Raw genomic sequence first — 57671 nt, forward strand, 5'->3', positions numbered from 1 at the left:
CTTCAGGCGAAGAAAACAATTATTCGGTATTAGCTACCGTTTCCGGTAGTTGTCCCAAACTTGAGGGCAGGTTGCCTACGTGTTACTCACCCGTCCGCCGCTAACCATCAGAGAAGCAAGCTTCTCTTCAAGTCCGCTCGACTTGCATGTATTAGGCATGCCGCCAGCGTTCGTCCTGAGCCAGGATCAAACTCTCCAATAAAGATGAATTTCAGTAGTGTGGTTAAACGCTATGAAAATCATCTCAAGTATTTGAAAAGAGCGATAAGCTCATTTTGAATCTGACGATTCATTGTGAATCAAAGATTCATTGTGAATCAAAAGTTACTATCCATTTGTTCAGTTTTCAAGGAACTTGTATGTCCGTTTATGTTGATATCTGTCAACCGGACAGGAATCTTATCATATCATGTTAACTAACTTGCTGTCAATACTTTGTTTTCGTCACCTTTCAAATGATTATGACAATCATTCGTTTGAAGCGACAAGAAATAATATATCATGTAGCAATCTATTTAGCAAGCATTTTTAATCTACCATCTGATATTATATAAGTCTTCATCAACAGTCCTTGCCTTAAGCCTATATGTACACATTACACTGTATCTGAAACAAAGATGGAACCCTATTAAAGGCTACTCCATATCAAAGAAACATGTCCTTTCTATAATATTGATTTCTAAAACCATACGTAATAAAGATCTATGATGAAGGTCAGCTAGAGTGCCTAATTGGGATAATTCCTGTTGGTTTGAAGAAAGTGATCCAAAAACTCTATAATAAGGTATATAGATATAGAGATAAGGCTAAGCAATCAAGTGTACTTCTTCATACGTAGTTATGAACAATCGTTAACCGTCTCGTATGAACCTTTGCACCGATAACGCACTCCATTCGCAGCTGGCTATTACATATTAAAGTTGAATAAACTCATTACTAACCTATATGGGGTGATCACACTTGAAACAATGGTTGAAGAACATGCGCAAAGGCTACGGCAAAAAGTTGGTTTCCATCCATGCTTGGAATGCCTGGATTGTTGTGATTCTTGCTATATCAGGTCTTATGCTGGTAGGTGGCTTTTGGCGAGAGATACTCGGAATTGGTCGTGTCTGGTTAAAATGGCTACATATCGTCGTGGGGCTAGCTATGCTGGCACCCGTGGTATATTACTTGATTTTGGCCGGAAAGCACTGGAAGCAGCTTCGTAATAGACCTTGGCAAAGGGTGAATACCATCTTTGTTCTTGCGTTGCTGGTCGGATGGTTACTCTCGGGTATTGTATTATGGCAGTTCAAGCTAGCCGGACCTCGATGGTCGAATGCTGCGCTTTTGATCCATGACCTGCTGACTTGGGTGGGCTTACCTTATATCATCTATCACTCCATAACTCGGACCAAATGGTTAAAGGACCCTGCACGTCGTGCGGTTAAAACCACCACAACTTCAACACGAACTCAAAATGCAGCTCAGCCATCTGATTCAATATCGGATGAAAATGAAACTCCGGCTGCTATATCTTCTTCCCATATTGATCACAGATCCGACAGAGATTCCCTCAAGCAGCCTGAGCGACCTGAACCTGTGTATACACGCCGAGCTTTCATCCGTTCTGCTGTAGGTGTTGGGCTCGCCGTCACGCTGGGACCTACATTTATATCCTGGGTAGGACGAAATCTCAAGATTGATAACAGTATCGATAGTATGCTGGAAAACGACCCTAACCGTATGGTTCCTTTGCCACAACCGCTGACAGCTTCCTCTCCTCCCATTGGTGGCGGAGCTGAAGGTCATTTCCGCGTATATACGGTTACGCCCATACCGTCCTTTTCCAATGCTAACTGGTCTTTCAGAATTGACGGACTGGTTGAACGGGCACAGGTTTGGAATTGGGAACAGTTCGTGAAGCTCGCGCGCACCGTACAGGTTAGTGATTTCCACTGTGTAACGGGATGGTCTGTATATAAGAATACCTGGGAAGGCATTTCACTTGCACAGCTTTTGAAGCAAGCCGGGGTCAAACCAGAAGCTCATAGTGTGAAGTTTTATTCCGGTGATGGTGTGTATACAGATGCCATTACGATGGATCAAGCACAAATGGAGGATATTATGGTCGCTGTCATGCATGATGGCAAACCCATCCCGGCTGATCTTGGCGGTCCTGTAAGGCTCGTCATTCCTCAGATGTATGCCTATAAATCGGTAAAATGGTTGAATCGCATTGAACTCATCGACAGCGAGCATATCGGTTACTGGGAAGAACGAGGATATGATAAGGATGCATGGCTTACAGGCGCATCTCAGCGCATCCCTAACAATATAAGTGGATCATGATCAGTTAAGACTGGTGAGTGCTCCTTTGTCGTATTAATCATTCAATAAACAGCAAAAGCCCCCGATCACGTATCCGTGTCTTCGGGGGCTTTCTAATATGAACTCTTTTGTACACTTATCCTCTAACCCTATGGGTTCAAAAGACGTACAAGTTCGTCCTCATCCTCAATCGTTGGAATACCGAGATCATGAGCTTTGGTCAACTTGCTACCTGCCTTCTCTCCGGCAATCACCAGATCTGTCTTTTTCGACACACTGCCTGTCACCTTCGCTCCGAGCGCTTCCAGTCTTTGCGTTGCCTCTTCCCGCGTCAGTTGGTGCAGCGTTCCGGTCAGGACGACGGTTTTGCCACTGAAGAAGGAATCTTCCACAACCACAACTTCTGATGCCTCAGGTGCCTGAGCTTTCACACCCAAGTTGAGCATTTTCTCAATTGCAGCCTGAGTAAACGGATCTGCAAAGAAAGTTACAATACTCTCCGCCACAATGCCACCGACGTCAGGTAGTTCAACCAATTCTTCTACGGTTGCATTCATAATGGCGTGCAGATCTCGGTAATGATCCGCAAGCATACGCGTGGTGGATTTACCTGTGTTCGGAATACCCAGTGAGTATAGGAACGAAGCCAGATCTCGATCCTTACTGTGCTCCAGCGCAGCGATAAGGTTGTTCGCTTTCTTTTCCCCAAACCGCTCCAGCTTTACCAGATCATCAAACTGTAACGTATACAGGTCGGCAGGCTCACGTACGTTCAATTCATCATACAGCTGAATCGCTGTTTTCTCACTGAATGTCTCAATGTCCATGGCATCACGGGAAGCAAAATGGGAAATACGTGCCACCGTCTGCGGTTTGCATGCCAGTCTGTTGTTACAGAACAGGTGCGCTCCACGTTGCTCCAGCGGGAATCCGCATGCCGGACACTGCTCAGGAAAGATGATCTCCTCGCCATCACTCTCCTCCGTCACTTTGCCCAGAATTTCAGGAATGACGTCGTTGGAGCGACGGATAAAGACCCGTGTGCCCAGAGCGAACTTCAGATTTTTGCGCTCAATGTCGCCGACATTATTCAGCGTACAGTTCTGTACCGTTACCCCGGCCAGTTCAACGGGTTCTACCCGTGCCAGAGGAGTTACTTTGCCAGTACGACCCACATTCCATACCACAGCGTTAAGAACTGTCGTGGTCTCTTCTGCCTCGAATTTATATGCTACCGCCCAGCGAGGGAACTTATCGGTATACCCTAGCACCTCGCGTGTGCGCATGTCCGTAATTTTGATAACAGCTCCATCGATCAGATAGTCCAGTTGACCCCGGTTCTCCTGTATCGCAGCCAATTGTTCCATCACATCATCAAACTCATGGAAATAAGTAATCGATGGATTAACTTTGAAGCGGTTCTCACGCAGGAAGTCCATCATCTGCTGATGATTGGTAAACTGAATGTCATCCGAATAACCTACGTTATAAAAATAAGCATTCAGCCGACGCTCAGCCGTCGCCTTTGGATTAAGGTTACGCAGTGCTCCCGCTGCTGCATTCCGCGCATTTTTGAGCGGTTCTGCCGCGGTCTCATTGTATCGATCCAGGACAGACAAGTTCATGATACCTTCACCCTGTACTTCAATCGTACCGGTTGTGTATGGAATTTTGAGTGGAACGGATCGGATCGTTTTCACCTGTGCCAAAATCCCTTCGCCTACGGTACCGTTCCCTCGTGTAGAGGCTTGCACCAACTCACCGTTGGTGTACGTCAAGTTCAGCGTCAATCCGTCAAACTTCAACTCAATGACATATCCTGGTTCCGGTAAAGGCGTATCGGGATTTTTACTGTTATAGTCATTAATCAGTTTCAGTACACGGGTATTCCAGCTACGCAGCTGCTCAATATTCTGTGCTTTGTCCAGACTCCATAATGAGGATAAGTGGCGATGTGGCGTAAACCCCTTGAGCAATTCGCCGCCCACACGCTGTGTTGGAGAATCCGGCAGAACGATGCCGCTTTCCTGTTCCAGCGTAACCAGTTCATCGTACAGAAGATCATACTCCTTATCGCTGATCTGTGGCTGATCCATCGTGTAGTACTGATAATTATGCTGGTTCAGCTCGGTAACGAGTTGCTCCATCCGGTGCATCGGGTCCATACAGGGCCATCCCTCCGTTAATTTGATCTATATATGTAGAACGAACACTCCTCTTGCGCGTGAACTCCGATAACAGAACAACTTTCCGATCGCTGTTATCCCCAGATTTCTTTTAATTCATGTGAAAAGGTAGAAATCCGGGGATAAAGGCGAACGCTTCGCTTCTTCAAGTTATTTCTGTTCTCTCCGTTATCGCGCAAAAGGAAGTTTCGTTCTTATTCTACTTTGGTAATCGGGGCAAAACCGGCAAGCAAACGTTTCACGCCAACCGGAGCCGGGAAGGCAATCTGAAGTTCGGTATCATTACCAGTCCCTTTTACAGCAACAATTGTGCCTGTCCCCCACTTGCCATGCTGCACTTTATCTCCTGCCTTGAATCCTGCTTCACCATTAGAAGCTACCGGCTTGGAAGCAGAAGATGGCGTAGAGTATGTTGGACGTGAGGTACTTGTGGTCACACGCGAAGTTGGCGTGGATGAGGTAGCAGATGACCCGCTCTTGCTTTGGTGATCAAAGAGCTTGGTACCACCGCCAAAGTTACTTCCTCCACTAGAACCTAGTCCACGTCCACCATATGAACCCCCTCCGCTGCTTCCACGGCGGTAACGATCACGAGCCATGGAGGTATCTTCCTTCAACTCATCCGGAATTTCATCCAGGAAGCGGGAAGGCGGGTTCGCCGTTGTACGTCCAAACAAGGTACGCATCTGTGCACACGACAGGAAGAGTTGCTCTTCTGCACGAGTAATCCCTACATATGCAAGTCGGCGTTCTTCTTCCAACTCTTCATTGTCCATAAAGGCACGACTATGCGGGAAGACCCCTTCCTCCATACCCACGATAAAGACAACCGGGAACTCCAGTCCTTTGGCGCTGTGCATGGTCATCAGGGTAACCGCATCGCTCTGATCCTCTTCATCATCGTTCATGCTGTCGATGTCCGCAATCAATGCAAGGTCGGTGAGGAACGAAACGAGCGTTTTGTCTTCATTATTTTTCTCAAATTCCATGGTTACGGACAGGAACTCTTCAATGTTCTCGAGCCGTGCACGGGATTCGAGTGTATTTTCATTTTGCATCTCAAGACGATATTGGCTCATCTCCAGAATCTTCTCGGTTAATTCAGTTACAGACAGATATTCTACCATCTGATGCAGAGCAGCGATCATGTCATAGAACTCCACCAGCGCATTACGCGTCCGGCCTGCAAAACCAAGATCATCCACGACCTGCAGTACTCGGAAAATGGAAATTCCACGCTCTCCTGCCGCAGCCGCCAGCTTCGCTACCGTTGTATCCCCGATGCTACGCTTCGGTACATTAATGATCCGGGTGAGACTGATATCATCGTCAGGGTTGGATAACAGGCGCAGATACGCCAGAATGTCCTTGATCTCTTTACGATCATAGAACTTGATGCCGCCGACAATCTGATACGGAATATCAGACTTGATCAGAATTTCCTCTATAACCCGGGACTGGGCATTGGTACGGTACAAAATAGCATGGTTCTGATAGGATTTGCCGTTCTTCACATTTTTACTAATCTCGGAAGTAACAAAATACCCTTCATCATGTTCAGAATCCGCACGGTATACCTTGATCTTCGAACCACCCTCTTTGTCTGTCCACAGTTTCTTCGGTTTACGCCCCGTATTCAGGCCGATCACTTCATTCGCTGCATTCAAGATGTTGGAAGTAGAACGGTAGTTCTGCTCCAGCAAAATGGTATTTGCTTCCGGGTAGTCTTTCTCAAAATTCAGGATATTGCTGATATCCGCCCCGCGCCAGCGATAGATTGATTGGTCACTATCCCCTACAACGCAGATGCGGTGATGGCTGTCAGCAAGCATGCGGCACAGCATGTACTGTGCCCGGTTCGTATCCTGATACTCGTCCACGTGAATGTACTGGAATTTCTTTTGGTAAAAGTCGAGGACCTCCGGTACTTCCTTGAACAGTTGAATGGTCTGCATAATAAGATCATCAAAATCAAGTGAGTTGTTGGCTCTTAACTTTTTCTGATACATCTTATATATCTTCGCTACAATACCCTCGAAATAGTCTCCTGCCTGCTTCTCATATTGCTCCGGACTGATCAGTTCATTCTTGGCCGTGCTCATCATCGCTTGAACTGCTTTGGGCTCGAATTTCTTGGTATCGATATTTTGGTCTTTCATACAGCTGCGAATTACAGATAATTGGTCCGATGAGTCCAAAATACTGAAGTTGGAGGTAAAGCCAATACGTTCAATATCACGGCGCAAAATACGCACGCACATGGAGTGGAATGTGGACACCCAGATATCGCGGCCTTGGGAGCCACCAACCAGTTGGGAAACCCGGTCCTGCATCTCACGGGCGGCTTTGTTCGTAAAGGTAATCGCTAAAATGCCCCACGGAGGTGCTTTCCGTGTTGCAATGAGGTAGGCAATCCGATGTGTCAGCACCCGGGTCTTGCCGGAGCCCGCTCCGGCCATAATCAGCAGCGGGCCATCCGTCGCCTCGACGGCTTGCCGTTGAGGGGTGTTAAGCCGTGCAACGGCATCATGTATATTTACAGGTTGCATGCATGCATGCTCCTTTCGTTGGTTGGTCTTGTATAATTGAACTATCCATTACACTTGGACTTCGATTGCAGCAGCATCTTCCGATCGCTGTTATTCCCGGATTTTTGATCTACCTTTTCAAAGGTGAAAATCCGGGAATAAAGGCGAACACTTCGTTTCTTCAGATTGCTCCTGCACTCTCCGTTTCTGTGTAAACATAGCCTATATACGAATTGTTGGTAAGAGGTAAAAATCCGGTAATAAAGGCAAACGCTCCGCTTCTCCAGCTTAATTCTGTCCTCTTCGTTCTCGTGTAAAAAATAGTTCAGCTTATATTTAAGATAGTAAAAATACAAGAGAGAACACTTCGTTTCTGTGTAAACGACATTATGCTCATATAATTTCTTAAAATTAGTAAGGGCAAAGTTCTATTTTAACAGATCATAAGGGGAAAATGGGGGATTGGTAAACTAAACCGATTAAATGGTTCCTTTTACGGCCAACACTGTCTCAAGTGCCTTATTCAGATCGCTGTATACAATGTTGCCTACTACAACGGTATCAGCCACCTGGGCAGCTTGCGTGGCTTTCTCCGGATCATCAATTCCGCCGCCGTAGATGAGGTGTGCCCGATCCAATTGTCTGTGTGTCTCACCAACAAGCTCCATATCACCGAACGTTCCGCTGTACTCCATGTATACAATGGGAAGATTGAGCAGACGCTCCGCAGCCTGGGCATATGCCATCGCAGCTCCTGTCGTCAGTTCGGTATCTGCACCCGTCAACCGCGCTACCGTGGAGTTTGCATTAAGCACAATATAACCCTCGGCAATCAGCAGATCCCAAGGGATGAGATAACCATAACGTTCTATGGCCCGCTGGTGGTGTCCAATCATCCATTTGCTGTCCGTTGCATTCAGGACCATCGGGATCAGATATCCGTCAAACCCGGGAACAACCGCCTCCAGATCGGATACTTCAAGCACACAGGGCAACTCATAGCGCCGCACACGGGACATCAGGTCTACCGTGTTATCATAAGTAATCCCGGAAGATCCGCCGACGATAATTGCATCGGTCCCCGAGACGCAGACCAGATCGAGTTCTTCGTCTGTAATCTCCCGGTCCGGGTCAAGCTTAAATACATGTCTCCACTGCTTAATCATGTCTATCAACGAACATTCCTCCAGAGGTTCTTCTGCATCCTAGAAAGCTTGTAAACTAAGTCTAAGTCAGCAGGCAGTGAGTGTCAATGTTCGTATAAAAAGGGGAACAGAAAAACGTAATTTTTTACGGTTTCCAAGCAAAACGTGTGTTCATCTCATCCAGTTCCTGCTCCGTTAACACATCCGAGTAAACCCCGTACACGCCCCATTTCTCATAGTTAGCCACCTGTTCAGTGTCATTAATGGTGTGTACGTAAGTGACCGCCCCCGCACTATTCAACTTGGCGACGAAATTCTGGTTTACTTTATATTCCGGCATGGTTACGGCATCAATTTCATTCTTTTGCACAAAATCAACAACCTGATCTTCAGTATCCTGTGTGGCATATAACGTATAGATGATGGAAGGGAAGGTATAGACTTCTTTCACTGTTTCAAGCATCGGTTCGTTATAGATCTGTACCACCACCCGATTCAGCACAGATGGATCATGTTCTTTGGCTGCATCCACGAGGGACCTTAACACCTGCTGAATATCTTCGTCCTTCTGTTCCTTGGTGTCGGTGACGATATACATATCCGGGTACTCAGCCAGTACATCTATAATGCCATCGGCATCCATGGGTTGATACATGCCCAGAATAGGCGTATTCATGAACTCATCATGTGTCAGCGCCCCGGCCTGTTTATCCTCCGAAAGTTCTTCGTCTTGTCCTAGCATTCTGCTCATATTCGCAGTCCATTCATGTCTGGCTACAGCTATGCGATCCGAGGTCAGCATAAAGTCGATCTCAAAGACACGTGTGCCTTTCTCGTAATTGGCGATCATCGCTTCATAGGCGTTGGTATATGGTTGATCACGAATGCTGCCCATCGCATGGGCTATTAATCTATAAGCGGCAAATCCGTCCCGTTGCTCTTCACTCTCGCTTTTATAGGCGAAAAAGAGTGTGCCCACGGTAACGATCAGTAGTATTAACACGGCGGCAATGCGTTTCATATGGCATTCACATCCTCGGTAGCTTTTTGTTAGCTAACTACCCGAATTGGGGAGGTGCAAAACAAATAGCCGCTTGAAGGCGGCTGTTAAATGGTGGATAGAATTAAGGGATAAAGCACGGGCCATCAACATACTCAGTCTTTTTGGGCTACACTCAACTCTTTCAAAAACGCAATCAGTGCCTCACGCCAAGGTCTCAGAGGTTCCAGACCATTCGTTCGAATCGCCAGTTGATCCATTAGCGAGTATGCAGGACGAGGGGCAGGACGCGGAAACTGATTGGTTGTGCATGGCGTAAGTTCGGCTGTCGGCTCGAACCCACTCTGCTTACTGGCTTCTTCTCTTATTGCCTCTGCAAACTCGTACCATGTGCACGTTCCAGAATTGGAAGCATGATAGATACCAAATTTTCTGCTCGTAGAAAGGGTATGAATGAATGAGGCAAGATCCACCGTATAGGTTGGCGAACCTTGTTGGTCATGAACAACTTGAAGTTGTGGATGCTTCACCATAAGTTCCAGCATGGTTTTGACAAAATTACTGCCATAAACACCAAACACCCATGATGTTCGAATGATAAACCATTGCGTACACAAACTTTGAACAAGACGTTCCCCAGCAAGCTTCGACTTGCCATAAACACTCTGTGGATTTGTTACATCGTACTCCCGGTAAGGTGTCCTCCCTCTCCCGTCGAATACATAATCCGTACTGATATATACCAGTTTTGCTTTCACACTCTCGGCAGCAACCGTAATATTTCTAGTACCTGATGCATTAATTGCATATGCTGTATCCTCATCTGCCTCAGCCTGATCGACCGCCGTGTAAGCAGCGCAGTGAATAATGATGTGCGGTCGGAACGATGTAATCATATCTGTGCACTGCTGTTGATCGGTAATATCCATCTGGTTCTTGTCACAGGCCAATACCTGATGCCCCTCTGCTTCGAAGGTCTTCACCACATCATAACCCAGCTGTCCCGCCGCGCCAGTTACCATAACTCTATAGTTCATTTGGACGAATCACCCATTCGCTTACCGTACTGAAGCTGAACATAGTCCTGATATGTGCCTGATTGAATTCTCGTCCACCAATCTTGATGTTTCAAATACCACTGAATCGTCTCCTTAATCCCTGTCTCAAAATTGTGTGCAGGTTGCCAGCCGAGCTCGGTACGTATCTTGGTAGGATCTATACCGTAACGTCGATCATGCCCCAACCGATCCTGTACATATTGAATCAAACTCGCTGGTTTTCCCAGTTGCTCCAATACGCTCTCCACAATGTATATATTAGTACGTTCATTATTACCACCAATGTTGTATACTTCGCCAGATTGTCCATTATGAATCACCAGATCAATCGCGCTGCAGTGGTCCTCGACATAAAGCCAGTCACGAATATTGAGCCCGTCACCATATACTGGGATGGCTTCATCATTCAATGCACGGGATATAATCAGCGGAATCAGTTTCTCCGGGAATTGAAAAGGTCCGTAGTTATTAGAGCAACGTGTAATATTTACAGGAAGTCCAAACGTTTCATGATAGGCTCTTACGAGCAGATCCCCGCCAGCTTTACTTGCAGAGTAAGGACTGTTAGGCATCAGAGGTGTATCTTCAGTAAATAAACCTGTTGCACCTAGTGATCCATATACCTCATCTGTAGATACCTGAACAAATTTGGTGACTTGATATTTCTTTGCCGCATCCAATAGAACCTGAGTACCCATCACATTGGTACGCACAAAGATATCCGGGGACAGAATACTTCGATCCACATGAGACTCGGCAGCAAAATTCACAACCACATCAATGCCTTTGGAAAAAACAGCCTCCATCTGCTGTACATCTGCAATATCTGCTTTGATGAAGGTATATTGGGGATTGGACTCTACTGTATGCAAGTTCTCCAAGTTCCCCGCATACGTTAATGCATCCACATTGATAATCTCATAACTCGGATGTTCACGAAGCATATATAATACAAAGTTGCTGCCGATAAATCCGGCCCCACCCGTAACAAGTAGTTTCATGCTGTCTCTCTCCCTCTGCCTCCAGATACAGAAGTATCTGAAAAGTCTGATTAATTAGTCGAAGTTCAGTTCAGCATCTTTCAGTAAAGGATGCTTTTGATCCTTCTCCGATAATATAGGTTGCGTCACAGGCCAATCAATGGCGAGCGCCGGATCGTTCCACAGAATTCCACGGTCATGTTCAGGCGAATAATAGGCGTCCACCTTATAAGTTACCTGGGAATGAGGCACCAAGGTGCAGAAACCATGAGCAAATCCTTGAGGAACAAGCAGTTGCCGCTGGTTGTACTCACTTAGAATGACACTTTTCCATTGGCCAAAGGTAGGGGATGACGTGCGGACATCCACAATTACATCATATATAACCCCTGATATAACCCTCACCAATTTAGTCTGTGCTTTGGGTTGGAGCTGGTAATGAAGCCCTCGCAGAACACCTGCTTCTGCCGACAAGGATTGATTGTCCTGAATAAAGACGTGCTGTATCCCCTGTTCATGCAGAACCTGCTCATTATAACTCTCCATAAAATATCCACGGTGATCACCATAAATCTTGGGTTCCAATATGGCTGCGCCATCCATAAACAGCGGAAGCACCTTCATGACATCCCTCCGTTTTGCTGTTGACATCATTTCTTCATATTGACTATGTATATGTAAATTGTCGGGCAAGTGTTTGTTCATTGGCCTGTATAACCCTCATATTTACTCTTCCATAAAATAAATGAAAGCCCAGCCGCGACATCATTCTTCGGCTGGACTTCAAGGGCATGCGGAAAATCATTTATTGATCCTTTACGATTTGTTCCAAATACTTTAAGAGATCTTTCCGTAGATCCGGGCGCTGTAACGCATAATGAATCGACGTTTCAATAAAGCCCAACTTCTCTCCAACATCATGACGCAGTCCGTCAAAATGATAAGCAAGAATCTGCCGCTGTTCATTCAATCGGGACAAGGCATCCGTGAGCTGAATTTCGCCCCCAACACCAGCAGATTGCTGACCTAGTATCTCAAAGATATCCGGAGTAAGAATGTATCGTCCCATAATAGCAAGGTTAGAAGGGGAATCTTCAGTCTTTGGTTTTTCAATTAAGCGGCCCGCGCGAAAGACACGATCATCGGTAGGAGTCAGCAATTCTCCGTCTACAATCCCGTAGCGGGATACCTCGCTCCAATCCACAGGCTGTACACCAACAATCGGAGATTGCAGTTCATCGTAGACATCAATCATCTGCTTCAGGCAGGGATGATCGGCTTCCACAATGTCGTCCCCTAACAGGACGGCGAAAGGTTCATTGCCGATAAACTTGCGGGCGCACCAGATGGCGTGACCAAGTCCCTTCGGTTCCTTTTGACGGATATAATGGATATCTGCCATCTCGGAAGGTTTGCGTACTTCGTTAAGCAAGTCCCACTTCTGTTTGTCCGCCAGTTTCTGCTCCAGCTCAAAAGAATAGTCGAAGTGATCCTCAATGGCCCGCTTCCCTTTACCTGTCACAATAATGATATCTTCAATGCCAGAAGCTACGGCTTCTTCAATAATGTACTGGATCGTTGGCTTATCCACGATGGGTAGCATTTCCTTAGGCATCGCCTTGGTGGCAGGCAGAAACCGGGTACCCAGCCCTGCAGCTGGAATAATCGCTTTGCGAATACGCACACGAACCCACTCCTTTTGCTAGATACATATTTTAATATATTTAATGATTCTGAGTGCTCCGATGCTTGGACTTCATTATACCATCAACAATTCCCTGATATCCTGTTCGGATAAAGTCGTTGATCCTCGGTCTCCCGGTTCGATCACTTCGGCAATTAAGTCTTTCTTCCGCTGCTGGAGTTCCAAAATCTTCTCTTCGATTGTACCTTCGGTAACTAAACGAATGACTTGCACCACTTGTTTCTGTCCCATACGATGGGCACGGCCGATCGCCTGTTCTTCCACCGCGGGATTCCACCACAGATCATATAATATAACGGTATCTGCCCCAGTTAAGTTTAGCCCTGTTCCTCCAGCCTTCAGGGAGATTAAGAACAGTTCAGCTTCACCCTCGTTAAATCTGTGACACATCTCCACCCGGCTCTGCGCAGGGGTTTGACCATCAAGGTAAAACAGGTTTCTTCCCTGTGCCGCGAGCGTCTGGCGAATCAGATTCAACATGCTTGCAAATTGGGAGAAGATAAGAATGCGTTTGCCTGCCGCCAAACAATCCTCGACCGTTTCCAGCAACTGCTCCATTTTCCCGGAATCGCCTTGATAGCCTTCAACAAAGAGAGCCGGATGACAGCACAACTGACGCAAACGCGTGATACCAGCCAGAATTTTGATACGATTCTTCTGGAATCCGTTATCCTCCATATCCTTCGTTGCTTCATCCTGAAGCTGGGAGAGGTATGCGGCGTAAAGTTTCTTCTGTTCAACCGTAAGCTCTGACCGCTGTACCGTTTCAATGCGATCAGGCAATTCTTCCAACACATCCTTCTTCAGGCGGCGCAGAATAAACGGACGCACCATCCGCGAGATCCGTTCCGGAGGAAGGTCGCGGAATCTTCTGTAACTTGGAAATAACCCAGGGAATACGGCTTCAAAAATAGACCACAATTCATCCAGCGAGTTCTCTACAGGCGTTCCTGTGAGTGCAAAACGACGCGGCGCCTGAATTTGTTTCACTGCCTGCGCGGTCTGGGAAGAAGCATTTTTGATTGCCTGAGCTTCATCCAGAATGAGCGTATGGAAAGTTCGGCCCAGATAGGTGTCCAAATCCCGTCGCAACAGAGGATACGACGTCACAATCACATCTGCCTCATCCATACCTGAAAGCATATTGGCTCGTTCTTCTTTCTGACCTGCTGCGATCAAGACGTTCAGATGCGGGGCGAACCGTGCAAACTCATTAGCCCAGTTGTAGGTCAGCGAGGCAGGAGCCACGACAAGTACTGGAGGATGAGTAACCCTCGTTCGGATCGTCAATCCATCCTGCTGTATCGTGGACCATAAACCATCCGTATTCTCTGAAGCCATCTTATCCAATGGGAGTCCAGTTTCGGGATCGATGCCAGCAGTACCCTCCGTTGTACTGCCCCATAGCGATCCGCTCTCCCGGTATTTATCAACGCCCGTATGGTCCATATTGTACTCAGGCTTCTCTTGAAGAACCGCTGTGATATAGGCGATGCTTTGCAACGTTTTGCCAAGTCCCATATCGTCCGCCAGAATGCCGCCAAAACGATAATAAGCGAGGGTACGCAGCCACTGGTATCCGCTGTTCTGATAATCACGCAGGATAGGAGTGAGAGCTTCCGGTAACGCAAAATCCATCCGCTCGGGATCTCGCAGATCATCAAGGAAACGTTTCAGGGAGCCTCCCCACTTCACATGACCAGAGACTTCATCCCTGCCTGGCAATTGTAACGCCCGAACAGCTGGCAGCCGTATATGGCTGCTCTGGATGTCACCTGCTCCCAGTCCGAGTGAATCGGCCATGTGAGCGAAGCTGTCTGCACCTTCATTTTCAAGCGAGAGAAAGACACCGCTCTTGAGACGGAAATACGGTTTCTTTTCCACAATGCGGCGCATAAGTTCTTGAAGTTCCTGCTCGTCCACACCTTCCATCTCAAATGAAATCTCCAGCCAGTCCAATCCTCTCCCCAAATCTGCTCGTACTTTCGGCGGTGTTGGATAGGATTGCACCATCGCCTTCACGGCGTTTGGCATGTAGATATCTACCTGTTTCTCAAGTTCAGGCAACAGATGATACATAACATCATAGATGGCATCTTCCCGTTCGCTCGCCCAGACACTACCCTCCCTTTCGAGAAAGGATCGATCCAGCCGTTCAATCAGATTCCGCTCTTTGTATCGATCACGCACCAAAATAACCTTTTTCTCTTCTTCATCGATCAAGTACTCTGCCAGCGGATTAATAACCATGACCTCGTAGTCGAATTCCAGACGTGCTGTAATACGCTCACGATAGAAGTCAATGTATAACTTAGGTGAAAGTTCCGGTTCCGCGATCTGTTCACGCACTTGCGAATCAATGGACAGATGTCCAAGCGTGCGCAGTTCTGGCACGACATGTTGCACAAACTCATCCACCTGCTGAGTCGAAATATCGATGCTTTCCTTGATCCCATATGAGGTAAGTGCTCCACTCAAGTCCTCCAGACTTCGCATCTGCATCGGCTCCAACATATGCAGCTGTCCTTCCACCACCGCGGCATCATAAGCAGGAAGAAGAATCAGCTCACGCAGTCCGGAAATTTCAAGCTGATACCCTTCATTTGTTCCTTGAGCGATCCGGTAAAACAAAGGCAATACGCCCTCGCCCAGCGTGAGTGGTCCATTGGCAAATCCTGTACCCTCCATCCGACTGTCCGCCTGTAGCAGCAATTCCAGCAATGGCTTCCATACGAGTGGAGCAATCAATATATCCCTTCCATCGGAAGCTCCCAGATAACCGGAAATGGATTGGCGATATGCTTCTTCGCTCTGTCTCATTCGGATAAGCATCGAGAGAATGGCCTGATCCTGCGGAGTGAACACATGCATCAATGGATCATAGTGGAACAACTTGGTGAATGACATCGGTTCGCCTTTCTCGATGCAGTTCAGGAATTGCTTCACTTTTTGCACCACATACAGACGTTTGTTACCCACTTTTAGTTCAAGAGCGAGTTTCCCTCCGCCCTTATGAACCTGTATCAGCTTACATATAAACTGGACCTGCAACTCTTCCCGCAGGGAGGATCGGTTGACAGGAGCAGTGTATTTACGATCATTTCCATGCAGCGGTCTCCGATCCTTGGCAAACATGGACAGAATCTGATCCGCCGTACGGTAAGAAGGTTTATCTGCCGAGCGGCCCCACCCCGAAGCTGAGCTTGGCCGACCTGCTTGGGCAAAATGAACCGGAGAACGCTCTGGAGCATCATTCAGTTGCTCTCGTTGTGAAGCGGACTGAGGGCGCTCCCACACACTCTCTTCGACTAGCGTCCCAACCTTGGACTTGGAACCAAAGTTAGAACTGGTATTGGCTCCTTGGCCTGTAGCAGGTTGAGGAGGCTTCCCAGAAACATTCGTGGCATTACGCTCCTGCTGCTCACCCCATTCGTGAATAGCCAACAGGACAGCAGCGACATGTTTGCAATAGTCATAATGTCTGCCGTCACCCGGACAACTGCAGCCTGCCACAACCTCACCTGATCCATCTATATCCACCGTCACCTGATAGCGCTCCGATCCACGTACCTGTGCTTCATAATGAAGCTGATCCTCACTAACCACCAGATTGGTCACTCTGCCAGATTGGTTATAATCTTCTCCGCGCTTGAATGCCGTGACCCCGCACAGCAATTTGATATCCATAATTGTGAATGGCGCCACGCTTCTTCGCCTCCTGTGTCATGATGTAAAAAAACCCCAAGAGCTCCTTGAAGCAGAGTTTGGGGTTCCTTCATGCTTGTAACTGTTGTTATACCATACAATCGTTATTTCACCAATTGACCACGTGTAACGCCCAGTTGGTTCGTTGCTTTGAGTGTTTTCCAGACTTGTGTACCACTGATCTCGCCGCGCAGTGCACGGTTGTACAGATCGATAACTTCACGTACCTGCTCCGGTGTCTCTTCCAGGAATTCCACACGGTAACGGGATACACCCAGTTCCATAAAGTTGGTCAGATACTCGGCACCTGACTGCTCCACCGCATTGTATACCGTATTACGGCAGCCTTCGTCCACACGCACCGGGTGGGACATACCGATCCGGTCTTGCAGGGATGCACGCTGTTCCTCACAAGGACGACCACAGTTCGTGAAGTCTGTTCCTTCACTCATAAACGTACAATACACACAGTGCTCGGTGTGGAACATCGGCAGATGCTGATGGATAACCACTTCGGTCTGACTTGTACGGGAGTGGCCCAGCAAATCAACCATTTGTTGAATGTTCAGGTCATAGGATGGGGTAATCCAGTCACATCCGGCTTCTAGGAACAATTCAACGGCTTTGTGATTGGCGATGTTCAATGAGAAGTCACCGATCAGTTCCGGGTGCTTCGCATCCGGGTTTTCCATCCGGTGGCGAAGGTAGAAGTACAGTGCGCCTGTATTACGAACCAATACCGCATCTGGCTTCAGACGCAGGATGTTGTTATGATATCCGTTCTCCCCAGGCATATGAATACGCGGTGTTGCCAGCGCGATCTTGCGACCAGCGGCATGCACAGCTTCCACGGCTGCCGGGAACTGCTTGATAAACTCGAAGTCGGCATAGATCATGCCGATCCCCGCTTCAATCGCTGCCTCCACTTGTGGCAGGCTGCGACAGAGCGCGGTCAGCTCTGCTTGACCGCGAGCGACTGGCGATGCCGGTTTAACCGAATCGCCGTATACATCTACCGCCCGTTTCACGTAGACGGGTGGTTTAGGACGCTCGCCCGCGAGTTGCTCTACCGCCTGACGGCGAATGTTATTCAACTCGCGCATCGGGATGATGACGTCACCGTGCAGGTTGACGTCCATTCCTTCCAACTGGAACACGGTGCCTCCCAGACGTCCGAACTGCTCTTCGAGCAACTCATGTGTCATTGGACGCTTCTGGGCGATGTCCAGTTCCATCTCGGAATCAATCCGAACGGTCGTGCCTTTCTGCACGTCTGTCCACCATGTGCTAAGCGGCTGCCCCGGGCTGCCGATGACCTTCACCTTCACCGGGAATACACGGTACGGCTTCTCGGTCTCGAAGCTTTGACGCAGTCGTTTGTCCAGCGCCGGGTCATTTGTTTTCCACACTTTGTCGCCAACTTTTACACGGCGCAGATCTACGTCACTGCGGCCTGGCACAACATCAACGATCCAGCCCTCTTCGGCTTCGCCTTCGAGTTTTACGCCTTTGCGACGTACATCGTATACCCGTCCGCCCTCTTCCTTCTGAGTCGGGTCTCCCGCGTCAAATACAATTCCGTCTCCCCGTTTCACGGGTGCATCCAGCTTCAGGACCACACCATCACGCAACACTTGATCTACACGACCGAGGTAGACACCACGGCTTTTCGGGAACGTTCCATCCACCAGTTCTTTGTTGTTTGTACCGCTCAGGAAACCATGCGTGAATCCACGGGAGAAGCTTTGCTGCAATTCGCGAACTTCTTCCTTGCTTGGCGGTGTGTTATCTCCATCAAAATAACGGTCAATCGCTTTACGATATTTGCTTACTACGTTTGCTACGTATTCCGGCGTTTTGAGACGTCCTTCAATTTTGAAAGAAGTTACCCCTGCTTCGATCAGTTCAGGCATCAGATCAATCGCTGCCAGATCCTTCGGAGACAACAGATAAGCCACATCACCCATCGGCTTGTGCACCCCATCCACCATCAAGTCATACGGCAGACGACAAGCTTGCGCACACTCCCCACGGTTCGCGGAACGTCCTCCCCACATTTCGGAAGTTAGACACTGCCCGGAGTAGGATACACACAATGCACCGTGAACAAATACTTCCATTGGAAGTTTTGCCTGCTCACCGATCTTCTGGATCTGCTTCAGGTTGTTCTCCCGTCCCAGAACGACACGTTCCATATCAAACGGCTTTGTGAACTCAACCGCTTCCGGTGATGTAATCGTCATCTGTGTGGAACCGTGAATTGGGAAATCTGGCGAGATCTCGCGGATCATCTTCACCAGACCCAAATCCTGAACAATTACAGCGTCCACACCTGCATCGACACATGCATCAATGAGTTCTTTGGCATCCGTCAATTCATTTTCAAAAATCAATATATTAAAGGTCAAAAAACCTTTTACGCCATAACTGTGCAAAAACGCCATAATCTCCGGCAGCTCGTCCATGCGGAAATTGTTCGCCCGTGCCCGTGCATTAAACTTTTCGACTCCGAAGAAAATTGCATCTGCGCCATTGGCTACCGCCGAACGCATACAATCCCAGTCACCCGCGGGTGCCAGAAGTTCAACGTCTTCTCTTCGTATTGTTGCTGTTTTCATGTAGATCCTCCCCATAGCCGGCTTACGCCGGATTTCATCCCTATATCCTTAAACGCCTGAACATACCAAGCCTAAGACTGCACCTTATCGGGTACACCTGCATTGTCAACGTATTACTATATCTATCTATTATGTTGTATTGCCTGAAATCCAAGCTTACAGTCATTCATAATCATCCGATCAGCAGTCATAACTCCTGAACTAGTATAGTGTACCACTTCTGCACCGACTCTTCTACGTTTTCCTGAAAAAACCGTTTACCATTTTCATTTCCATTAAGATTTACACTAGGCACTCCGATAGCAGTACCATCTTCCGATCGCTGTTACCCCCAGATTTTTTTATTTCCTTTTTTAAAGGAAATAATCTGGTGATAAACGCGCACGCTTCGCTTCTTCAGATCGGTTCTGCACTCTTCGTCCCAGTGTAAATATTTAATTTATCTTATAAAGGAAACAAATAAGCCGGAAGGTCACTGACCCTCCGGCATGCATCAATATTATTTAATAAAAGTAAATGAGTTCACTGCTTTTTCCAAGGCAGCCACCTGAACTTCTGTTTTGTTGGCATCATTCAGACCACTTGTGATCGTATAGGTTGTTCCGTCCTTTTCAAACACGATCTGGCGACCCGCATAAGGCACACCTTTGTCCACTTCATGATACGTAAAGGAAAATGCAGGCACACCCGCAAACGTCAGTTCCTCACTGCGAAGCAGCTGAAAGTTTTTCCGCGTTTTGGTGGCTTCGGCATAAGCTTCTCTCAGTTGACTGACCGTCATCTCGATCGACTTGTCTTCGCTCGCCGCAATGGAGAATTCTCCGCCCGTGAAGGTGTACACCACAGGTGAATATTCGAATCGATCACTGTAAGGTGTCCAGTAACGCGGAATATCCACACTGTATTTATAACGTTTGGACGTACGTGTAAGTGTCTTCGTTTTGTCTGTCAAATAAGGATCTTCATCCAGCTGACCGAAATTATCGGCAACCGTATCAAAATCAATCTCCACACTTTTCATGATCCGTTCAAACCATGCCCGATCTGCAACCTGATCCTCAGGGAACGTATACTCTGCATAATATCGATACCCATTCTTCTGCAAAAGAACATCAAACTCGGTCTGCCAGCCGCCGCCAAAGTTATAACGGAATTCATTCACCTCAGCAGTCTCTCCCGAGATATCCATCGTATATGAATCAATGGGCTCGTAACTCTCTGGTGTAAATGTCTCGAGCATCCACTTATCCAGTTGGCCGCTCCAGTCTTTTACCGTAGTACCTGCCTTCGCCGACGTGACACGCCATTGCAGATAGGCACCATCCTTGGCTTCATAGATCATTTGATTGTTGTCCATTGACCAGCCGGCAGGAATCTTCAATTCAATACCATAATCATCATTCCATGCGGAGCGCATGCCATTATCTACGGTGGACAGATCCTTAATCGTTCGATCCGATTCCGCATAGGTTGGCTGGAATGAATTGAGCAGCGCCGCACGTTTGCCCAGATCCTTATAATTCAGAGCTTCGTAATCCGCGAGGTACACATCATATTGACGACCTTCGCTCAGATACTGACGCATCTCCCACAACATGCCGTCGACATCTTTCACGATAATGCGTGCATAAGGCGTTTTGCCTTTCGACACTGCTTCGCGATCCAGCACGGTATCTCCCGATTGTTTGGCCTCCTGGACAAGTTGCTGCAACAGATCATCCGCATCCAGAGCCACATCCTGATCGCTGACATATACTTCGAGATAATAACTGTTGTCCGCAGCGCCAAAGGTCATCATGCGCTCCTGCTCACCGGTCTGGAAAACCATAAGGTCAGCCGGATAGTTAATGGACCAGCCGTAAAAGCTGTTGCCGATTCTGGTTTTGCCTTCATCCGGATGAAGGCCACCCTCATCGTCTACCAAATCATCGGTTTGCAACAGACGAATGACCATTTCTCCGGAGCTGGTTGGAGCTAATGTCGCTCCGATACCGGCAGCAACCGGACGAAGTGGAACCATAAGTACGCCATTCACCATCTTGGGAGCGGCACCCATCTCATGTTTCACACCGTCCACCCAGGCAATTGAACTGCCAATCGTTAGGGTGACCGTGTGCGGACCTTCCTTGATTTTGACAACATCATTTTTCTCCAGCCGGATTTCACTGCCAAATGCTTTCTTGAATACACCAACAGGTACCATCGTTACACCCTTGACCTTGTATGGTTTGGCTATGGCCTGCTTATCGCCGTTAATGTAGGCGCTCGTGCTACCCGCTTTGACACGCAGTTCACTTGTCGTCAGATCAGATGCCCATACAGGCAATGCCACGCCAATGGTCAGCATCCCGGTTAATACACCTGTGCTTAGCACACGTATCCATGACTTTTTCATTCCGTTCTTTCGTCCTCTCTCCATCCGGGCTGATCGCCGGGCTTTATTGTTCTTCATCTGCAAGGAACGCTTCATCTTCCTCGTCTACGATGTCTGCGCGATCAGCAAGCACCAACGTGCGGGTAACGATATCGCCATCCGTTTGCATCAATAGCTTTACCTTTTGCCCAGGCAGATACGTTTTGAGCAGTTCATTGATATCCACTACTGAGGAGACACGTTTGCCCGCCACACTATAGATGACGTCGCCCTCTTTAATTTTGGCTTTCTTGGCTTCAGGAGACAGTACGCCCGTAATCGTTAACGGATCATCTGTCGGCAGGCCCACAATGGCAGACCAGCTTTCTTCCAGCTGCAGCCCCAGACTTGCACGTTTTATTTTGCCATATTTAAAAAACTGATCGATGATATATTGAACGGTATCCACCGGAATCGAAAATCCCAAACTCTCTATGCCAACCGCAGAAAATTTCATGGAATTGATACCAACGACTTCACCCTTCAGGTTGACCAGCGGTCCTCCGCTATTTCCTGGGTTAATGGCCGTGTCGGTCTGAATCAACCGGTAGGTCGCCTCAACACCACGATTCAATCCGCTAATTACGCCTACCGTTGCCGAGTTGCGCAAAGAAAAGGAAATCGGCGTACCCAAGGCAATCACCGTTTCTCCAACAGTGGTTTGTGAAGCTTTGGCGAAGTTCGCCGGTTTGAGTGATTTGGCATTGATTTTGATTAACGCCAGATCACTGAGTGCATCACTGTATGTTTTCGTAATTTTGTATGTATTTCCATCCGTTGTTACGACCACCGGGTTTATTAATCCATCCACAACGTGAGCATTTGTTACGATCCATCCATTGGACCGAATAATGACACCTGTACCATGTGCAAGATTATAGCGGTCGTCTGATGATGCGCCTTCCTGCAGTTCGGTAGATTTCCCAATAATGCCTACAACCGAAGGAGATACCTTTTCGATCACTTTGGGGATGGCTTCACTTCCCTTGTACGTGTACGTTCCAGATTTGGCATCATATTGTCCACTTCCACCAACCGCCTTGAGCAGATCCTTGGTGTTCACATAGACTTGACCGTCTACCACTTTCGCTTGCATCGCCGCTTTGGATTCAGCTGCACCGGCCGTTGCCGCTACACTAATCGAGAGTACAGCAGCCATCAGTATGGCTATTCCCTTTTTACCCAACACGCTCATATTCTCACCTGACCCTCTCTATACATCCTTCTTGCGCGACTCGACATCGGATTCATCACTGAATCTATTCTCTCTTTCTCTCATCTGCAATTCCGGTATCCTTCAATGTATCATACAAAATCTGGATATACAATTGTTTTAAGTCCTATTTTAGTAGAGAAGGTAGAATCTTGTTCAATCGTTCAGGATAAACGAAAAAAACACCCTCCATGTCTCTCCTGGAAAGTGTTCCTCCATACCTCTTTTAGAGGTTGTTCGAAAAGTCCGCTTTTGATTACGAATCATGCCTAGTGGCATCATCAGCATCGAAGTTGGAATTCAGCCGAAATAAGCGCTTCCTACTGAGCAAACCAACCGGTTATCATCGCATAGTCCGTCATCAGAAATACAAGCAGGCTGACTACTGCAAATCCGATCGCAAACAGATTCTTCTTCGGTGCCCGAAGAAGGCGAACAACTCCAATGAAAATCAGGATCGTAAATAAGATGACAAAAATATCAAATGCATTAAAATTTGATGTACTCGCCGTGGCAGCTTCTGCAAACAGCATGGATAGACAGACCTCCTTACCATAGTTGAACAGCTAACGCATACCCTAATATCTTCCTCTATGTTATCTGTACCCTGCTTGTAATGCAAGCCCTATCATCCATAAAAATGAAAAAAATCCAATATGGCCGAATATTCCTGTAAAGCACGTCATCATGCATATGTAAACACTTTCACGATATAACTTGGAGTCCGAAGAAAAACTGTGCAAATGAAAAGCCCTTCTTCTCAGAAGCAGAGCACATCAGATCGTAATCCAACGTCTCAACTTTTCGAAAAGAAGGGCCAATAATGCCACTTCATATTGATATAACTACGGGTTAGAGGACCTTAGTCCACCAATTGCAGTGCCTTGCTGCGCTCGGTATCCCGTTCCAGAACCGGCTTCAAGTACTTCCCTGTATAGGAAGCTTCCACTTGAATGATATCCTCAGGTGTTCCAGTTGCAACAATGGTTCCTCCACCGCTACCACCTTCTGGACCCAGATCAATAACATAGTCAGCCGTTTTGATCACATCCAGGTTATGCTCGATGACCAACACCGATTCCCCGGAATCAACCAAACGATGCAATACGTTCAGCAAACGGTCGATATCATCGACATGCAACCCCGTAGTTGGCTCATCGAGGATGTAGATGGTTTTCCCCGTACTGCGGCGATACAGCTCGGAAGCCAGCTTCACCCGTTGCGCTTCGCCACCAGACAAAGTTGTTGCAGGTTGTCCCAGATTGATATAACCCAGACCCACATCCATTAGTGTCTGCATTTTGCGATGGATCTTCGGAATGTTCTCGAAGAACTGGGTTGCATCTTCAACCGTCATTTCCAGCACATCGGAAATATTTCTGTTTTTATATTTCACTTCAAGCGTTTCCCGATTGTATCGTTTGCCTTTGCAGACTTCACAAGGAACATAAACGTCCGGCAAGAAGTGCATCTCGATCTTGATAATGCCGTCTCCACGGCAGGCTTCACAACGTCCACCTTTGATATTGAAGCTGAACCGGCCTTTCTTGTATCCACGCACTTTGGCTTCATTCGTCTGAGCGAACAGATCCCGGATATCATCAAAGACACCAGTGTAGGTAGCCGGGTTGGAACGTGGCGTCCGCCCGATTGGCGATTGGTCAATATCGATGACTTTATCAATATGCTCCAGACCACGGATTTCTTTGTGCTGACCCGGACGAACGCGAGCACGGTTCAGATCACGTGCCAGTGTTTTGTACAGGATCTCATTGATCAATGTGGATTTACCTGAGCCGGACACACCCGTTACCGCAGTAAATACACCCACTGGAATCTTCACGTTCAGATTCTTGAGGTTATTTTCTTTGGCTCCGCGCACTTCCAACCAGCGATCCCCTACACTTCTACGTTCTGTACGAATAGGAATGAATTTGCGTCCACTCAGATATTGACCGGTTAAGGAGTTCTCATCATTCATGATCTCCTCTGGTGTACCCTGTGACATAATGGTACCTCCGTGGATACCTGCACCAGGGCCAATATCAATAATATAGTCAGCAGCCATCATCGTATCCTCATCATGTTCAACCACGATCAACGTGTTACCAATGTCACGCATATGTGCAAGTGTTGAGATCAGACGGTCATTATCCCGTTGATGCAGACCGATACTTGGCTCATCCAGAATGTACAGCACACCCATCAGGCTGGAACCGATCTGTGTAGCCAATCTGATCCGCTGAGCTTCCCCACCGGACAATGTTCCGGCAGCACGACTCAGTGTAAGGTAATCCAGACCAACATTCACCAGGAAGCCGAGACGGCTGTTGATTTCTTTTAAAATCAGTTTGGCAATCGTCTGCTCTTTCTCCGTCAATTCCAATGTATCAAAGAATCGGCCAGCTTCACCAATGGACAAACTAGTCACATAGGCCATGTTGTGATCATTGATCGTAACCGCAAGACTTTCGCGTTTCAGACGCTGACCTTTACATGTACCACAAGGCTTCGCACTCATGTAACCCTCAATAAATTCACGGATACCTTCAGATGCTGTATCACGGTAACGACGCTCCAGGTTATTCACGATACCTTCAAAGGTAACCAGCGCTTCCTTCCGTTGTCCAAAATCATTCTCATAGCGGAAACGGATTTTCTCCGTACCTGTACCCTGCAACAACTTGTTCATCTGCTCAGCTGGCAGATCTTCGACAGGTACATTTTGGGGAATGTTGAAGTGCTCACATACTGACTTCAGGAACTGCGGATAATAGGTGGACGTTCCACCTGTCCAGGCATCAAAAGCACCATCTTCTATCGTCTTGCTGCGATCCGGTACGAGCAGATCAGGGTCAACGATCATTTTCACACCTAACCCATCACAATCCGGGCAAGCCCCGAAAGGACTGTTGAATGAGAACATCCGTGGTGCCAGCTCTTCAATACTGAATCCGCACACCGGGCAGGCAAAGTTGGAACTGAATCGCAGCTCTTCTTCGCCCATAATGTCCACGAGGAGCTGTCCTCCAGACAGATTAAGTGCCGTTTCAATGGAGTCAGCCAAACGGGCCTGTACATCATCCTTAACAACGATCCGGTCAACAACCACTTCAATCGTATGTTTCTTGTTTTTCTCCAATTGAATATCCTCTGACAGGTCACGCAATTCCCCGTTCACCCGTACACGGACAAAACCCTGCTTGGACACATCAGCAAACACACTTTTGTGCTCACCCTTACGACCCGAGATAATGGGTGCCAAAATCTGCAACCGGGTACGCTCCGGGTATTGCATAATACGGTCAACCATTTGTTCTACCGTTTGGGAGCTGATCTCAACGCCATGGTCCGGACAATGTGGATGGCCCACACGTGCAAATAACAGACGCAGGTAATCATAAATTTCGGTTACGGTTCCCACTGTGGAACGTGGGTTACGGCTTGTTGTTTTCTGATCTATTGAAATGGCAGGAGATAATCCTTCGATGGAATCCACATCCGGTTTCTCCATCTGTCCCAGAAACTGCCGTGCGTAAGCTGACAATGATTCTACATAACGTCGCTGTCCTTCAGCGTAGATGGTGTCAAAAGCCAGCGAGGACTTGCCCGAGCCACTCAGGCCGGTCAATACAACAAAGCGGTCACGCGGGATGGTAATGTCGATATTTTTCAGGTTATGCGCTCGTGCGCCTTTAATGACAATGTTATCGCTCGCCAATAGTATTCATCCTCTCAAATTTACTAATCCAACCTTTTAAAAGGCTTTTCGATCCCTCCCAAACCCTCCCTTCCAAGGGAGGGCCCCAGAGGGCGCAGCCCTCTGGACACCCGAAACAAGCGGTGCAACGGTGAGGGGTCGGGTCTAGCTATGTGAAGGGTTGTCGTGTGCCCGCGGCTCCGCATAAGATTCCGGCCTATTGCCGAAACCTTATGCGACCGCTCTACTGCGAGGTGACGCTCTCGGCTTCGCCGCGTTCGCGACAAGGTCGCCATTGCCTTCGGCTCGGCTCCAAGGTCAAGAGCGGGACGCTCCCGGCTTCGCCACGTTCGCGACAAGTCGCCATTGCCTTCGGCTCGGCTCCAAGGTCAAGAGCGGGACGCTCTCGGCTTCGCCCTGGTCGCGACAGGGTCGCCATTGCCTTTGGCTCGGCTCCAAGGTCAACACCCGGGTCACTCTCGGCTTCGCCACGTTCGCGGCAAGGCCGCCATTGCCTTCGGCTCGGCTCCCTGGGGACACAACTCCCAATTGCTTTCCTATAAACCTTTTAACCAATTTCAACATTTCTATCAGTATAGACCTGAATTCAAGATTTCAACATCTCTTATTATTCGGTAGATATCAACGAATTCCTTACTCAACAAGAGAACGGCCAATTGGCCGTTCTCTTGTTACAGATCCATCTTTACTGGAGCATATGAATGAGCTGTATCTTATTCAGCGCGAAGTTCCAGCAACGCATCGCGAAGCTCGGCAGCACGTTCAAACTGCAGGTTTTTGGCTGCATCTTTCATCTCTACCTCTAGGCGCTGAATAAGCGCCTGGCGATCTTTCTTCGACATCTTCTCGGCAGCGCCTGTGAGATAGTCTTTCTTGGATTCGGCAACTTTGGTTGCCTCAATCACATCACGCACTTTTTTGCGAATCGTCTGTGGTGTAATGCCATGCTTCTCGTTGTACTCGATTTGAATCGCTCGACGACGTTCTGTTTCCTTTATCGCCTTATCCATCGAATCCGTCACTTTATCACCGTATAGAATAACGCGCCCCTCGCTGTTCCGTGCTGCACGACCAATCGTTTGGATCAGTGAGCGTTCGGAACGCAGGAATCCTTCCTTATCGGCATCCAGTATAGCTACGAGGGATACTTCGGGCAGATCGAGACCTTCCCGGAGCAAGTTGATTCCGATTAGGACATGGAAAACGCCCAACCTTAAATCACGTAAAATCGCCATCCGTTCCAACGTTTTGATCTCGGAGTGCAGATAACGAACCTTGATTCCAACTTCCTTCAGATAATCCGTCAGATCTTCGGACATCTTCTTCGTTAATGTGGTAATCAACACACGCTCATCTTTGGCAATCCGGTCGTTAATCTCACCGATCAAGTCATCGATCTGTCCCTTCGTTGGACGCAGTTCAATAATTGGATCAAGCAGGCCGGTTGGACGGATAATCTGTTGCACCATCGTATCGGTATGCTCAATCTCATACGGGCCCGGTGTGGCCGATACATAGATAATCTGATCCATCTTGCCTTCGAACTCTTCGAATTTGAGCGGACGATTATCCAGCGCTGACGGCAGGCGGAAACCATGTTCAACCAATACCGTCTTCCGCGCTTGGTCACCATTGTACATCGCACGGATTTGTGGCAAAGTCACGTGAGACTCATCGACCACGATCAACATGTCATCCGGGAAGTAATCCATCAGTGTGTATGGGGTATCACCGCGTTCGCGGAAAGTCAACGGACCGGAATAGTTCTCAATCCCCGAACAGAATCCAACTTCCTTCATCATCTCGATATCGTAACGTGTGCGCTGCTCCAGTCGCTGAGCCTCCAGCAGTTTCCCTTGTTCACGCAGCACTTCAAGACGTTCCTCCAGTTCACGCTCAATGTTCACCAGCGCAACCTTCATCGTCTCTTCTTGTGTTACGAAGTGAGATGCCGGGAAGATGGCAATATGTTCACGTTCGCCAATCAGTTCTCCGGTTAACACATCAATCTCCGTAATTTTCTCGATCTCATCACCGAACAATTCAACCCGAATTGCATGTTCACCCTTGGAGGCAGGGAATATCTCCACAACATCCCCACGGACACGGAACGTCCCTCGCACAAAGTTAATATCGTTCCGCTGATACTGGATCTCTACCAGACGGGACAAAATCTGATTGCGCGGTTTCTCCATGCCTACCCGAAGGGACAGCAACATGCTTGAATACGAGTGTGGCGAACCCAAACCATAAATGCAGGATACACTCGCTACAATAATGACGTCCCTGCGCTCAAACAACGAACTTGTCGCTGCGTGCCGCAGTTTGTCGATCTCTTCATTAATACTTGAATCCTTCTCGATATACGTATCGGAGGACGGAATATATGCTTCTGGCTGAAAATAATCGTAATAACTGACGAAATACTCAACCATGTTATTAGGGAAAAAATCTTTGAACTCACTTGCAAGCTGCGCTGCCAACGTCTTGTTGTGTGCAATAATCAGCGTTGGACGTTGCAATTGGGCTATCGTCTGGGCTATCGTAAACGTCTTACCCGTACCCGTCGCACCCAGCAGTGTCTGGTACCTCTTCCCCTCCTGAACACCCTTCACCAATTCTTTAATGGCTGCAGGCTGATCACCTTGGGGAGAAAACTCTGATTCGATTTCGAACGTTTTGTCGCTCATTATAATATCGCTCATTGCCGTATCTCACCCTATCGTCTAAAATAATAGTCACTATATATTGTCGAAGTTCCCCGAATTTTCATATGGGAAAACTTATAGTAATAGGAATATTTGTTCCCGTTTAATTATACCTCGTTCGTTTTAGTGATGCAAACGTGAAATGAAGATAGGAGTGGGTTAATTTATGGATATTGCGACACTTATCGGTATTATTGCCGGAATTGCCGCAGTCATTAGCGGTTTTTTGTGGGAAGGCGGCCAATTGTCCGGTCTCCTGCAAAAAACGGCTGCTTTAATTGTATTCGGTGGAACAATTGCTGCTGTGGTTGCCAGTTTCCCGGCGCATCGCCTTCGTACGATTCCAGCTGCCCTGCGTATGGCTTTTGGACGTCACAATAATGAATCAGGCTTGTGGGTTGAAGAATTGGTCGAGATGTCTTCGATCGCACGCCGCTCAGGTGTGCTTGCACTGGAACGCAAAGTTATGGATCATCCGCATCCATTTTTACAAGACGGTATTCAGATGGTTGTTGATGGTACCGATCAGGATGTGGTTCGCCAGATCCTGGAGATGGAGATTGACTCTATTGAACAAAAACATGAGGGCTATGCCAAAATTTTCGAATCTGCTGGTGGTTATGCCCCAACCATGGGAATCATCGGGACCGTGATGGGACTTATTCAGGTCCTCGGCAGTTTGACCGATCCCACCGGACTCGGACCTGCCATCGCTGTTGCCTTTACTGCAACCCTGTATGGGGTCGCCAGTGCCAATCTTATCTTTTTGCCCATTGCCTCCAAGATCAAATCCAGAGGTGCCGACGAAGTGCAGACCATGGAAATGCTTCTCGAAGGTGTACTTGCCATTCAGAACGGTGAGAATCCCCAGCTTGTACGCAAAAGACTGGAATCTTTCACCCTCACGCATCGTCAGCATATACGCCCCCTAGCAAAGGAGGGATTGGATGAGTCGGCGCAGTAAACGGCGCGGAAAACGTGAAACGATCGATCATCGGGATCGCTGGATGATTACTTATGCTGATCTCATCACTTTGCTTCTGATCTTTTTTGTCATCATGTATGCCATGAGCAATCTGGATTCTGGTAAATATGACGTCGTTACGCAATCGTTACAAAATACATTTAATTCATCCGACTCGATCCTTGAGCTGGGTGAGGGACTTGGTGAGAAGCCTGGTCAAACGATTACAGAGACTCCGCCATCCGGAATTCAAGGTGAAGATTCTTCAAAAGGTGAAGGAAACCCTTCCGATTCCGGAACTGCAACGCCAGACGATGATGACCAGCCCCTCACGGAACGGGAAGAACAATTCAGATCACAGGAACAGGAATTGCAAAATCTGTTCAATGTGATTACCCAATATATCGAGGATAATAAACTGGAAAATCAGATTTTTGTTGCGGACAAGCCGCAGGGCCTATCCATTACACTTAGTGACCGCTTCCTGTTTGATCAGGGACAGGCCGCTCTAAAGGACGGTGCAGCGCCAACACTCAGTAAACTTGCCAGCCTGTTCCGTGATCTGAATACCGTTGTCAGTATTGAGGGTCATACGGATAATGTTCCTGTCGGAGCAAACTCCGCCTATACCGATAACTGGCAGCTTTCCGGGGAACGTGCACTGTCTGTATTGCGATTCTTTCTCGATACAGAGAAGCTTAACCCGGACGGATTCCAGTATGCCGGATATGCGGATACTCGCCCAACGGGTGACAACACCACAGCAGCCGGAAGACAAAAGAACCGTCGGGTGGAAATAACGGTCCTGCGTCAACTCCAACCCTAGTCAGCAATATCTCGCGTAATGCATCATTAACACTTTTCATTTTTCATTTTAAACAAAAAGCACGTACTTCCTGAATCAAACTCAGGTAGTACGTGCTTTTTATTACCCTTTTAGAGTGAGACTAGCACTCCAAAACTTCTCTTGATCTATAGCTTATGCCTCTACTCCTGGCTGGCTAGGACGCAGAATTGCAGAGCCTACAGTCAGCAAAATGGCAGCCATGCCAAACAAAATTAATAATGGCAGTGTAATATCTGATAACGTACCGCCAGCCGAGATTGTCTCCACCGCCTGAATCGCCCATTTCTGCGGAACAAAGTTGGCAAGCTTTTGCATATAATCAGGCATTAATGAGATTGGCCAGAAACAACCCCCTATCATGCAGGTTGGCATAATGACAAGTGAATTGAGCATATTCGCATTTTTCGGATTACGGATTAATCCTGCCACGGTACTTGCGAGCCCCATGGAGACCAGCATGAATGCTGCCAAGATGATGAAATGAATACCAAAAGGAATACCGGCATCATAATGTATCAGCCACCTGCTGACTCCCAGTACAATCACAATCTGAATCATACCAATGACAAAGCTGCCCAGGAAATTACCAAGCGCAATCTCATAGGCACGGACAGGTGCCGTATATACTCTGGCCATGGTACGTTTCCTGCGATCTTCCATGATCACCGCCACTGCACTGGTCAGCAGACCCATCATAAACATGATCGTAAATCCAGTCACATTGCTCAGGCCTGTCTTGGGATAGATCTGCAGAGCGGTGACTTCACCAGCTACCTGATGCTTTCCCATTTCCTGTAAAAGCTGTTCAAATCGCTTCTGTATACTCGATAGTTTATCAGTCTCACTTGAGACAGGCCCTGCCGCCACCTTAACAGCTGAAGCAGACTGTTGCAATCCGCTCGTCAAACCTTCAACTGCTGCTCGCAGTGTGTAGGATGCTTCGCTGATCCGCAGCTCCACCAGTTGAATGTCGGTTGCCTTGCCTTGTAAAAGATCTTCCGTATAGCCCTCCGGAATAATGATGCCTGAAGTGCCTTTTTGCTGAGCGATGGCTTCCTTCACTTCTGCTTCGTTAGTCATCGGCTTGAGCAGATACTCCTCTTTGCCAGCAAGTTCTTGAATCATCCATGCTCCTGCTGCCCCTCCATCTTCATTGACATAGGGAATAATAGTACGTGCACTCTGCTCGTTTCCAAAAAGAGCAACCGCCCCTGTAACCACCAGGCAAGGCAGAAGTAGAAACGTAATGAAGCCCATTTTACGGCCAAGTGTACGTCTGATCATCAACCAGGCGATGTGTAGACTATTCATACCGGTATCCTGCCTTTCTATAGATTAATCCTGAGATAGCCAGTAATACAGCACATACCACGCCTAACATCAGAATGCTATATACAATCTCGCTTACAGGTGCATCCAGCATCATTCGCAGAAAACTCTGGAGCGCCCAGTGGTTAACCGTAAATTGGCTAAGTCGTTGTACAAAATCAATCGGAATAGGCATGAAACCTCCGCTGATAAATGTCATGGCAACGATGATACCTTGAAGGGCTGCACTGGCCGATGCCGTACTTTTGCATACCAATGCCACGATTACACCAAGGGTCATGGACGCCAATGTGATTCCTACACAAGTCAGCACAATATACCAAGGATGCGTTCCCCAATCTACACCGTAGAACCAATACGTCATTAGTATAATCGTTGTTGCTTGTAAAAAAGCGAGCAGACTATTTCCTGCAATTTTGCCAGCGAAAATAACTCCATTACCTATCGGCGCAGCCTGAAGGCGGATCAACGTTCGGTTATCCCGCTCTCCAAAAAGGCTGCTACTTGTTGTCATACCCGAGTACAACATAAACATGGCCAGCATGGATGCGGCATAGTATTGAGAAGCGCTGTAGGCTGTGCCTGTTTTTCCGGGATTGACGACAGTTATGGAAGTGGAATTCGCGGTACCAGACTCCGAATAAGAGGCCATGGCAGCAATCACTTCCGGACCTAGCACTTTCGTCATCGCCATCTGTCGGTTCCATTCATCCGTAAATCGGGTGAACAAAGTTTCACCCAAGGTATTAAGCGTGCTGTCCTTTCCTCGTATCCACTGTAACCTGGCCTCTTTCCCCATCATCACGTTTTGTTCAAAATCCGAAGGAATCATTACAGCAAAGTCGAGCTTACCGGTACGCAATGAATGGACCGCCTCTTCTTCTGTCTTAAAGTTCTGCACCTTGACCATCTCAGCCACCGCCGGGGAATTCACAAATGTATCCAACGCTTGATTAACCCTATTGGAACCGCTGCCTGATTCAGTACTTAATTGGACGATTCCCACACGTACAGTATCTGGAATAACATCATTCGCCGTCCCCATCGTACTGGAAAGGGCTGTGCCCAATATAAAGATCAGTAACAAGGGCAGGATGAACAGGTTCAATACCACAGATCGAATCTTAAGAATACGTCTTAATTCAAAGATGCAAATATGCCATATATTCATCTCTTGCTCCCCCTAGTCCCGAAGCGTACGCCCGGTCAGATTGAGGAACAATGTTTCCAGATCAGGCTCTTCGACCTTGAGTGATTGAATGGATATCTCATGTTTGCTGCAAATGAAGAGCAGATCCTGGAGATCCTGCTGTGCCGAAGGCAGCGTAATGGTCAGTGTATTCTCTGAAACGTCTACCGACCGCACGCGAGGGTGAAGTTTCAGTTCTTCCACAACGTCGGCATCGATGCCGGAAGTGGAGAGCACTACTTTTTCCTCCGATGCTACCCGTTCTCTCAGCTCTGCTTCAGTTCCACAGGCAATGATTCGTCCCTGGTCCATAATCGCAACCCGGTGACTAATCGCCGCCACTTCCTCCATATAATGACTTGTATATATAATGGTTGAACCCATCTTGTTAAGTGTACGTACGGATTCCAAAATATGATTCCGAGATTGCGGATCAATGCCAACGGTCGGTTCATCCATAATAATGAGATCCGGGCGATGTGTAATTGCACATGCGATGTTTAACCTGCGTTTCATACCACCAGAAAAGGTCGAGGGAGCATCCTTGGCTTTATCCTGTAACCCTACAAATTCAAGAGACTCCTGCACTCTTTCCTTCAGTAATTTCCCGCGCAGTCCATACAGTCTGGCAAAAAAAGTTACATTCTCCGCAGCCGTCATCGTTTCGTATAAAGCCAGATCCTGCGGTACCAATCCAATTTTGCGTTTCACTTCAAGTGGCCGCTCCTTGACCGATATCCCATCTAACCTGATTTCACCCTGATCCATGTTCAGAAGCCCGGCAATCATACTGATGGTGGTACTTTTGCCTGCTCCATTGGGACCGAGCAATCCAAAAATCTCGCCTTTGCCAACACTCAGGTTCAAATGATCCACGGACAGCCTGCTGCCATATCGTTTCACAACATGATCCACTTCAAGTATACCCATCCCTTTTACGCCCCTCTTCCGTTTCGGCTACCGCCGCTGGATTTCATAATTGTATTGTAACGGATCGCAATCTGTAGCGAAGGTACAAAAAGTCATGAATCAAAGGTGACTTAAGTCATCTCCTGATTCGAATGCTGCTTATGATATAATCAAGGGCGCATTACCGAGAGATTTTCTACTCCACTTTTTATATAAAGGATGTCACAACCCTATGCCGATGCGGTTTCTGCAATACGGATTAATTATCGTTCCAGCAGTACTGTACATGTTGATGCTGCCCTTGGAAAACGAAGCCGTCTACACCCTGTATATCATCATCGCGCTTGGACTCTCCGTATGGAAAGATTTCAACCGTTCAAGTACACAGCAGTGGCTGTTACTTCTGGCCGAAATACTCTGGAGCTGTTGGCTAATCGCTTCGTATGGACCAATCCTGGTATTCCTCTCGCTATCCGTGCTCTACGTGTATATATACAGACTTGAGGGAAGCCGGAGGTGGTTGATTTTTGCAATTCAGCTTCTCGCAAGTAATGTCGCTTTGGGGTGGTATTATTCGGTGCCACAGATACCGCAGCCGGGGTTGACCACACTAAATACAGCCGCCACTACATTATTCTCCGCAGAGACAACAGCGATGGTTCTTGGCAACCTGCTTCTGCTCATTACAGCGGCTCTGTCCTGGCAGGGATCAAGAACGGCGAGTAGCCGCGGACAACTGGAACAAGTCTATGACGAGCTCCGCAGTAAACATTACGAGCTACAAGAAGCGCGCGAACAGCTGCTACTATTTACAAAGCAACTTGAAGGAGTAGCTCAGGCAGAGGAACGCACACGTATCTCCAGACAGCTTCATGATGATATCGGACACCGAATGATTCGCACCAAAATGATGTCGGAAGCCGCTTTGCTGACCCTCCCCCTGAATATGGAACAAGGAACGGAAATGGTGAGACAGATTCGCGATCAATTGGCCACCAGTATGGATGATATGCGCAGCACACTGCACAAACTGCAACCCAACTCCTATGCATCCGAAGCCTACGCGCTGGATCGTCTCCTAGAGGAATTCGGTAGAGACACCGGCGTGAAGACAAATTATGAAGTTCATGGCCCATCTCATGCGCTGTATCCCAGCATACAAATCGTTTTATTCAAAAATGCCAAAGAAGCCCTGACCAATGCAATGCGACACGGAAATGCTTCTTCGATCACAGTGGAATTGGTATTCGGTGATCAGGAAGTCTGTATGAGCGTAAGTAATGATGGCATAATCAATCCCCATTCCACTAAGGGAAGAGGCATAGGACAGGAAGGCATGCGTCTGCGTACACAAATGGTGGAGGGAACCTTGGAGATCCAATCAGCTTTTCCATATACAGTGATTACACGCATTCCAATACCGAACCAGATGGATATACTTTGAAAAAAGGAAGTGAATGTGCTCATGTCCGAATTGAATGATGTGAACAACAAGCATGATTCAGCCCAGCCCCCACTTATTCGGCTGATTATCGCGGACGATGACTACTTCATTCGCGAAAGTCTTAAAGTTCTGCTCGGACTGGGCTCCGGCATTAGCGTTACAGGCACAGCCTCAAATGGACAGGAAGCTTTGGAACTGCTTGAAGCAGGAACGCCTGTGGACGTTGTGTTGATGGATATTCGGATGCCGGAATGTGACGGTGTCGAAGGTACTGGGCTGATCAAGGCACGTTTTCCTGAAATTCAGGTGCTCATGCTGACGACGTTTGACGACGATGAGTATATCATTCAGGCATTACAGAATGGAGCAAGCGGTTATTTGCTTAAAAATGTGCCGCCTGAACGGATTATTCAAGGCATCAAGACCGTACATAACGGTGATATGTTAATTCATCCGGATATTGCCCGCAAATTGGCAGGTCTTCTTCGTCCTGCTGCTGTTCCCCAGACACAGCATTCAATCGAATCCTACGGACTAACTCGTATGGAGCTGGCGGTTGCCGAGGCCATATCGGAGGGATTATCCAATAAGGAAATTGCCGCCAAACTGTTCCTCAGTGAAGGCACAGTCAAAAACTACGTCACGGATATTCTTGGCAAGCTAAACTTGCGTGATCGGACCCAAATCGCCATTTTTATGTTGAAAAAATAACAAAAAGGTATTTCCATTGCCTGTGACGGCACTTGGAAATACCTTTTTCATTGTTGTGTTTATGCAACATACTTCATCACGTATGTTTAGTTACATCTCCACGGACCCTTTATCACTGGCCACAGGGGCTGGCGGTAACGCCAATGGGGCTTCGTCCCTTTGTGGTTTTTTCAAGCGGGCAAGCAATTTGAGGTTGATGATATGGAACAGCGTCAGTGGACGTAACCGAATCGCCCAGACCTCGTGATTGTCCGGTGCCATAATGACTCCAAGCTGATGATGCTCCCCTTCGTATATCGCTCGTTGCATGAACTTGCTTTCCCCCTGATGATTGCGTACTTCAAGCTTGCAAAAAGCCGGGTTCATCCGCAAAGCGCGATGCAACTCTTCCGGCGAATGAACCAGCTTACCATTCACCTTGTATAATGTCTCTCCTGCTTCAATCCCCAAATCTGCAGCAGGACTCTCCGGAATAACAGCCAATACTTTTAACCCATGCTGCGGATGGACAAATACCGGACTGCGGTTTTGCTCTTCAAACGCGCTGTACCATACCAGAAACTCATGCCCAACAAATGCAATCAGCGCAGCAACCACCATGATTGGAGACCACCATGCAGCAAGCAAACTGAATACCAGCAAGGTTGTCCCATATAACATCAACCGTTTGGACGAGATCTGTACTTTCCGTCCTGGCAGCATACTCTGCGTTATTTCACCAAATCCGAGCATGATGGGCAATGCAAACAGCATATAACTCTGACCTGCATTCATGAGTGGATTCCATGCCAGCTCCGCGCCACCTCCTGTGACCGGCACAAGAACCAGTAAGGGAATGGCCCAGTACTGTTGCAGTTGATATCCACCAACCAGTTTCCCGCGTTTTCCCTCGAAGAGAAGCGGTGATGCCATCGATACCCCCTGCATGCGTACCAACAGGGCCTCACCCATATGTAGAAGGGCCGCCAAGACAAGCAGGGCAGGCATGTCCAGAGCACGTAGCGTCTCCGTTATACTCCCGATCCAGCCCGATGGTTGCCAGCCTGAAGCCAGATTCAAACCAAATTGCAGCACGCCCAGTAACCCGGCTGCGTAGGCAAAACACAGATACCGGATACGAAACAAGGATAGAATTAACGTTGCAGCCCATATGCATATCAGGCTTCCCAGTGTAAGATGTGCACCGAGGAATAGGGAGACAATCGAGACGATGGTACCAATGAGTATGCCTCCGAGCACGGCACGAATCGTCTGTGTTATTGAGCTTTGCAAACGAACATGGAACAATTTACGCTCCTGCAGTAACTGACGATGATAAATGAGCGCAATCAGGATCACCGCAATATAATAAAACGGCTGAATAAACAACTGCAACAATGCTTCGCCTAATGTAGTCAACCACGGCCATACCCATTCCATTGTGGCTCTTCACCCCTCTCTTTCAGCCGGTTCAGAAAAAAAGAAGGCTGAAAATCAGCCTTCTTTATGGCTTCGACACAGCGGACGAAATATCCTTTGAGACATTTTCGATCGCGCGTTTCAGCTGTGCATCATATTGAGGATTGGCAATACGTTCAATCAGAGCCGCTTCCAGTGATTCAGCGGTTTTCTCGTCAATCTGGCCTGTAGCCTGAATGCCTTTTTGCTTCTGGAATGCCTTGACCGCTTCTTCTGTCTTCTGGTCGTAGTATCCGTCCACACGATCCGGTTTGAAATCGAGTCCTCTCAGCATCGTCTGCGCACTTTTCACATCCGTGCTATTGCTGTCATATTTAAGTGGTAACTTCTCTTTGTTAATCGGTGCCACCGAAAAATAATCCGGTTGGTCTACCGCAATATCCGGTTTGATTCCTTTTTCATGAATCCAGTCCCCGTTTGGAGTGAGCCACTTGGCAATGGTGATCTTCAGCAAGCTGCCGTCACCCATCTGTTTGTCATAACTCGTCTGTACGGTTCCTTTACCAAAGGAATTCTCACCAATCAACTTCGCACCTGCTGACTGTTGCAATGCACCGGCCAGAATCTCCGACGCACTCGCACTGCCTTTGTTCATCAGGACTGTGACTGGATAAGCTTTGGCTGATCCATTGGATTTGCTTTGTTCCTTTTTGCCATTCTTGTCTTCAACTTGCACAATAACCTTGCCTTTAGGAACGAATTGTTCCGCAATATCAATAACAACTTGCAGGACACCGCCCGGGTCATTCCGTACGTCGATGACGAGACCTTTCATATTCTGCTTCTCAAGCTTCGCCAACTCTTCCTTGAAGCGATCGCCTGTGTTCAAAGAGAATTGAGTAATGGCAATAACGCCAATGCCGCCTTCCTCCATGTGAGCATATACGGTCTCCAGATCAATATCATCCCGCACAATAACAAATTCAATCAGTTCAGAAGATCCAGCACGTTTCACTTGTACCTTTGCTTCACTGCCTTTAGGACCTCTGATTTTGTTAACAGCCTTGTTCAGTTCCAAACCTTGCAGCGATTCTCCGTTAACAGACATAATCATGTCTTTAGCACGAATACCCGCTTTCTCGGCAGGTGATCCTTTGATTGGGGAAACAACAACGACGTTTCCATCCTGGGAGGATACCTCTGCGCCAATACCGGTAAATGAACCTTCGATCGACTCTTCAAACTGAGCAGCCGTTTCCTGCCCCATATAGTTGGAGTACGGATCACCAAGGGATTCCATCATGCCGTTGATCGCACCGTCAATCAATTTGGTCTGATCCACGTCTTTATAGTAGTTGCTTGAGATTAAATCCATCGCGGTTTCAATCTTCTTCAAGTCGTTCTTCTGCTGCGTATTGCCGGTTACACTGGCCAGCAAACCTTCGCCCGCTGTGGTCTGGCTCCCTATTCCCGGGTAAGTCATTAATACCAGGGTTAGCAAACTACCGCCAAGCAGACCCACAATGACAAGCAGTAGCGCCGATCTTTTCTTCATCATCCGTTTGTCACCGCCTTTCGTTTTGAAGCGTGTCAGAATCCATTGTTGCCAGATTCCACTCCCTGAACATGCCAGCTTAGTATATGTCTAGCTTGTACGGAATATGTTTTTTCCATTCGGTCTATAGAGCAATAATTACAAATAGTTCATCGGATTTACCGCGGTACCGTTATCTCGTACTTCAAAGTGCAAGTGAGGTCCCGTGGAGTTTCCTGTATTTCCTGACTCAGCAATGGTATCCCCTTTGCTTACCGTGTCTCCCTTGCTGACTTTGAATCCACCTTCACGCAAGTGACCATATAACGTCCATAATCCACCGCCATGATCCACAATAACCGTATAACCATAACCGCTATACCATTCAGCCATGATCACGATTCCGCCTGAAGCAGCGTGAACTGAAGTTCCCTGAGGAACAGCAAAATCGACACCGGCATGCATTTTACCCACTACACCCGTAATTGGGTGAGTACGGGGACCGAATCCAGAAGAAATACGTCCTCCAGATACCGGTCTTGAGAAGATACCATTACCGGATGAATACGTGACCTCACTGCTGCTATCCGAGCTGACTCTGGTTGGTGTCTTGGCTGCTGCTTTCGCACGGGCAGCTGCTGCGGCTTTAGCTTTGGCTGCGGCTGCCGCCTGCTGTTCACGTAATTTATTTTTCTCTTGAAGAAGTGCCGATCGTTTGCTGGCAATCTGCATCAGTACGTCTTCCTGCTCTTGTGTCAACTCTTCTGACTCTTCGATTTTAGCATCATATGAAGCGAGAAGCACTTGCTTTTCCGCTTCTTTTTCATTCAATTGGGATTTACGCTGTTTCTTCTGTGCATACAGACTCTTGGCTTCCGCATATTGCACATCCAATTCTGCCTTTTTGTCCACGACAAGTTGCTTGTCCGCTTTGTGCTCATCCAGCAGATGCTGATCCTGATCCACAATCGTTTTGAGGGAATCCGCACGAGTCAGAAAGTCAGTGAAGCTGGTAGAGGACAACAATACATCCAGATAGGACACAGCACCGTCCGTGTACATCAGGCGTACACGTGACTCCAAAAGTTTCTCCCTTGCAACAATGCGTTCTTCTGCCGCTTGCAGATCTTTTTTCGTTGTACGGAGATCCTCCTCCGTGTTCTCGATCTGCAAAGATACACTGGCCAGTTCATCACTAACGACATTGATCTGTTCCATAACAACCTTCAGATAAGCGTTGGTTTTGTTCTTGTAATGCTGCGCTTCCTTTTTGTTGGAAGCCGCCTTTTTTTGCTCCTGCTTGGCAGAAGCAGCCTTGCTCTCCAGTTGCTGAATCTGTTGGTCAATATCGCTGATGCTGCTCTTGGCATATCCGTCAGAAGGTTGAAGCGTCAAACTGGCCAATAACGTAAAGGCCAGCAGCGAAGCAGTTTTTTTCAAAATGATGATCCCCCATCCTATGATTTCACAAGAAAGCAACCTGCACAGGTGGTGAACAGCATGTTCTTTGCTTTCTTCAATCTTAAAAGACTCCGTCTTCCCTACATATCGTCAAACAGTGTCCATTAATGAACCTGCTTTGTCATTCTTTTCGACATATTCTGCAATTCGATCGTTGAAAACAACATTTAAACGTTGAGTGATTTCCGAATGGACAGTGTACTTCCCAAAATACCTACCAGCACACCCAGTCCGATCAACAATGTCCCAAACAGCAGCCAGATTTCGCTGAGCGGAATCAAGTTAAGCATCTGCATGAAGACATCCTGACCAATCGTGGCCATCAACTGGCTATATCCAACAAACAGCACCCCAACCGTAATGACCGAGCCAATAAATCCAATGAGTGCACCTTCAATAAAGAAAGGCCAACGAATAAAGGTGTTGGTTGCTCCGACCAACTTCATAATACCGATCTCCCGGCGACGTGCCAGAATCGTTACGCGAATCGTATTTGAGATCAGGAACATGGACATGAGACCCAGTCCCCCAACAAAAATAAATCCGATGTTACGAACAAGTTTCGTAAATTTGAACAACACTTCCACCGTTTCCTTGCCATAGTTCACTTTCATGATCGGCTTCTCCGGGTGTTTTTCGTTCAAAGCTTCGATTTTTTGCGCCACAAAAGTGACGGTTTCCGGTTCAATGACCTCAACTTCAATGGTCTCCGGCAGTGGGTTGTTGTCCACATCGAAACCGCTAAGCACGTTATCTGCACTCTCTCCAAGACGCTCACGGAACTCCTTGAGTCCTTCTTCCTTGGAAACAAAACGAATCTCACTTACTTCAGGCATCGCGCTGATTTCTTGCTCCAATGTGTTACGCAGGTTCTCGTCCACATTCAGTTCGAGGAACGTGCTGATCTCCACCTGACTATCAACCTGATTCGCCATGGAGTTCACATTAAGCACCAGTAGCATAAACACACCCAGAATCAACAGCGACACAATGATGGACATGATGGAGGCCACAGACATCCAGCCGTTGCGGAATACGTTTTTGAATCCCTCCCGCAGATGGCGCAAGAGAGTACTAAAATTCATAACCGTATTCCCCTCTCATCTGATCCCGTACAATCTGCCCACGTTCAATCGCGATGACCCGTTTACGCATCGTATTCACGATATCTTTATTGTGGGTTGCCATAACAATGGTTGTCCCCCGGAAATTAATCTCATCCAGCAGTTGCATAATGCCCCATGACGTCTCCGGATCGAGGTTACCTGTAGGCTCATCCGCGATAATAACCGATGGGTTATTGACGATCGCCCGTGCAATGGCAATACGTTGCTGTTCCCCGCCCGAGAGCTGTGAAGGTTCACGATTGGCCTTGCTGCGCAGTCCCACCAAGTCGAGTACTTCCATCACCCGTTTCTTGATATGACGCTTCGGTGCTTCAATAACTTCCATGGCAAATGCCACATTCTCAAATGCTGTCATCCGTGGCAGCAGACGAAAATCCTGGAACACAACGCCGATGTTACGGCGTACATAAGGAATCTTTCTTGGCTTCAACTTACCAATATTAAATCCGTTAATGGATATTTGTCCTTTGGTCGGAACTTCTTCTCTGTACATCAATTTCATAAATGTCGATTTGCCTGCGCCGGACGGACCAACGATATAGACAAATTCATTGCGGTCGATCTTCACCGACACCCCTTGTAATGCGTGGGTACCATTGGCATAGGTCTTCCACACGTCCTGCATTTCTATCACATCATCACTTCCTGCTCACATAGTTAGCCATTATCATTTCGACACAATCCCGGCATTTCCTTTAAAAAGACCTGAATTTCATCAGGAAAAATCCACTTCATCCCTATTTCATTGGTGAAGCATGGATTCATATGAAGTTTATTGTAACAAATTTGTTACCTATTGAGTACCCGAAAGTTTTCCTGCATTGGATCATATATATAGAAAGTGTTACAAAGTGCGGAACAACAGAAGTATAAAGGAGCGTACGGTTATGAAAAAAATACATGTGACGGTCATTGTTCTATTCTCCATCCTCTTGATCGGCTCCGCGTCTTATGGATTGCTGTATATGTACGTGAATCAACCTGCCATGCCCAAAGATGTCCATGTTGGTGGCATGCTGGTGGAAGGAAAGAATCGCAAGAACCTGTTACATGAAGTGCATGAACAGATCCAAAAGCTGGAGGACTGGCCTGTCACCTTTGAAGTGACTGAACCTGATCCCCAGACCATGACGTATACCACAGCTCAAGCAGGAGTGAGTTACAACGTTAACCGTTTTGAGTCCGCATTACAGCAGCTGGAGGAAGGTAATCTGTGGGAACGCGCTTATGCACGTTATCATTTTCCGAAAGAGTTCTCTCTCGATATGAGCTACGATTCACGGCCACTTCAAGAACATCTCAGCCCTGCCTGGGAAAAAGAAACCTTTGGTACACCCGCGGACGCTGTTCGCCGCATTACCCCAAGTGACAAAGTCCAGTATATCCCGGAAAAGGGCGTCCGACGGATTGATTGGGATACACTCGCAAATCTCATTCAGACAAAGCTGAACAGGGACTTCAGTGTACTGAGCCCGAATGAGAAACCCGCCCCATTGCTGATCCAGATACCCCTGTATACGCTGAAGCCTGAAATAACCCTTGATTCGCTGCGCCAGGAAGGTATTGATCGGAAGATCATCCAGTTCTCCACGGGTCTGGGCAATAGTACTGAAGGCCGGATACATAATGTCAGCGCAGCGGCGGAAGCGATTAACGGCATGATTTTGCCACCGGATGCCACATTCGATTATGAGAAGATCATCCGTAAAGCGGAGAAAGAATATGGGTTTCGTGAGGCCCCGGTCATTGTGAACGGAAGATTAACCCCCGGGATTGGGGGTGGAATCTGCCAGGTATCCAGTACGGTGTATAACGCAGCGCTATTGACGGGTCTTGATATTATCGAGCGTCGCAACCACTCCCTGCCGGTCAAATATTTGCCGAAAGGGCTGGATGCCACCTTTGCCTCGGGAGCCATCAACTTTCGCTTCAAGAATAATACCGGAAAATCCTTACTCATTCATGCAGAGGTGAAGAACCATCAATTGATGGTGAAATTTTTCGGCACATTCCCGGAGAACGTCAGCTATACACTTGAATCCCGTACCATTGAAACATTAAGTGTTCCGGTGAAGTATGTGTCGAGTGCGGTACTGCCTGATGGTGCCCAGCAGGTGCTGCAAGACGGACAGCCTGGATATATTGTGGAGACAGTAAGAACCAAGCGGTTAGACGGCAAAGTGGTCGAATCCAAAACCATTACACGGGACACGTACAAAGCTCAGAATCGTCTGATTGCCCGCTCCGGTCATAGCAGCCTGCCTGATCCACAAGAACCCTCTGTTGTCGAGGACGGGATTAGCGATACGAAACAGCCTTAGGCTCTATTTTCGAAGCATTTCCATAATTCATATTCATGGATAAGCTGATCATACGAATACAAAAAGACACACTTCCCGTCCCTTTTGAGGATACGTGAATAGTGTGTCTTCCCATTTTTTAATAGGCTAGATCAGCTGGAATACCGTAAATTAATGTTTATTACAAACAGTTTAATGACCGCCTGTATATTCACCTTGCTCTTCGCCTACGACCATCTTCTCTTTTCCCATGAAGAAGGAAGCGACCAATGCCAGCGCAGCCGGAATCACAGCCCAGGCAAATAACTGCACAATGGAAGAAGACAGGGCATGTGTGATGGTATCCAACACCTGAGGCGGAATCGCCTGTCTGAGTTCTGGTGAGAGCAACGCATGTGGATCGGTCAGATCCACTCCCTGCGGCACACTACCCGTTGAAGCACCACCTGCTGCTTCCCCAGCTGAACCAGCGAGAGCATCGTTCATTTTACGCGTAAATACCTGGCTCTGTACGATACCAAAAATCGTAATGCCCATCGTCATGCCAAGGGACCGCAAAAAGTTAAGCGTGGAGCTCGCCGCACCGCGTCTTTGCGGTTCAAACGCGTTCATGGCTGCATTGCTGAGTACCGAGAACGAGGCACCAACACCCAGACCAACCATCACCATGTAGATACGTATCGTCCAGAGGGAAGAACCCTCATCCAGTGTAGTCAGCAATCCAAGTCCAATGACAAGTAAGGCCAACGTAGGAATCATGATATTGCGATACTTGATTTTGGTCATCAGCACCCCGCCCAGGGATGCTGTCACAACGGACCCGAGCATCATTGGCAATAGTACGAGACCGGAGTTGGTTGCTTTGCCACCAAGTACCCCCTGTATGAAAATCGGAATATACACGGATGCTGTAATGAAGGCGGCACCGCTGAACATCCCAATAACGTTACTGGACCAGTAGACCCGGTTGCGGAACATGCCAAAGGAGATGATGGGTTCCTTGGCTTTTGTTTCTGCAAACAGGAAAAGAATTGCAAGTGCTACAAATCCGGCAAACAAGCCAAGAATCTGCCATGAATCCCAGGCAAACGTTTTGCCACCCAGTTCCAGACCAAAGATCAGGCACACGACAGCGCCAATCAGCGTTACAGCACCCAGCCAGTCGATCTGTTGGGATTGATGCTGATGAGACTCCTTGTAGAAGAAGGCAATAAACACAAATGCAATCAAGCCTAGCGGCAGGTTGATATAGAATACCCATTCCCAAGTCGCATATTGGGTAATATAAGCACCAAGCAATGGTCCAAAGACGCTGGACAGACCGAAGACCGCTCCAAACAATCCACCCAATTTACCACGAGATTCTGGTGCAACGACATCAAACATGATTGTAAAAGCAATCGGAACCAGGGCACCTGCACCGATCCCTTGAATGGCTCTGTACATCGTCAATTCCACAATAGACGTTGCCGTTCCGCACAGTGCTGAGCCAAGCATAAACACAATAATACCAAAGACAAAAAACTTCTTCCGTCCATACATGTCGGATAACTTACCGAAGATTGGCATTCCCGCCATCTCAGCCACCATATACGCGGAAGTCACCCAGACGAACTTGTCGAGCCCACCCAGCTTCCCGACAATATCCCCCATAGCTGTTGCCACGATGGTATTATCCATCGAAGCCATTAGTATGCTGAGCAATAAGCCTGCCAGCACTAATCCAATACTGTTTTTACGTGCAACCATTGTACTCAATCTCTCCATTCACGCTCTATTCATATGACTGCAATAGTATATCCGAAAAGAAGTTTTCGTTAATCAGTCCAAGGACCGATTGCTTTGCAGCAAAACTTCCGATTGCGGATGAATTTGCAGAGATGAACGGTATTCCACGGAGCCAATCCGGCAGCCAGGACCAATTTTTATTTTATCACCACGAACAATCTCGGCCTCCGTATTCTCTAATTCAATATCGTCACCTTCGATAATCTGTGCCTTAAGAATGGACTTATTCCCAGTAAACAAGTCATTCAGCCGGCCGCTCTTCACCGATATGAAGGAACCACCCATTTCCTTGACCTCGGATGGACCCATGATTTTGAGTGTCATATTTTCAGCACTAAGCATCCCCGCTATCGTCAATCGCCCGTTCAGCTTGATATTTTCCGCCTGACAATCCCCTGACAGATGAAGCTCACCAACCACTTTGATATGCTCAGCTTTGACATGCAGGCCAGAAGCCTTGATGCCATCCTCACCACCGTTGCTGGCCGATCGCTCTGTCAGAGTAAGCGTTCCTGTAATTTTAATCTCTGTGGCTTCAAGCGATCCGTATATGACCGATGTACCCGTACATTTGAAACGATCACAAGATAGATTGTCGTTGAAGGACGCATCCCCTACCACCTTGACCTTGCCGTACACACCCCCAGCAGAACTGCCATCACCAACGATGCTGATATCCATTTTTTTCTCCATTGAACGCCCAGGATTGTTATTCATGTCGATCCCATCCCTTTCTTTCCGTATCCAAACTTTAAATTCGCTGAGTGCTGCCCACCTTGGCATCCTGATCTACCTCAAGTTCCCCTGAGTACTCGACCAGCCTGATGTTACAGCCACGACCGATATGAATGTTGCTTCCCCGTACAATATCAGCTTCGGTATCTTCCAGCACAATCTCATCGCCCTCAATTAAGGATGTTTTAAATGACGGGGTCCCGCCCAGGCCAATACTTTTCCAAAATCCATTCTGTTGTTCCTTGCGCCGAATATCGATACGCTCTCCGCCAATCTCTTTAGCCGAAGAAGAGGTATGCAGCCTGATCTCTACTGTTCCCGCATTCAGAAAACCACTGATCTTAATATTGCCCTGTACATTCAGGGACTCACACTGGACATCGCCTTCTACATCAATTACACCGCCAATATCAATGCGTTCCCCATCCACTCTTCCGCGTACGGTACACTTCCCGTTCACTTCAATCTCTGGGCTATGGAGATCTCCGTTAATCGTGGTCATGCCATCCACACGAACACGAGAACTGGTCAAAGGGCCGTTCAACGTGCACATGCCGTTAATCGTTGCACTCTCGGCGCTCAAAGCGCCGTGCATCTTCAATGTTCCATTCACTTCCATAGAGGTGCAGTCCAGGTTGCCGTTCACCTTAGCCATGCCATCAATAGATACACGGTGAAACTCCCCGCCTGCCGTTTGACTCATGCCCGCCACATTCAGATCATTCCGCTTATTTCGTTCTACCATAGATGATCCTCTCCTATCCCAATTTGAGTTTTAATTCTTCCATAAATGTTCCCATGGACTGCCTAAGAACCACCTTCACTCCATTGTCAAAATAAAACTCCATTCCTGCTGTCACCAGCATGAACGATGGAACACCCATCTTACGAATAAGCACGAGTTCGCTCGGTTTGCCTGTGAAACGATAATAATGTTCGGACATCACATCAATGAGCAATGCACCCTCTTGCCTTGTAATGTCTCCGCTCATTAACAACTTATCAAGGACGTAGAGCATCATAATCTGCTCCAAAGCATACAGCGGTTGTTCCCGACCTGCCTCTTTTAACAGATCCAGCGATGTTTGTGAAACAATGTTTCGCTCTAACAGCTGTTGTGCTGACATCTCCACGTCACCCAACGTAGGCGAGAACACGTCTGCCAGCTCATCCAGCGACAATCCGTCTTTCATATTGAGTATCTTGTCAATGCGAAGTAATATCTGCTGTTTGGGAAAAAAGGTCTCTTGTCCGGTATAGGACGACTTCCGAATGAACCATTCTTCCGGAATGAGATTTTTCCGTTTCCATCGGTATAGCTGGCCGTATGAGATTCCTGTCAGGTCCAGCAATTCTTTTTTGGAGATCAAATCATCCGTCATATGCACTCACCCCTCTTAATGAAAACAGTGTAACATAACATTGTTACGTTGTAAACTGCGTTGAGAATTGACAATCATCTTCCATATTTTTTTGAATCAACGGTGTGCACATCTTTATTTTTCTATTGTATATCTTGTTATTGCATTGGATGGGCATTGCGTATAACCTGTTAAATATAGACACTTAAGATTTATTAGGCACCCAGATCCCATCTCTTTTCTAGTCAGGACACTCAATCAACGAACTTATGAAAGGGGTTTCTTTTACTCATGGCACTTATTAAATGTGATTTTTACTCGGATACACTTGGATTGAGCACCAGCATGCATGTCATTCTGCCGCAACAAACCCACAATCAGATCGGTATGGAGAATGTGACCGGCAAAGGACTGCACCCAACCCTTTACCTGTTACACGGTCTGTCTGATGATGATTCCATCTGGCTCCGCCGCACATCCATCGAACGTTATGTAGCCAACCTTGGTATCGCTGTTGTTATGCCACAGGTACATCGCAGTTTCTATACGGATATGGTGGAAGGTGGAAAGTACTGGACGTTTATCAGTGAGGAACTGCCAACACTCGCTCGCTCTTTCTTCCCCTTGTCGCATCAACGCGAGGATAACTATGTCGCCGGTTTATCCATGGGTGGATATGGTGCATTTAAGCTGGCCCTTCGCAAACCGGACCAATACGCGGCAGCTGCAAGTTTGTCCGGAGCACTCGATATGTCTGCACATATGGATAGAAACACATCCTCAGCATTACAGCAGACGGAGTTACAGCGGATTTTCGGACCCGATGTGACAGGTACAGAGAACGATCTGATCCATCTGTTAAAAGAAAATCAATCTGGCGAAAGCCCACGACCTTTGCTCTATCAATGTTGCGGAACGGAAGATTTCCTGTATGAGGATAATCAAACGTTCCGTAAAGCCTGTGAACAAACCAACTTCGAGTTGACGTACGAGGAAGGGCCTGGAGAACATGAATGGGGCTACTGGGATGCCAAGATTCAGGATGTATTGAAATGGTTGCCTTTGCCCAAGCGCGATTAGTAGCGCATTAGTAACCACTGCAGATCATGAAGACGATATTCCGATGACATAACAACCTTCCGTTGCTGTGGAGTTGGAATGATCTTCATCACCTTGCTGTAAAGCACAAAAAGCAGGCCGTTGAGAACAAAGTTCTCTGGCCTGCTTCTTTATTGTACTGTCGTATCTGTACGATACCTATCGTAACCTTGGTATTAACCGCGGTTTGTAATCCATTGCTCGGTGATCTCCAGTACCTTCTCACTGCGTGCAATGGCTTCAGCAACTTGACCCGAAGCTGTTCCACCGTACACATTACGAGCGTTCACTACTGCTTCCGGTTGCAGCACATCATAGATCCGGTCATCGAACAGTGGTGAGAACTGACGGAATTCATCAATCGTCAGATCCAGTAAATACTTGCTGTTCTGGATGCAGTACAGCACCGTTTTGCCAATCACTTCATGCGCCTGACGGAAAGGCAAACCTTCGCCCACGAGGAAGTCGGCAATATCCGTAGCGTTGGAGAAATCCTGGTTGACCGCTTGACGCATACGATCCTTGTTCACTGTCATTGTTGCGATCATTGGAGCGAACAGTTGCAATGCACCTTCCAGCGTGGCTACAGTATCAAACATGCCTTCTTTGTCTTCCTGCATGTCTTTGTTGTATGCCAGCGGAAGAGATTTCAATACTGTCAGCAAACCAATCAGGTTGCCGTAAACACGTCCTGTTTTACCACGAACGAGTTCAGGAACGTCCGGGTTTTTCTTCTGAGGCATAATGCTGCTGCCTGTGCAGAACGCATCGTCCAGTTCAACGAATCCAAACTCCGTGCTGCTCCACAGTACCAACTCTTCACTCAGACGGGACAAGTGAGTCATGATGAGGGAAGCCGCTGCCAGGAACTCAACGATAAAGTCACGGTCGCTTACTGCGTCCAGACTGTTCTCATACACACCATCGAAGCCCAGTTGTTCCGCCACAAAATGACGGTCAATCGGGAATGTTGTGCCCGCGAGCGCACCTGCGCCCAGTGGCAGGATGTTAATACGTTTGTAGCTGTCCATCAGACGCTCTGCATCCCGTTGGAACATGGATACATACGCCATCAGATGATGGGCGAACAGAATCGGCTGTGCCCGCTGAAGATGCGTATAACCCGGTACGATGGTATCGAGGTTATCTTTGGCTTGTCCAATCAGTGCTTCCTGCAAGGAATGCAGCATACCTACAAATCCGACCACGCGCTCGCGCAGGTATAGGTGCATATCCGTTGCAACCTGGTCGTTCCGGCTACGGCCTGTATGTAATTTACCGCCTACAGGGCCAATCGTATCAATCAGGTTTTTCTCAATATTCATGTGGATATCTTCGTCCGATACGGAGAATTCCACTTCGCCCGCACGGATTTTGTGCAGAACGGTGATCAGACCTTCTTTGATTGTTTCCACATCTTCCGCCGGAAGAATGCCGCATTTGCCCAGCATTGTTACATGGGCCAGACTGCCCTGAATGTCTTCCTCAGCCAAAGCTTTGTCAAAATTGATCGATGCCGTATATTCCTCAACCAAATGATTGGTTTGTTTTGTAAAACGTCCTCCCCACAGCTTGCTCACAGTGAGTACTCCCCTTTCGCTCATGGACAAAGCCGCTCCTGCCAGATGTGCAAGAACGGCCTGCCTTGTCATTTATATTGATATAGTTCTATGATGCAGGTTGAAATTAGTTTTTGTTTTGCTCTACGCCGGAGTTTACTTTCAAACGAAGTGCATTCAGGCGGATAAAGCCTGTTGCATCCCCTTGATCGTAAGCTTGCGTTGGATCAGCTTCCATCGTTGCGATATCCGGGTTGTAGAGGCTGACAGGACTTTTCACACCTGCGCCGATGATGTTGCCTTTGTACAGTTTCACACGAACCGTACCTGTAACGTTCTTCTGGCTTTCAGTCACCAGCGCTTGCAGCGCCAGACGCTCCGGTGCAAACCAGAAACCGTTGTATACGAGTGTGCTGTAACGTGTAATCAGGCTATCACGCAGGTTCATCACTTCACGGTCCATCGTGATGGATTCCATTTTGCGATGTGCGGTGAACAAGATGGTTCCACCTGGTGTTTCGTACACGCCACGGCTCTTCATACCCACAAAACGGTTCTCAACCATGTCTACACGGCCAATACCATGTTTGCCACCCAGCTCGTTCAGTTGCTCCATCACTTGAAGTGGGCTCAGGCGCTCACCGTTCAGTGCAACACAGTCGCCTTGTTCGAACTCCAATTCAACATATTCTGCTTGATCCGGTGCATCTTCAGGTGCACTGCTCAGCAAGAACATGTCTTTGTTCTCGTCCGCACTTGGATCGAACCAAGGATCTTCGAGCACACCGCTCTCATAGCTGATATGTAGCAGGTTACGGTCTGTTGAGTATGGTTTAGCCGCAGATGCGGTTACCGGAATACCATGTTTCTCAGCATATGCGATCATCTCGGCACGTCCCGGGAACTGGTTACGGAATTCTTCCAGACGCCAAGGTGCGATGACGTTAATGTCTGGTGTCAGCGCAGCCGCGTTCAACTCAAAGCGAACTTGGTCATTTCCTTTACCTGTAGCGCCGTGAGCGATGGCTGTAGCACCTTCTGCACGAGCGATATCCACCATCCGTTTAGCGATCAGTGGACGGGCGATACTTGTGCCGAGCAGGTATTGTCCTTCATAGAGGGCACCTGCCTGGAACATCGGATAGATGAAATCTTTGGCGAATTCATCACGCAGATCGTCGATGTATACTTTGGAAGCGCCTGTTGCCAGTGCTTTTTCCTCCAAGCCATCCAGTTCATCCTTTTGTCCGATATCCGCTGTGAAAGCGATAATCTCTGCATCATACGTTTCTTTCAACCATTTCAAAATTACAGATGTGTCCAACCCGCCTGAATACGCGAGTACAATTTTTTCCTTAGCCATGTGTGATGGTCCTCCCCAAGATCAGTTAAGTTAAACAGAGCCTTCATACACTGAATCCTACGAGCTTCTTATTTAATTAACTTTTTAAAGTACATTATAGATGAATCTATCATCGCGAAATCTGAGCCTAAAATCAACCCATAAAGGCAAACAGCCTCTATTCGCTCATTAACGCAGCCATTAATGCCTTCTGTGCATGCAAGCGATTCTCCGCCTGATCAAAGATCAGGGAGTTCGGTCCGTCAATTACACCCGCGCTCACTTCTTCGCCGCGGTGTGCTGGCAGACAGTGCAGGAACATGTAGTCCGGCTTTGCGCCTTTCATCAGTTCCTCGTCCACTTGATATGCCGCAAATGCCTGCTCCCGAATCTTCTGCTCTTCTTCAAAGCCCATGCTTGCCCATACATCTGTGTACACGATATCGGCATCTTTCGCTGCTTCTTGTGCACTGTAGGTTACAGTCACTTCAGAACCGCTCTCTTGTGCGATAATACGCGCCTGCTCCACAACTGCACGATCCGGCTCATAGCCTTCTGGCGTTGCTACAGCAACATGCATACCCATCTTCGCTGCACCGAGCATCAGGGAGTGTGCCATGTTGTTGCCATCTCCGATGTAGGCCATTTTCAGACCTGCGAGCTTGCCTTTGTGCTCCAGTACCGTTTGGAAGTCGGCCAGTACCTGACAAGGATGCGCTGCATCGCTCAGGCCGTTAATAACCGGAACATCCGCATGCTCTGCCAGTTCAATTACATTATGGTGTCCAAAGGTACGAATCATGATGCCGTCCAGGTAGCGGGACAATACTTTGGCTGTATCATGTGTTGTTTCCCCGCGACCCAGTTGGATATCATTTTTGCTCAGGAAGAGCGCGTGTCCGCCCAATTGGAACATGCCCACTTCAAAGGATACACGTGTACGTGTGGATGATTTTTCAAAAATAAGGCCGATCGTTTTACCTTTCAACGGTTGAAAAGGTACACCACTTTTTTGCTTGCCTTTAATCTCGATTGCGAGATCAAGCAGATAACGAATCTCCTCTGCCGTGTAGTCCGTGAATTCGATAAAATCCCGGCCTCTCAGATCAATCTTCTGAACCTTTTCCGTCTGTTGTGCTGTCATCTATAATGTCCTCCTTATTTCCGGTTCCCTGCACCCGCATGGGCAGAAGCGAGAGCAACGTTGACACTTTGGCTCGGTGCTTCTCAAGTTTATGCATGTCCACCTTCTGCAAGTTCACCACGCGGCTACAGGGATTCATCATCTCATTCTGCTTCGAGGCCGATACCGGCCCCGAGTCAGAAAGGTTCTCATTTTTATGTTAGGCTTTCGCCGCTACGTGCTCTTCGATCAATGTGCCTACCAAGGATACCGCCTCGTCAATCTCTTCTTTGCTCACATACAGGTTCGGAAGCAAACGAATTACATTCGGTCCTGCAGAGACGAACAAGATCCCGCGTTTTTGCCCAGCAAGCACAATATCACCCACCGGCTCAGCACATTCGATACCAACTAACAATCCCAAACCACGAACTTCCTTCACAAAGGAATTGTCCACCAAACGATCCCGCAGGGAACTCATCAGGTATTCGCCCATCTCCGCTGCACGCTCTGGCAAACGATCTTCCAGCATCGTTTCGATCGTTGCAATCACAACGGATGAAGCAAGTGGTGTTCCGCCAAATGTTGTCGCATGGCTACCTGGTGTGAACGCATCCCGCAGGAAACCTTTACCCAGCATCGCCCCTACAGGGAATCCACTACCGATACCTTTGGCAACGGTGAACACGTCTGGCTCAATGCCATAATGTTCGTGTGCGAATAATTTGCCTGTACGTCCCATTCCGGTCTGCACTTCATCGACAATGAGTAACAATCCGTGCTCGTCACACAGTTTCCGGACATGCTTGACGAATTCCGGTTCAACCGGATATACCCCACCCTCGGCCTGAACCATCTCCAGCATAATCGCTGCCGTGTTGGGCCCAATTGCCGCTTCAAGTGCAGGGATATCATGCAAAGGTACGGTTACAAATCCGGCTGGCAATGGCAAAAATCCTTCTTTCACCTTATCCTGTCCGGTTGCTGTCAGTGTAGCGAGTGTCCGTCCATGGAAGGACTGGGCAAAGGTGATCACTTCATAGCGATCTGTGCCTTTCACCTTCTGGTGATAACGACGGGCTACCTTAATAGCGGCTTCGTTCGCTTCGGCACCACTGTTACAGAAGAATACTGCATCAGCGCACGTATTGGCTGTCAGCAATGCTGCTGCTTTCTCCTGGCCTGGAATCTGGAACAGGTTGGACACATGCCACAGCTCATCAATCTGAGCTTTCAGCTTGGCCCCAACTTTCTCCGGTGCATGGCCCAGGCTGGTTACAGCGAGTCCGCACATGAAATCCAGATAACGGTTGCCCTGATCATCCCATAACCAGCTGCCTTTACCTTTGACCAGACTGATTGGATAACGCGCATACGTTTGGAAAAGCGAGCTTTCCGTCTGTGTCGCTGCACCTGTTGCTGTTGCGCCCGCTACCGCTGTGCCAGAACCTGGCTGTTCGTTGCCTTTTGCCATGACCATATCACTCCTATTGGTTGGTGCAACGGCAATCATATAAGAGTCCTGATTTACACTAGACCACTCCGATTGCAGAACCATTTTTTGAACGTTTGCATACTCCACTTCGATGACAGAACAACCTTCCGATCGCTGTTATCCCCGGATTTTTTTGATTAATTGTTTAAAGGTCGAAATCCGGGGATAGTGTATGCTTCCGAAGTAGCTTTCTTTCAGAAAGCTTTTAGGCGCACGCTTCGCTTCTTCAGGTTATTTCTGTCCTCTCCGTTATGCATTTTATTCTTCAGTTTGGTTCTGCACCCTACGTTATTGTGTGTGTAATATTAGATTTCTTATATAAAAAAGCCGTGCACATATTTTTTATTTACTACCAGACCATGAATACCCAAGTGAACCTTATTGCATACGGATGATTTTTGTTCCGATGATTTCTCCGCCAAGCACGCGGCTCAGGACTTGAGGTTCGCTGCCATCTACGATGATGACCTCACGTACTTGACCATGGATACAAGCGATAGCTGCACGCACTTTGGGAATCATGCCGCCATAGATTTCTCCGGTCTGGATCATGTCCTCAATCTCTTGTACAGATACGGATGGCAGTACTTTTTTCTCGCCGCCTACGTTCTTCATAATGCCAGGAACGTCGGTCACAACAATCATCCGGCTTACGCCAAGATGAGACGCCACAGCACCCGCAGCTGTATCTGCGTTGATGTTGTAGCGTTGTCCGGTGGCATCCACACCAACTGGCGCGATAACCGGCATGTAACCCATGTTCACGATGCCTTGGATAATCTCTGCGTTCACACCCGTGACATCGCCTACCCAGCCGATCTCTGCGTGATTTGTAACAGGTTTGGCCTGGATCAAACCACCGTCCACACCTGACAAGCCTAGTGCACGACCTCCCACACGTTGAATTAGACGCACGATCTGCTTGTTGATACTTCCAGCGAGAACCATCTCCACTACGTCCAGCACAGGTTCAGTCGTCTTGCGTAGACCGTTAACGAACTCGGTTTCGATACCAAGCTTCGCCAGGTTATCCGAGATCGCAGGACCTCCGCCATGCACGATCACTGGCTGCGTACCCTGAGACTGCAAATCACGCAGATCCGCGAAGAAAGATTCAGGCAATGCTGCCAGCGTGCTGCCTCCACATTTCATGACAAACATCTGTTTCTCTGTGCTCGCTTCCGTTGCGGTACTCTCGTTTGGCATTGTTGAATTCATGAGGGCAAGCTCCTATCGTTCAAATATTCTAAAACGCTTAACACTTAATTGATGCGATATTCGGTGGCTGACCGTTTCGAATCCGGATCGTTCTTTTGATCGCTGTTGTCTCCAGGTTTTTTGATTCCCTTTTTAAAGGGGAAACCCGGAGACAAAGGCGAACGCTTCGCTTCTACAGAATCGATTCCGTCTTCTGCACTGCCTTCGCCAGTTATCTCAAAGACCAAATAAAGTTCAATCCTTATATAGATTTTCTATATATTTACGAAACAGCTCCTCATAGGGAAGCTGTTAGCTTCAATAGAATAAATACAAAATATCACGTACGGTATGCGGCGTTAATTCGAACGTAGTCATACGTCAAGTCACAGCCCCAGGCTGTTGCTGTTCCTTCGCCGTGGTGCAGATCCACCACAATGCGAACGGTATCGGTCTGCAAATACGCCAATGCCGCTTCTTCGTCGAAAACAACCGGACGCGACTGTTCGAGTACCGGGATCTCTCCCAAACGAATATTTACCGTATCCGGGTTCACTGGTTGTCCTGCACGTCCTACGGCTGCAATAATCCGTCCCCAATTGGCATCAGCGCCGAACATGGCGGATTTCACCAGACTGGACCCGATAACGGTTTTGGCAATCGCTTGCGCGGATTCATCACTTACTGCTCCTGTAACTTCTACCTCGACCAGTTTGGTCGCTCCTTCACCATCGCGAGCAATGGCTTTGGCCAGCACTTGGCATACATAGGTGAATCCGGCTGCAAAAGCGTCCCAATCCGGATGCTCTGGGGTCAGCTCTTCATTGCCTGCATATCCACTGGACATGGCTACCAGCATGTCGTTTGTACTTGTATCCCCATCAACGGTAATCATGTTGAATGTATGATTCGTTGCCTGGCGCAGCAGGCGCTGCAACGATTCTGCACCAATGACCGCGTCAGAGGTCATGAAAGCGAGCATCGTCGCCATATTCGGATGAATCATCCCCGAGCCTTTGGCGGCACCCGCAATCGTAACCGTCTTGCCGTTAACCATAACGGAGACGCAGGCTTCCTTTTTCACCAAATCCGTTGTCAGAATCGCTTGTGAAAATTGTTCCGCCTCATTCGACTCCTTGCCCATATGCGCAGGAAGGCCGGTAATGCCTGAATGCACTGCATCCATTTTGAGCAATTCCCCAATGACACCTGTGGAGGCTACAGCCACGTCCTCTTCTGCCACACCCAACTCACGCGCAGCAGCCGAACGCATCGCATAAGCATCTTCTTCCCCTTGTTGCCCTGTACATGCATTGGCATTCCCACTGTTAACGATAACAGCTTGAAGGCGTCCGTTGCTCAAGCTTTCGCGCGTTACTTTGAGTGGTGCGGCCTGAAACACGTTCGTTGTGTATACAGCAGCAGCTGTAGCAGGTACATCACATCGGATCGCTCCGATGTCATTAC

41 protein-coding genes and 1 rRNA gene (1 of these 42 running past the window's edge) are annotated in these 57671 nt (G+C 47.9%); 7 read left to right on the top strand and 35 right to left on the bottom strand.

The window, feature by feature from the left end; genetic code table 11:
• Nucleotides 1-202: ribosomal RNA gene (locus ACE3K2_RS23115) — 16S ribosomal RNA — on the bottom strand; the annotation flags it as partial.
• 758 nt (nt 203-960) lie between these two features.
• On the opposite strand from ACE3K2_RS23115, the gene ACE3K2_RS23120 reads away from it, so the two are divergent.
• Nucleotides 961-2334, top strand: coding sequence for a molybdopterin-dependent oxidoreductase (locus tag ACE3K2_RS23120; protein ID WP_421895567.1), 1374 nt, complete (start codon nt 961-963; stop codon nt 2332-2334).
• Nucleotides 2335-2462: 128 nt separating this feature from the next.
• On the opposite strand, the gene ligA is transcribed toward ACE3K2_RS23120, so the two are convergent.
• The 15 genes from ligA to uvrB form a co-directional block, all read right to left on the bottom strand.
• Nucleotides 2463-4478, bottom strand: a complete 2016-nt coding sequence (gene ligA / locus ACE3K2_RS23125; RefSeq protein WP_421895570.1) for an NAD-dependent DNA ligase LigA — start codon at nt 4476-4478, stop codon at nt 2463-2465.
• A gap of 215 nt (nt 4479-4693) precedes the next feature.
• A complete protein-coding gene (gene pcrA, locus ACE3K2_RS23130; RefSeq protein ID WP_421895573.1) occupies nt 4694-7048 on the bottom strand; it encodes a DNA helicase PcrA in 2355 nt (784 codons plus the stop codon).
• Nucleotides 7049-7506: 458 nt separating this feature from the next.
• The gene (locus ACE3K2_RS23135; RefSeq protein ID WP_421895576.1) at nt 7507-8202 is read right to left on the bottom strand and encodes a heptaprenylglyceryl phosphate synthase; all 696 of its coding nucleotides are present in this window, start codon (nt 8200-8202) and stop codon (nt 7507-7509) included.
• 115 nt (nt 8203-8317) lie between these two features.
• Nucleotides 8318-9193, bottom strand: a complete 876-nt coding sequence (locus tag ACE3K2_RS23140) for a phosphatidylinositol-specific phospholipase C/glycerophosphodiester phosphodiesterase family protein (RefSeq protein WP_421895579.1) — start codon at nt 9191-9193, stop codon at nt 8318-8320.
• A 134-nt stretch (nt 9194-9327) separates the two neighbouring features.
• On the bottom strand, nt 9328-10209 hold the full coding sequence (gene rfbD / locus ACE3K2_RS23145) for a dTDP-4-dehydrorhamnose reductase (RefSeq protein ID WP_421895584.1): 882 nt from the start codon (nt 10207-10209) through the stop codon (nt 9328-9330).
• Nucleotides 10206-11231, bottom strand: a complete 1026-nt coding sequence (gene rfbB / locus ACE3K2_RS23150; RefSeq protein ID WP_421895587.1) for a dTDP-glucose 4,6-dehydratase — start codon at nt 11229-11231, stop codon at nt 10206-10208. Before rfbB ends, rfbD begins: the two co-directional genes overlap by 4 nt.
• Nucleotides 11232-11285: 54 nt before the next feature.
• Entirely contained in the window at nt 11286-11834 is a 549-nt protein-coding gene (gene rfbC / locus ACE3K2_RS23155; RefSeq protein WP_421895590.1) for a dTDP-4-dehydrorhamnose 3,5-epimerase, read from the bottom strand.
• 181 nt (nt 11835-12015) lie between these two features.
• A complete protein-coding gene (galU, locus tag ACE3K2_RS23160; protein WP_421895593.1) occupies nt 12016-12894 on the bottom strand; it encodes a UTP--glucose-1-phosphate uridylyltransferase GalU in 879 nt (292 codons plus the stop codon).
• A 75-nt stretch (nt 12895-12969) separates the two neighbouring features.
• Nucleotides 12970-16620, bottom strand: coding sequence for an SNF2 helicase associated domain-containing protein (locus tag ACE3K2_RS23165; RefSeq protein WP_421895596.1), 3651 nt, complete (start codon nt 16618-16620; stop codon nt 12970-12972).
• Between the two features lie 104 nt (nt 16621-16724).
• Nucleotides 16725-19238, bottom strand: coding sequence for a DUF3656 domain-containing U32 family peptidase (locus ACE3K2_RS23170; protein WP_421895599.1), 2514 nt, complete (start codon nt 19236-19238; stop codon nt 16725-16727).
• Nucleotides 19239-19737: 499 nt separating this feature from the next.
• Entirely contained in the window at nt 19738-21633 is a 1896-nt protein-coding gene (locus tag ACE3K2_RS23175; protein ID WP_421895602.1) for a stalk domain-containing protein, read from the bottom strand.
• Between the two features lie 43 nt (nt 21634-21676).
• A complete protein-coding gene (locus ACE3K2_RS23180) occupies nt 21677-22846 on the bottom strand; it encodes a S1C family serine protease (protein ID WP_421895605.1) in 1170 nt (389 codons plus the stop codon).
• Between the two features lie 338 nt (nt 22847-23184).
• Entirely contained in the window at nt 23185-23397 is a 213-nt protein-coding gene (locus ACE3K2_RS23185) for a hypothetical protein (protein WP_017692026.1), read from the bottom strand.
• 329 nt (nt 23398-23726) lie between these two features.
• Entirely contained in the window at nt 23727-26585 is a 2859-nt protein-coding gene (gene uvrA / locus ACE3K2_RS23190) for an excinuclease ABC subunit UvrA (RefSeq protein WP_421895609.1), read from the bottom strand.
• A 713-nt stretch (nt 26586-27298) separates the two neighbouring features.
• On the bottom strand, nt 27299-29290 hold the full coding sequence (gene uvrB, locus ACE3K2_RS23195; RefSeq protein ID WP_091013102.1) for an excinuclease ABC subunit UvrB: 1992 nt from the start codon (nt 29288-29290) through the stop codon (nt 27299-27301).
• A gap of 169 nt (nt 29291-29459) precedes the next feature.
• On the opposite strand from uvrB, the gene ACE3K2_RS23200 reads away from it, so the two are divergent.
• Both ACE3K2_RS23200 and ACE3K2_RS23205 read left to right on the top strand, forming a co-directional pair.
• Entirely contained in the window at nt 29460-30257 is a 798-nt protein-coding gene (locus tag ACE3K2_RS23200) for a flagellar motor protein (protein WP_315937686.1), read from the top strand.
• Nucleotides 30241-31083 carry a flagellar motor protein MotB gene (locus tag ACE3K2_RS23205; RefSeq protein WP_421895613.1) on the top strand — a complete coding sequence of 281 codons (843 nt, stop codon included), beginning with the start codon at nt 30241-30243 and terminating at the stop codon, nt 31081-31083. The genes ACE3K2_RS23200 and ACE3K2_RS23205 overlap by 17 nt, the downstream gene beginning before the upstream one ends.
• A 153-nt stretch (nt 31084-31236) precedes the next feature.
• Here ACE3K2_RS23205 and ACE3K2_RS23210 read toward each other — a convergent pair whose 3' ends face one another.
• The 3 genes from ACE3K2_RS23210 to ACE3K2_RS23220 are packed head-to-tail and all read right to left on the bottom strand — an operon-like array spanning nt 31237 to nt 34552.
• Nucleotides 31237-32415: an ABC transporter permease gene (locus tag ACE3K2_RS23210; protein ID WP_421895616.1), complete on the bottom strand. Its 1179-nt coding sequence runs from the start codon at nt 32413-32415 to the stop codon at nt 31237-31239.
• Nucleotides 32408-33604, bottom strand: a complete 1197-nt coding sequence (locus tag ACE3K2_RS23215; RefSeq protein ID WP_421895619.1) for an ABC transporter permease — start codon at nt 33602-33604, stop codon at nt 32408-32410. Before ACE3K2_RS23215 ends, ACE3K2_RS23210 begins: the two co-directional genes overlap by 8 nt.
• A 12-nt stretch (nt 33605-33616) precedes the next feature.
• A complete protein-coding gene (locus tag ACE3K2_RS23220) occupies nt 33617-34552 on the bottom strand; it encodes an ABC transporter ATP-binding protein (RefSeq protein WP_421895621.1) in 936 nt (311 codons plus the stop codon).
• 211 nt (nt 34553-34763) lie between these two features.
• Between ACE3K2_RS23220 and ACE3K2_RS23225 the strand changes: the two genes are divergently transcribed.
• Together ACE3K2_RS23225 and ACE3K2_RS23230 are read left to right on the top strand one after the other, a co-directional pair.
• Nucleotides 34764-35975, top strand: a complete 1212-nt coding sequence (locus ACE3K2_RS23225) for a sensor histidine kinase (protein WP_421895624.1) — start codon at nt 34764-34766, stop codon at nt 35973-35975.
• A gap of 21 nt (nt 35976-35996) precedes the next feature.
• Nucleotides 35997-36686: a response regulator transcription factor gene (locus ACE3K2_RS23230; RefSeq protein WP_421895627.1), complete on the top strand. Its 690-nt coding sequence runs from the start codon at nt 35997-35999 to the stop codon at nt 36684-36686.
• A gap of 90 nt (nt 36687-36776) precedes the next feature.
• Here the strand turns inward: ACE3K2_RS23230 and ACE3K2_RS23235 are convergent, their stop codons facing one another.
• From ACE3K2_RS23235 to ftsE, 5 genes are all read right to left on the bottom strand, one after another.
• Nucleotides 36777-38105, bottom strand: a complete 1329-nt coding sequence (locus ACE3K2_RS23235) for a PDZ domain-containing protein (protein WP_421895630.1) — start codon at nt 38103-38105, stop codon at nt 36777-36779.
• A gap of 64 nt (nt 38106-38169) precedes the next feature.
• Nucleotides 38170-39642 (bottom strand): S41 family peptidase, encoded by a 1473-nt coding sequence (locus ACE3K2_RS23240; protein ID WP_421895633.1) that lies wholly within the window; start codon nt 39640-39642, stop codon nt 38170-38172.
• Between the two features lie 135 nt (nt 39643-39777).
• Nucleotides 39778-41058, bottom strand: a complete 1281-nt coding sequence (locus ACE3K2_RS23245) for a murein hydrolase activator EnvC family protein (protein WP_307415923.1) — start codon at nt 41056-41058, stop codon at nt 39778-39780.
• 188 nt (nt 41059-41246) lie between these two features.
• Complete coding sequence (ftsX, locus tag ACE3K2_RS23250; RefSeq protein WP_133386059.1) at nt 41247-42164, bottom strand: permease-like cell division protein FtsX; 918 nt, start codon at nt 42162-42164, stop codon at nt 41247-41249.
• On the bottom strand, nt 42154-42840 hold the full coding sequence (gene ftsE, locus ACE3K2_RS23255; protein WP_024631580.1) for a cell division ATP-binding protein FtsE: 687 nt from the start codon (nt 42838-42840) through the stop codon (nt 42154-42156). The genes ftsX and ftsE overlap by 11 nt, the downstream gene beginning before the upstream one ends.
• Before the next feature lie 253 nt (nt 42841-43093).
• On the opposite strand from ftsE, the gene ACE3K2_RS23260 reads away from it, so the two are divergent.
• The gene (locus ACE3K2_RS23260; RefSeq protein WP_421895639.1) at nt 43094-44527 is read left to right on the top strand and encodes a VanW family protein; all 1434 of its coding nucleotides are present in this window, start codon (nt 43094-43096) and stop codon (nt 44525-44527) included.
• Nucleotides 44528-44698: 171 nt separating this feature from the next.
• Here ACE3K2_RS23260 and ACE3K2_RS23265 read toward each other — a convergent pair whose 3' ends face one another.
• The 4 genes from ACE3K2_RS23265 to ACE3K2_RS23280 form a co-directional block, all read right to left on the bottom strand.
• The gene (locus ACE3K2_RS23265; protein WP_421895642.1) at nt 44699-46255 is read right to left on the bottom strand and encodes an MDR family MFS transporter; all 1557 of its coding nucleotides are present in this window, start codon (nt 46253-46255) and stop codon (nt 44699-44701) included.
• Nucleotides 46256-46327: 72 nt separating this feature from the next.
• Complete coding sequence (locus ACE3K2_RS23270; protein ID WP_421895644.1) at nt 46328-47011, bottom strand: hypothetical protein; 684 nt, start codon at nt 47009-47011, stop codon at nt 46328-46330.
• Between the two features lie 34 nt (nt 47012-47045).
• On the bottom strand, nt 47046-47774 hold the full coding sequence (locus ACE3K2_RS23275) for a polymer-forming cytoskeletal protein (RefSeq protein WP_421895647.1): 729 nt from the start codon (nt 47772-47774) through the stop codon (nt 47046-47048).
• Nucleotides 47775-47787: 13 nt separating this feature from the next.
• Nucleotides 47788-48411: a YhbD family protein gene (locus ACE3K2_RS23280; RefSeq protein WP_421895650.1), complete on the bottom strand. Its 624-nt coding sequence runs from the start codon at nt 48409-48411 to the stop codon at nt 47788-47790.
• A gap of 270 nt (nt 48412-48681) precedes the next feature.
• Between ACE3K2_RS23280 and ACE3K2_RS23285 the strand changes: the two genes are divergently transcribed.
• A complete protein-coding gene (locus ACE3K2_RS23285) occupies nt 48682-49470 on the top strand; it encodes an alpha/beta hydrolase (protein WP_421895654.1) in 789 nt (262 codons plus the stop codon).
• A gap of 194 nt (nt 49471-49664) precedes the next feature.
• Here the strand turns inward: ACE3K2_RS23285 and argH are convergent, their stop codons facing one another.
• The 7 genes from argH to argJ form a co-directional block, all read right to left on the bottom strand.
• Complete coding sequence (gene argH, locus ACE3K2_RS23290; RefSeq protein ID WP_421895716.1) at nt 49665-51068, bottom strand: argininosuccinate lyase; 1404 nt, start codon at nt 51066-51068, stop codon at nt 49665-49667.
• Between the two features lie 106 nt (nt 51069-51174).
• Nucleotides 51175-52410: an argininosuccinate synthase gene (locus ACE3K2_RS23295; protein ID WP_017692004.1), complete on the bottom strand. Its 1236-nt coding sequence runs from the start codon at nt 52408-52410 to the stop codon at nt 51175-51177.
• A 157-nt stretch (nt 52411-52567) separates the two neighbouring features.
• Nucleotides 52568-53533 carry an ornithine carbamoyltransferase gene (gene argF / locus ACE3K2_RS23300; RefSeq protein ID WP_421895657.1) on the bottom strand — a complete coding sequence of 322 codons (966 nt, stop codon included), beginning with the start codon at nt 53531-53533 and terminating at the stop codon, nt 52568-52570.
• Nucleotides 53534-53732: 199 nt separating this feature from the next.
• Complete coding sequence (locus ACE3K2_RS23305) at nt 53733-54986, bottom strand: aspartate aminotransferase family protein (protein WP_421895660.1); 1254 nt, start codon at nt 54984-54986, stop codon at nt 53733-53735.
• A 399-nt stretch (nt 54987-55385) separates the two neighbouring features.
• The gene (gene argB / locus ACE3K2_RS23310) at nt 55386-56225 is read right to left on the bottom strand and encodes an acetylglutamate kinase (protein ID WP_421895663.1); all 840 of its coding nucleotides are present in this window, start codon (nt 56223-56225) and stop codon (nt 55386-55388) included.
• A gap of 44 nt (nt 56226-56269) precedes the next feature.
• Nucleotides 56270-56452 carry a hypothetical protein gene (locus ACE3K2_RS23315; protein WP_421895666.1) on the bottom strand — a complete coding sequence of 61 codons (183 nt, stop codon included), beginning with the start codon at nt 56450-56452 and terminating at the stop codon, nt 56270-56272.
• Nucleotides 56453-56544: 92 nt separating this feature from the next.
• Nucleotides 56545-57671 carry the 3' portion of a bifunctional glutamate N-acetyltransferase/amino-acid acetyltransferase ArgJ gene (gene argJ, locus ACE3K2_RS23320; protein ID WP_421895669.1) on the bottom strand. 112 nt of this gene lie beyond the right edge of the window, so only the last 1127 of its 1239 coding nucleotides appear in the window; the start codon falls outside the window, past its right edge; its stop codon occupies nt 56545-56547.

Origin of the sequence: Paenibacillus sp., assembly GCF_048976745.1 — a bacterium.
Taxonomy (GTDB): Bacteria; Bacillota; Bacilli; order Paenibacillales; family Paenibacillaceae; genus Paenibacillus.

What these genes read in the sequence shown, in the direction of transcription:
- ligA (WP_421895570.1), bottom strand. Translation starts at nt 4,478, where the DNA reads ATGGACCCGATGCACCGGATGGAGCAACTCGTTACCGAGCTGAACCAG.
- pcrA (WP_421895573.1), bottom strand. Translation starts at nt 7,048, where the DNA reads ATGCAACCTGTAAATATACATGATGCCGTTGCACGGCTTAACACCCCT.
- ACE3K2_RS23140 (WP_421895579.1), bottom strand. Translation starts at nt 9,193, where the DNA reads ATGAAACGCATTGCCGCCGTGTTAATACTACTGATCGTTACCGTGGGC.
- rfbD (WP_421895584.1), bottom strand. Translation starts at nt 10,209, where the DNA reads ATGAACTATAGAGTTATGGTAACTGGCGCGGCGGGACAGCTGGGTTAT.
- rfbB (WP_421895587.1), bottom strand. Translation starts at nt 11,231, where the DNA reads ATGAAACTACTTGTTACGGGTGGGGCCGGATTTATCGGCAGCAACTTT.
- rfbC (WP_421895590.1), bottom strand. Translation starts at nt 11,834, where the DNA reads ATGAAGGTGCTTCCGCTGTTTATGGATGGCGCAGCCATATTGGAACCC.
- ACE3K2_RS23170 (WP_421895599.1), bottom strand. Translation starts at nt 19,238, where the DNA reads ATGAAAACAGCAACAATACGAAGAGAAGACGTTGAACTTCTGGCACCC.
- ACE3K2_RS23175 (WP_421895602.1), bottom strand. Translation starts at nt 21,633, where the DNA reads ATGAAAAAGTCATGGATACGTGTGCTAAGCACAGGTGTATTAACCGGG.
- ACE3K2_RS23180 (WP_421895605.1), bottom strand. Translation starts at nt 22,846, where the DNA reads ATGAGCGTGTTGGGTAAAAAGGGAATAGCCATACTGATGGCTGCTGTA.
- ACE3K2_RS23185 (WP_017692026.1), bottom strand. Translation starts at nt 23,397, where the DNA reads ATGCTGTTTGCAGAAGCTGCCACGGCGAGTACATCAAATTTTAATGCA.
- uvrB (WP_091013102.1), bottom strand. Translation starts at nt 29,290, where the DNA reads ATGAGCGATATTATAATGAGCGACAAAACGTTCGAAATCGAATCAGAG.
- ACE3K2_RS23200 (WP_315937686.1), top strand. Translation starts at nt 29,460, where the DNA reads ATGGATATTGCGACACTTATCGGTATTATTGCCGGAATTGCCGCAGTC.
- ACE3K2_RS23205 (WP_421895613.1), top strand. Translation starts at nt 30,241, where the DNA reads ATGAGTCGGCGCAGTAAACGGCGCGGAAAACGTGAAACGATCGATCAT.
- ACE3K2_RS23210 (WP_421895616.1), bottom strand. Translation starts at nt 32,415, where the DNA reads ATGAATAGTCTACACATCGCCTGGTTGATGATCAGACGTACACTTGGC.
- ACE3K2_RS23215 (WP_421895619.1), bottom strand. Translation starts at nt 33,604, where the DNA reads ATGAATATATGGCATATTTGCATCTTTGAATTAAGACGTATTCTTAAG.
- ACE3K2_RS23220 (WP_421895621.1), bottom strand. Translation starts at nt 34,552, where the DNA reads ATGGGTATACTTGAAGTGGATCATGTTGTGAAACGATATGGCAGCAGG.
- ACE3K2_RS23225 (WP_421895624.1), top strand. Translation starts at nt 34,764, where the DNA reads ATGCCGATGCGGTTTCTGCAATACGGATTAATTATCGTTCCAGCAGTA.
- ACE3K2_RS23230 (WP_421895627.1), top strand. Translation starts at nt 35,997, where the DNA reads ATGTCCGAATTGAATGATGTGAACAACAAGCATGATTCAGCCCAGCCC.
- ACE3K2_RS23235 (WP_421895630.1), bottom strand. Translation starts at nt 38,105, where the DNA reads ATGGAATGGGTATGGCCGTGGTTGACTACATTAGGCGAAGCATTGTTG.
- ACE3K2_RS23240 (WP_421895633.1), bottom strand. Translation starts at nt 39,642, where the DNA reads ATGATGAAGAAAAGATCGGCGCTACTGCTTGTCATTGTGGGTCTGCTT.
- ftsX (WP_133386059.1), bottom strand. Translation starts at nt 42,164, where the DNA reads ATGAATTTTAGTACTCTCTTGCGCCATCTGCGGGAGGGATTCAAAAAC.
- ACE3K2_RS23260 (WP_421895639.1), top strand. Translation starts at nt 43,094, where the DNA reads ATGAAAAAAATACATGTGACGGTCATTGTTCTATTCTCCATCCTCTTG.
- ACE3K2_RS23265 (WP_421895642.1), bottom strand. Translation starts at nt 46,255, where the DNA reads ATGGTTGCACGTAAAAACAGTATTGGATTAGTGCTGGCAGGCTTATTG.
- ACE3K2_RS23270 (WP_421895644.1), bottom strand. Translation starts at nt 47,011, where the DNA reads ATGAATAACAATCCTGGGCGTTCAATGGAGAAAAAAATGGATATCAGC.
- ACE3K2_RS23275 (WP_421895647.1), bottom strand. Translation starts at nt 47,774, where the DNA reads ATGGTAGAACGAAATAAGCGGAATGATCTGAATGTGGCGGGCATGAGT.
- ACE3K2_RS23280 (WP_421895650.1), bottom strand. Translation starts at nt 48,411, where the DNA reads ATGACGGATGATTTGATCTCCAAAAAAGAATTGCTGGACCTGACAGGA.
- ACE3K2_RS23285 (WP_421895654.1), top strand. Translation starts at nt 48,682, where the DNA reads ATGGCACTTATTAAATGTGATTTTTACTCGGATACACTTGGATTGAGC.
- ACE3K2_RS23295 (WP_017692004.1), bottom strand. Translation starts at nt 52,410, where the DNA reads ATGGCTAAGGAAAAAATTGTACTCGCGTATTCAGGCGGGTTGGACACA.
- argF (WP_421895657.1), bottom strand. Translation starts at nt 53,533, where the DNA reads ATGACAGCACAACAGACGGAAAAGGTTCAGAAGATTGATCTGAGAGGC.
- ACE3K2_RS23305 (WP_421895660.1), bottom strand. Translation starts at nt 54,986, where the DNA reads ATGGCAAAAGGCAACGAACAGCCAGGTTCTGGCACAGCGGTAGCGGGC.
- argB (WP_421895663.1), bottom strand. Translation starts at nt 56,225, where the DNA reads ATGAATTCAACAATGCCAAACGAGAGTACCGCAACGGAAGCGAGCACA.